41 protein-coding genes and 1 pseudogene (1 of these 42 cut by a window edge) are annotated in these 57671 nt (G+C 74.1%); 28 read left to right on the top strand and 14 right to left on the bottom strand.

Going from position 1 to position 57671, the window contains the following annotated elements:
• Window positions 1-631, bottom strand: the 5' portion of a protein-coding gene (locus IEZ06_RS11480; protein ID WP_189236658.1) for an AAA family ATPase. 347 nt of this gene lie to the left of the window's left edge; only the first 631 of its 978 coding nucleotides appear in the window; the start codon lies at window positions 629-631; its stop codon lies beyond the left edge, outside the window.
• A gap of 516 nt (window positions 632-1147) precedes the next feature.
• Between IEZ06_RS11480 and mraZ the strand changes: the two genes are divergently transcribed.
• The 18 genes from mraZ (at window position 1148) to IEZ06_RS11390 (ending at window position 22798) form a co-directional block, all read left to right on the top strand.
• Entirely contained in the window at window positions 1148-1579 is a 432-nt protein-coding gene (mraZ, locus tag IEZ06_RS11475; protein ID WP_068894165.1) for a division/cell wall cluster transcriptional repressor MraZ, read from the top strand.
• A gap of 527 nt (window positions 1580-2106) precedes the next feature.
• Window positions 2107-3042 carry a 16S rRNA (cytosine(1402)-N(4))-methyltransferase RsmH gene (rsmH, locus tag IEZ06_RS11470; RefSeq protein WP_229797978.1) on the top strand — a complete coding sequence of 312 codons (936 nt, stop codon included), beginning with the start codon at window positions 2107-2109 and terminating at the stop codon, window positions 3040-3042.
• A 58-nt stretch (window positions 3043-3100) separates the two neighbouring features.
• A complete protein-coding gene (gene ftsL / locus IEZ06_RS11465; RefSeq protein ID WP_189236656.1) occupies window positions 3101-3544 on the top strand; it encodes a cell division protein FtsL in 444 nt (147 codons plus the stop codon).
• 923 nt (window positions 3545-4467) lie between these two features.
• Entirely contained in the window at window positions 4468-6195 is a 1728-nt protein-coding gene (locus IEZ06_RS11460) for a peptidoglycan D,D-transpeptidase FtsI family protein (RefSeq protein ID WP_505851850.1), read from the top strand.
• A 40-nt stretch (window positions 6196-6235) separates the two neighbouring features.
• Window positions 6236-7795, top strand: coding sequence for a UDP-N-acetylmuramoyl-L-alanyl-D-glutamate--2,6-diaminopimelate ligase (locus IEZ06_RS11455; RefSeq protein WP_189236654.1), 1560 nt, complete (start codon window positions 6236-6238; stop codon window positions 7793-7795).
• Window positions 7792-9219, top strand: a complete 1428-nt coding sequence (locus IEZ06_RS11450) for a UDP-N-acetylmuramoyl-tripeptide--D-alanyl-D-alanine ligase (RefSeq protein ID WP_189236653.1) — start codon at window positions 7792-7794, stop codon at window positions 9217-9219. The genes IEZ06_RS11455 and IEZ06_RS11450 overlap by 4 nt, the downstream gene beginning before the upstream one ends.
• Window positions 9216-10274: a phospho-N-acetylmuramoyl-pentapeptide-transferase gene (mraY, locus tag IEZ06_RS11445; protein WP_068894159.1), complete on the top strand. Its 1059-nt coding sequence runs from the start codon at window positions 9216-9218 to the stop codon at window positions 10272-10274. Before IEZ06_RS11450 ends, mraY begins: the two co-directional genes overlap by 4 nt.
• A 49-nt stretch (window positions 10275-10323) precedes the next feature.
• Window positions 10324-11700: a UDP-N-acetylmuramoyl-L-alanine--D-glutamate ligase gene (gene murD / locus IEZ06_RS11440; protein WP_189236719.1), complete on the top strand. Its 1377-nt coding sequence runs from the start codon at window positions 10324-10326 to the stop codon at window positions 11698-11700.
• 106 nt (window positions 11701-11806) lie between these two features.
• Entirely contained in the window at window positions 11807-13078 is a 1272-nt protein-coding gene (gene ftsW / locus IEZ06_RS11435; protein ID WP_189236652.1) for a putative lipid II flippase FtsW, read from the top strand.
• A 25-nt stretch (window positions 13079-13103) separates the two neighbouring features.
• Complete coding sequence (gene murG, locus IEZ06_RS11430) at window positions 13104-14192, top strand: undecaprenyldiphospho-muramoylpentapeptide beta-N-acetylglucosaminyltransferase (RefSeq protein WP_189236651.1); 1089 nt, start codon at window positions 13104-13106, stop codon at window positions 14190-14192.
• Between the two features lie 150 nt (window positions 14193-14342).
• A complete protein-coding gene (murC, locus tag IEZ06_RS11425) occupies window positions 14343-15749 on the top strand; it encodes a UDP-N-acetylmuramate--L-alanine ligase (protein ID WP_189236650.1) in 1407 nt (468 codons plus the stop codon).
• A 43-nt stretch (window positions 15750-15792) separates the two neighbouring features.
• Entirely contained in the window at window positions 15793-16494 is a 702-nt protein-coding gene (locus IEZ06_RS11420; RefSeq protein ID WP_229797957.1) for a cell division protein FtsQ/DivIB, read from the top strand.
• Between the two features lie 267 nt (window positions 16495-16761).
• Window positions 16762-18171 carry a cell division protein FtsZ gene (gene ftsZ / locus IEZ06_RS11415; protein WP_189236649.1) on the top strand — a complete coding sequence of 470 codons (1410 nt, stop codon included), beginning with the start codon at window positions 16762-16764 and terminating at the stop codon, window positions 18169-18171.
• A gap of 90 nt (window positions 18172-18261) precedes the next feature.
• The gene (locus IEZ06_RS11410) at window positions 18262-18966 is read left to right on the top strand and encodes a YggS family pyridoxal phosphate-dependent enzyme (protein ID WP_189236648.1); all 705 of its coding nucleotides are present in this window, start codon (window positions 18262-18264) and stop codon (window positions 18964-18966) included.
• Between the two features lie 118 nt (window positions 18967-19084).
• Window positions 19085-19588, top strand: a complete 504-nt coding sequence (locus IEZ06_RS11405) for a cell division protein SepF (protein WP_189236647.1) — start codon at window positions 19085-19087, stop codon at window positions 19586-19588.
• 79 nt (window positions 19589-19667) lie between these two features.
• Window positions 19668-19955, top strand: coding sequence for a YggT family protein (locus IEZ06_RS11400; RefSeq protein WP_189236646.1), 288 nt, complete (start codon window positions 19668-19670; stop codon window positions 19953-19955).
• Between the two features lie 49 nt (window positions 19956-20004).
• Complete coding sequence (locus tag IEZ06_RS11395) at window positions 20005-20874, top strand: DivIVA domain-containing protein (RefSeq protein WP_189236645.1); 870 nt, start codon at window positions 20005-20007, stop codon at window positions 20872-20874.
• Window positions 20875-20917: 43 nt separating this feature from the next.
• Window positions 20918-22798: a hypothetical protein gene (locus tag IEZ06_RS11390; RefSeq protein ID WP_189236644.1), complete on the top strand. Its 1881-nt coding sequence runs from the start codon at window positions 20918-20920 to the stop codon at window positions 22796-22798.
• A gap of 247 nt (window positions 22799-23045) precedes the next feature.
• Here IEZ06_RS11390 and ileS read toward each other — a convergent pair whose 3' ends face one another.
• Window positions 23046-26219, bottom strand: coding sequence for an isoleucine--tRNA ligase (gene ileS, locus IEZ06_RS11385; protein WP_189236643.1), 3174 nt, complete (start codon window positions 26217-26219; stop codon window positions 23046-23048).
• 499 nt (window positions 26220-26718) lie between these two features.
• On the opposite strand from ileS, the gene IEZ06_RS11380 reads away from it, so the two are divergent.
• The 3 genes from IEZ06_RS11380 (at window position 26719) to IEZ06_RS11370 (ending at window position 28749) form a co-directional block, all read left to right on the top strand.
• Window positions 26719-27126, top strand: a complete 408-nt coding sequence (locus IEZ06_RS11380; protein WP_373293845.1) for a TraR/DksA family transcriptional regulator — start codon at window positions 26719-26721, stop codon at window positions 27124-27126.
• Between the two features lie 185 nt (window positions 27127-27311).
• A complete protein-coding gene (locus IEZ06_RS11375; RefSeq protein WP_203871716.1) occupies window positions 27312-27827 on the top strand; it encodes a signal peptidase II in 516 nt (171 codons plus the stop codon).
• The gene (locus tag IEZ06_RS11370) at window positions 27820-28749 is read left to right on the top strand and encodes an RluA family pseudouridine synthase (RefSeq protein WP_068894146.1); all 930 of its coding nucleotides are present in this window, start codon (window positions 27820-27822) and stop codon (window positions 28747-28749) included. Before IEZ06_RS11375 ends, IEZ06_RS11370 begins: the two co-directional genes overlap by 8 nt.
• On the opposite strand, the gene IEZ06_RS11365 is transcribed toward IEZ06_RS11370, so the two are convergent.
• Window positions 28733-30460, bottom strand: a complete 1728-nt coding sequence (locus tag IEZ06_RS11365; protein WP_189236641.1) for a serine/threonine-protein kinase — start codon at window positions 30458-30460, stop codon at window positions 28733-28735. The genes IEZ06_RS11370 and IEZ06_RS11365 overlap by 17 nt on opposite strands.
• A gap of 43 nt (window positions 30461-30503) precedes the next feature.
• Window positions 30504-32783, bottom strand: a complete 2280-nt coding sequence (locus IEZ06_RS11360) for an MMPL family transporter (protein ID WP_189236640.1) — start codon at window positions 32781-32783, stop codon at window positions 30504-30506.
• A 121-nt stretch (window positions 32784-32904) separates the two neighbouring features.
• Between IEZ06_RS11360 and IEZ06_RS11355 the strand changes: the two genes are divergently transcribed.
• Complete coding sequence (locus tag IEZ06_RS11355; RefSeq protein ID WP_189236639.1) at window positions 32905-33591, top strand: response regulator transcription factor; 687 nt, start codon at window positions 32905-32907, stop codon at window positions 33589-33591.
• Window positions 33592-33758: 167 nt separating this feature from the next.
• Complete coding sequence (locus tag IEZ06_RS11350; protein ID WP_203871717.1) at window positions 33759-34871, top strand: sensor histidine kinase; 1113 nt, start codon at window positions 33759-33761, stop codon at window positions 34869-34871.
• A 112-nt stretch (window positions 34872-34983) separates the two neighbouring features.
• Here IEZ06_RS11350 and IEZ06_RS11345 read toward each other — a convergent pair whose 3' ends face one another.
• From IEZ06_RS11345 to IEZ06_RS11325, 5 genes are all read right to left on the bottom strand, one after another.
• The gene (locus tag IEZ06_RS11345; protein ID WP_189236637.1) at window positions 34984-35295 is read right to left on the bottom strand and encodes an AzlD domain-containing protein; all 312 of its coding nucleotides are present in this window, start codon (window positions 35293-35295) and stop codon (window positions 34984-34986) included.
• A 70-nt stretch (window positions 35296-35365) separates the two neighbouring features.
• Entirely contained in the window at window positions 35366-36046 is a 681-nt protein-coding gene (locus IEZ06_RS11340) for an AzlC family ABC transporter permease (protein ID WP_189236636.1), read from the bottom strand.
• A gap of 21 nt (window positions 36047-36067) precedes the next feature.
• Window positions 36068-36946 (bottom strand): AraC family transcriptional regulator, encoded by an 879-nt coding sequence (locus tag IEZ06_RS11335; RefSeq protein WP_229797955.1) that lies wholly within the window; start codon window positions 36944-36946, stop codon window positions 36068-36070.
• Between the two features lie 92 nt (window positions 36947-37038).
• Window positions 37039-39162: a serine/threonine-protein kinase gene (locus IEZ06_RS11330; RefSeq protein ID WP_189236635.1), complete on the bottom strand. Its 2124-nt coding sequence runs from the start codon at window positions 39160-39162 to the stop codon at window positions 37039-37041.
• A gap of 50 nt (window positions 39163-39212) precedes the next feature.
• A complete protein-coding gene (locus IEZ06_RS11325) occupies window positions 39213-41591 on the bottom strand; it encodes a serine/threonine-protein kinase (RefSeq protein WP_189236634.1) in 2379 nt (792 codons plus the stop codon).
• 358 nt (window positions 41592-41949) lie between these two features.
• Between IEZ06_RS11325 and IEZ06_RS36215 the strand changes: the two are divergent.
• The 3 genes and pseudogenes from IEZ06_RS36215 to dnaE form a co-directional block, all read left to right on the top strand.
• Window positions 41950-42414, top strand: a pseudogene (locus IEZ06_RS36215) (hypothetical protein); the annotation flags it as partial.
• Between the two features lie 183 nt (window positions 42415-42597).
• On the top strand, window positions 42598-42909 hold the full coding sequence (locus IEZ06_RS36210) for a chorismate mutase (RefSeq protein ID WP_229797976.1): 312 nt from the start codon (window positions 42598-42600) through the stop codon (window positions 42907-42909).
• 211 nt (window positions 42910-43120) lie between these two features.
• Window positions 43121-46642: a DNA polymerase III subunit alpha gene (gene dnaE, locus IEZ06_RS11315; protein ID WP_189236632.1), complete on the top strand. Its 3522-nt coding sequence runs from the start codon at window positions 43121-43123 to the stop codon at window positions 46640-46642.
• Window positions 46643-46651: 9 nt separating this feature from the next.
• Here the strand turns inward: dnaE and IEZ06_RS11310 are convergent, their stop codons facing one another.
• Entirely contained in the window at window positions 46652-47596 is a 945-nt protein-coding gene (locus IEZ06_RS11310; RefSeq protein WP_189236631.1) for a GlxA family transcriptional regulator, read from the bottom strand.
• Window positions 47597-47667: 71 nt separating this feature from the next.
• Here IEZ06_RS11310 and IEZ06_RS11305 point away from each other — a divergent pair, with 71 nt between their 5' ends.
• Window positions 47668-48558, top strand: a complete 891-nt coding sequence (locus tag IEZ06_RS11305; RefSeq protein ID WP_203871718.1) for a Rossmann-fold NAD(P)-binding domain-containing protein — start codon at window positions 47668-47670, stop codon at window positions 48556-48558.
• 134 nt (window positions 48559-48692) lie between these two features.
• Here IEZ06_RS11305 and IEZ06_RS11300 read toward each other — a convergent pair whose 3' ends face one another.
• The 4 genes from IEZ06_RS11300 to murA all read right to left on the bottom strand — a co-directional run bounded on the left by IEZ06_RS11300 (window position 48693) and on the right by murA (window position 57002).
• Window positions 48693-50624 (bottom strand): S9 family peptidase, encoded by a 1932-nt coding sequence (locus IEZ06_RS11300; protein WP_189236630.1) that lies wholly within the window; start codon window positions 50622-50624, stop codon window positions 48693-48695.
• A 61-nt stretch (window positions 50625-50685) separates the two neighbouring features.
• Window positions 50686-53202: a carboxylate--amine ligase/circularly permuted type 2 ATP-grasp protein gene (locus IEZ06_RS11295; protein ID WP_189236629.1), complete on the bottom strand. Its 2517-nt coding sequence runs from the start codon at window positions 53200-53202 to the stop codon at window positions 50686-50688.
• Between the two features lie 93 nt (window positions 53203-53295).
• Entirely contained in the window at window positions 53296-55632 is a 2337-nt protein-coding gene (locus IEZ06_RS11290; protein ID WP_189236628.1) for a transglycosylase domain-containing protein, read from the bottom strand.
• A 53-nt stretch (window positions 55633-55685) separates the two neighbouring features.
• Window positions 55686-57002, bottom strand: coding sequence for a UDP-N-acetylglucosamine 1-carboxyvinyltransferase (gene murA / locus IEZ06_RS11285; RefSeq protein WP_189236627.1), 1317 nt, complete (start codon window positions 57000-57002; stop codon window positions 55686-55688).
• Window positions 57003-57110: 108 nt separating this feature from the next.
• On the opposite strand from murA, the gene IEZ06_RS11280 reads away from it, so the two are divergent.
• The gene (locus IEZ06_RS11280) at window positions 57111-57668 is read left to right on the top strand and encodes a hypothetical protein (protein ID WP_189236626.1); all 558 of its coding nucleotides are present in this window, start codon (window positions 57111-57113) and stop codon (window positions 57666-57668) included.
• Window positions 57669-57671 lie beyond the last annotated feature (3 nt).

The following is a 57671-nucleotide window of genomic DNA, read 5'->3' as shown; positions in this document are numbered from 1 at the left end:
TGGCCACCGGCTCCAGCTTGTCGATCGGGGAGGTGGCGCCGTGCACGTCGAGCATCTCCAGCTCGGCGGCGGGCTCCGGGTAGCCCATCGCGATCCGCGCGGTGAAGCGGTCGCGCTGCGCCTCGGGGAGGGGGTAGGTGCCCTCCATCTCGATCGGGTTCTGGGTCGCGATCACCATGAAGGGCGCGTCGAGCGCGTAGGTCGTGCCGTCGACGGTGACCTGGTGCTCCTCCATGCACTCCAGCAGGGCCGACTGCGTCTTGGGCGAGGCGCGGTTGATCTCGTCGCCGACCACGATGTTGGCGAACACCGGCCCCGGCTTGAACTCGAACTCCCGGGTCTGCTGGTTGTAGGCGCTGACCCCGGTGATGTCGCTGGGCAGCAGGTCGGGGGTGAACTGGACGCGGCGCACCGGGCAGTCGATGGACCGCGCCAGAGCCTTGGCGAGCATGGTCTTGCCGACGCCGGGCACATCCTCGATGAGCAGATGGCCCTCTGCCAGCAGGACGGTCAAGGTCAGGCGGATGACGTCGCTCTTGCCCTCGATGACCGATTCGATCGCCTCCCGGATCCGGTGCGCGGTGGCCACCAGGTCGTCGAGCCGAGGTGAGACGTCATGGGTTACTGCCACCAGGCCTCCATGAGGGTGCGGCGGTTGCGCGCCGGGGGTACGTGTTGCGGGGGCCGACGTGGCCCCTCTCCCATTGTGAGTGCCGACCCTACGTCTCCGCGGGTTCCTCGGCGACTTTATGCGGTCATTGAGGTCTATTTCGGGTGAATGGCCCACAGTATGCGCGATGAATGTTCGATTCTCGGGGACCCCGGGTGCGGATCCCGTGCCGATCCGCGACCTCTCCGGCACGCGCTCCGCTCCTGCCGGCCCGTGCTCCGTCCGGTGCGGACCCCGCGCGAGGCTCTGGCGCCCCGCCGACACGCCCGTGGCGATCGGGGGCCCGCTCGCCCGCTCGCCCGCTCCACTCGGCCCCACCCTCGCTGACCTGGGGAAATATCGACCAATTCGGGCGCGGAGCGGGTCGGAATCAGTTGACGGTGGGGAGAAGTGGAGTATGGTGGTGCGCAGTGGAGGGCTGAGCCGTGGAGAGAGTGCAGCGCTGAGCGTTCCACTGGGCACGGGAGGTGAGGGCCGATGTTCCTCGGCACTCATCATCCGCGCCTCGACGACAAGGGACGGCTGTTCCTGCCGGCGAAGTACCGCGAAGAGCTGGCGGAGGGTCTGGTGATCACCAAAGGCCAGGAGCGCTGCCTCTACGTATTCCCCGTAGAGGAGTTCCAGCGCATCACCGAGGCTCTGCGAACCGCGCCGGTGACCGCGAAGGCGGTCCGTGACTACAGCCGCGTCCTCTTCGCCAGTGCGTCCGACGAGTTCGCTGACAAGCAAGGCCGTGTCACCATCCCGCAGGCTCTGCGTGAATACGCCCGCCTGCAGCGTGACTGCGTGGTCATCGGTGCCAACACCCGGTTGGAGATCTGGGACGCGCAGGCCTGGGACGCCTATCTGGCCGACCAAGAGCAGGCTTTCGCCGACCTGTCGGAGGAGGTGCTGCCAGGGATTCTGTGATTCCACGGTCGACTCATGGTGAACACGTCGTTCGGCGAGGTCTCCACCCGCAACCAGTCGCGCGCCAGCTGATGCACCTTCCCCGGTGTCAGGTGGCGCGAGGACACGCGGGTGCGGATGGGGACCTGGCCGGGCGGCCCCGGGGTGGGGGCCCGTCAGGGCCCGCTTCGTGAACCCCGTACTCTGCGGTGGCGGCGCCGGGACGGCGTCTCCCCGCGTTGCCACCTCGCTCCATCGGAAGCCTCGCCCGGTCCGCGCCCGTCGCGGGCCGGGCGAGGCTGGTCGGCGTCCGGACCGGGGCTCCTCGTCGCCGTGTGGCGGGCCCGTCCGGGAACGCCGCCCGTGGCGGGAGAGGCCCGCGAAGCAGGTTCCACGACACCGATGAGCGTCCGCCGCGTATCCGCGAGCGAGGCGGCGAAGGGGGGGTGTGCCCGATGCACGCCGAGAACGACAGGCACGCCGAGAACGACAGGCACGCCGAGAACGACAGGAACGATCCTCAGGGGCCGGGCGGGCACGTGCCCGTGATGCTCGACCGCGTGCTCGAACTGCTGGCTCCCGCGCTGGACCGGCCCGAGCCCGTCGTCGTCGACGCGAACCTCGGCCTCGGCGGGCACGCCGAGGCCCTGCTCGCCGCGCACCCCTCGCTCCACCTCGTCGGGATCGACCGCGACCCCACCGCGATCGAGCGCTCCACGGCCAGGCTCGCGCCGTACGCCGGCCGGACCACGCTGGTCCGCGCGGTCTCGGACGAGCTCGCCGACGTGCTGGCCGGGATCGGCCGCCGGAGGATCGACGGCGCCCTGTTCGACCTGGGCGTCTCCTCGCCCCAGCTGGACGAGGCCGAGCGGGGCTTCGCCTACTCCTACGACGCGCCGCTGGACATGCGGATGGACCGGGAGGAGGAGCTGACGGCCGAGAGCGTCGTCAACACCTATCCCGTCGCCGATCTGATCCGGATCCTCCGGGATTACGGTGAGGAGAGATTCGCCCCGCGTGTCGCGCACCTAATTGCCAAGGAAAGGGCCAGGGAAGCCATAACGTCTACCAAGCGGCTTGCGGAGATCGTCCGTACGGCGATCCCCGCGGCCACGCGGAGAACCGGGGGAAACCCCGCAAAAAGAACGTTCCAGGCGTTGCGGATCGAGGTGAACGCGGAGTTGACGGCACTGGAGAGGGCGCTGCCCGCGGCACTCGACGCGCTGACGCTGGGCGGGCGCGTCGTCGTGCTCGCCTACCACTCTCTCGAGGATCGGCTGACCAAGCAGATCCTCACCGCGCGAACCCGGGACACCAGCCCCCCGGGGCTGCCCGTCCCGCTCCCGGCTCACCAGCCGAGGTTCGCCCTGCTGACGAAGGGGGCCGAGCTCCCGAGCGAAGAGGAGGTGGCCCGCAACCCGCGGGCGGCCTCTGCCCGGTGCCGGGCGGCAGAAAGGATCCGTGAGGCAGTTGACGAGAGCTGAGGCAGACGTCCGCCGCGCCGCGCCCGGCCGTGACAGGCGGGCCCCGCGGGTCCCTCGCGTGGCACCGTCCGGCCGCAGGCCCAAGCCCGCCAAGGCGGCGCCCGCCGCGCCTGCGGCCCAGGGGGCTCAGGCCGCCGCGGCCCAGGCGGGCTCCCCGCCGGGGCGCGCGCCGAGGGCTCCCTTCGTGCTGCTCGTGGTCGGGCTGCTCTGCGGCGGCCTGGTCACCCTGCTGCTGCTGAACACCGTCCTGGCCCAGAACGCCATCCGGGAGAGCGACCTGCGCAGGGAGCTCCATCAGCTCAGCCTCCAGAAGCAGAAGCAGAAGAGCGAGAACATGCAGCTGGAGATGCCCCGCCAGGTGGCCGACGCGGCCGACCGGCAGGGGATGGTCCCCGACGATTCCGCCCGCGTGATCGACTCCGACGGCCTCCCCGGCGGCCGGGTCGCCAGCGAGGGCCAGACGCCCGTCGGGCAGGAGCGAGTGCCGGGCACGGGTCGATGAACGACAGCGGTGGTCGCGGTCCCGGTGCCGGCCGCGGTGGCTCCGGCCGCCGCGGCCCTCGCCGTCCCGACCGCCCCGAGGGTCCGGGCCGCCCCGAGGGTCCGGGCCGTCCCGAAAGTCCCGGCCGTCCCGACGGACAGGGCGGGCAGAGCGGCGCGGAGGGCACCGGCAGGCCCGGGGCCCGGGGAGGGGCGGGTCGGCCCGTGCCCCCCGGCGGGCGCGGTGGGACGGACGGGCGGGGCGGGCCGGCCCGCCCCGACGGCCCGGGGCGCTCCGACGGTCCCGGCAGGACTGGCAGGAGCGGCGGCTCCACGCGCTCCGGAGGGGCCGGGGAGCCGGACGCGACCGGCCGCCCGGCACGGAACCGGCGACCGGCCGCAGGCGACGGGCGGAACGGTTCGGAAGGGCAGAGCAGAGCCGGAGGAAGCAGGTCCGGGGGGCAGGGCGGAGCCCGCGGGTCCGGGGGGCCGGCCGGAGGCGGCAGGCAGAGCCGGGCGGGGAAGCCGGACGGTCCCGGCAGGCCGCCGCGCCCCGCGACGCCCGCGCGGGCGCCCCGTCCCGACGCATCCGGCCGGCCGGGCCGCGCCGAGGCCCGCCCGGGGGCGCAGGGAAGGCCGGGCCGCGCCGAGCCGGCCGGCCCCCGGCGGTCCGGGGGGCCGGGCCGTACCGATCCGGTGCGCCCGGACGCGCCCGGCCGGCCGGGCCGTGCCGAGCCGGTCCGTCCCGCGGGGCCCGGCAGGCCCGCCCGCCCGGAGGGGGCCCGCCCCGCGCCCGGACGGCCGGGTCCGCGTCCCGTGCGTGAGCGCGACGACGGACCGGCCGACCCCGGGCGCACCTCCCGCATGCGGCCCGCCGGGCCCCGCGGGCCCGTGCGGCGGACGGGAGAGGGCGCACCGCCCCGCCCGCCGGCACGTGCGCCGATGGTGCTGCACCTGGGCAACCCCGGCAGGCGGATCAGCATCGGCCTGATCGCGATGACCTTCGTGCTCTCCGTCTTCGCCGGCCGCCTGGTCCAGCTGCAGGGCCTGGACTCCAAGGTGTACATGGCCGAGGCGGCCAGGCAGCGCGTCCAGGAGGAGCGGATCCCCGCCCGGCGAGGTTCGATCACCGACGTCAACGGGCACGAGCTCGCGCTGACGGTCGAGGTGCGCGAGATCTTCGTGGACCCGCTGGAGGTGACGCCCGCCAAGCGCGCCCAGGTGGCGGCGATGCTGGCCGCGGAGCTCGGCAGGCCCAAGGAGTGGATCGCGGCGGAGATCGCCGACACCGGCAAGCGCTACGTCCCCATCGGGACCGTCGACCCGATCCACGCCCAGAAGGTGCTCGCGCACGGCTTCAAGGGGGTCGGGAGCAGGCACGAGTACCGCAGGGACTACCCCGGTGGAGACCTCGCGGGCACCCTGATCGGCTTCGTCGGGGACGACGGCGGCGGGCTGAGCGGTCTGGAGCTCGTGCACGACAAGCTGCTGGCCGGGCGCGACGGCCAGCAGAGCATCGAGACCGGCCGTGACGGGCAGCGGATCCCGATGACCCGCAGCACCCGGCGGCAGCCGGTGGAGGGCCGGGACGTGCGGCTCACCATCGACCGGGACATCCAGTGGGCCGCGCAGCAGGCGATCGCCGAGCAGGTCGCGGACACCGGGGCCCGCACCGGCAGCGTCATCGTGATGGACGTGCAGACCGGCCAGGTGGTGGCGATCGCGAACGCGCCCGAGTTGAACCTGAAGGACTGGGAGAAGACCTCCGCGGAGAGCTGGGTCAACCGCGCCGTGGCCGACGTGTTCGAACCGGGCAGCACGAACAAGGTGATCACCGCGGCGGCGGCGCTGGAGTCGGGGGCCGTGCGCCCCGAGACCGTGTTCACCGTCGCGGACGACATCAGGTGCGCCGACAAGGTGCTGCGCGACTCCCACCCGCACCCCACCGAGCGCCTGACCTTCTCCGGTGTGGTCGCCACCTCCAGCAACGTGGGCACGATCCTCGCCGCGCAGAAGGTGGGCGACGAGAAGCTCCACGAGATGCTGCGGCGCTTCGGGTTCGGTGCCAAGCCCGGTGCGGGCCTCTACCGGGAGGAGGCCGGCCTGCTGCCCCCGTGGAAGGAGTGGTCGGGCAGCCAGCGCTGCACGATCGCCTACGGCCAGGGCATCTCGGTCACCGCGCTGCAGACCGCCAGCGTCTACCAGACCATCGCCAACGGCGGCGTGCGGATCGCCCCGTCGGTCGTGGCCGGCACCACCGGCGCCGACGGCTCGCTCGTGCCGACCGCTCCGGCGAAGCGCACCCGGGTGGTCGGCGAGCGCACGGCCCGCGAGGTCTCGCTGATGCTGGAGGCCGCCGTGAGCGCGGAGGGCACCGGCAACCTGGCCTCGATCGAGGGCTACCGGGTGGCGGGCAAGACCGGCACCGCGATGCGCTACGACGCCGCCTGCCAGGGCTACTGCGGCTACACCGCGACCTTCGCGGGCTTCGCCCCCGCCGACAAGCCGCGGCTGGTCGTCCTGGCGGTCATCCAGGACCCCAGGAAAGGCCACTACGGAGGCGAGATCGCGGCCCCGGTCTTCAAGAAGGTGATGACGTTCGCGCTGAAGAGCAGGAAGATCCCGCCCACCGGCACCGAGCCGCCGGCGGTGCGGATCCGCGCCGGGGAATGAGCGGGGACGGTACGCTCTCGCCGTGCGTCCCCCGTCGTCCATGCGACCTTCAACCAGTTCACCCCGGCCGCTCTCCGGGCTGGCGAGCCTGCTCGGCGCCCCCTCGGGCACGTCGCGCGCGCCGCTGGCCGCGGTCTCCGGGGTCACGATCGACTCCCGCCAGGTCCGGCGCGGCGACCTCTACGTCGCGCTGCCCGGAGCCGTCTCCCACGGCGCGGACTTCGCCGCGCAGGCGCTGGCCGCGGGAGCGGCCGCGATCCTTACCGACCCGGCGGGCCGGGAGGCCGCCGTCGCGACCGGGCTGCCGGTCCTCGTCGTCCCGGACCCGCGGGCCGTGCTGGGTCAGGCCGCCGCCTGGGTGTACGGCCGGCCCGCGCACGGCATGACGGTCGTCGGCGTCACCGGCACCAGCGGCAAGACCACCAGCACCTTCATGCTGGAGGCCGGGCTGCGCGCCGCGGGCCACACGACCGGCCTGGTCGGCGGGGTGGAGATCCGCGCCGGAGAGCTGCGCTTCACGCCCAGGCTGACGACCCCCGAGGCCAGCGAGCTGCAGGGGCTGTTCGCCCTCATGCGCGAGCAGGGCGTCACCGCCGCCGCCATGGAGGTCTCCAGCCACGCCCTGGCCCTGGGCCGGGTCGACGAGGTCTTCTACGACGTCGCGCTGTTCACCAACCTCTCCCAGGACCACCTGGACTTCCACCGCGACCTCGACGACTACTTCTCGGCCAAGGCCCGGCTGTTCACCCCCGCGATGAGCCGGGTGGGCGTCGTCAACGCCGACGACGCCCACGGCCGCCGGCTCCTGGACCGGGCCGGGATCCCGACGGTCTCCTTCTCCGCCCTGGGCTCCCCGGAGGCCGAGTGGAGGGCTCTGGACGTGCGGCTGGGCTCCGACGGGAGCGCCTTCCGCGTCGTCGGCCCGGGCGGTGTCGAGGAGGACGCCGTGGTGGCGCTGCCCGGCCCCTTCAACGTGGCCAACGCGCTGGGAGCGATCGTGGCCCTGGTCGAGGCGGGGGTGTCGCTGCGCGCCGCGGTGACGGGCGTGGGCACGCTCGCCGGGGTGCCCGGCCGGATGGAGCGCGTCCCCGGCGGGGAGGGCTTCGAGGCGATCGTCGACTACTCGCACAAGCCGGGTGCGGTGGAGTCGGTGCTGCGCTCGCTGCGCGAGGTGACCTCCGGCACGCTGACCGTGGTGCTCGGCTGCGGGGGCGACCGGGACCGGGGCAAACGCCCGATGATGGGGGAAGCCGCCGCACGCCTGGCGGATGTGGCTATTCTCACCAGCGACAACCCTCGCTCGGAGGACCCCCTGCGGATCCTGGCCGAGATGATGGACGGAGTCCTCGGCGTGCCCGAGGAGGAGCGCGCGCATGTGATCATTGAGCCGGACCGGGCCGCGGCCATCGAGCTGGCGATCGGCCGGGCGGGCTCCGGCGACGTCGTCGTCGTGGCGGGCAAAGGCCACGAGCAGGGTCAGTACGTCGGAGACCGGGTCCTCCCGTTCGACGACAGGCAGGTGGTGGCCGACGCGATCGCCGGACGGCGGAGCCGTACCGGGCGCCGAAGCACGGACGAGAGTAGGGAAGACGCATCATGATCCCGTTGCCGCTGGCGAGGATCGCCGAGATCACCTCGGGCGCCCTCGCGGGCATGGCCGATCCCCGCGCGGTGGTGCGCGGTCCGGTCGTCATCGACTCCCGGGCGGCCGAACCGGGGTCGCTGTTCGTCGCCATCAAGGGCGACCGGGCCGACGGCCACGACTTCGCGGCGCAGGCCGTGGCGGCCGGGGCGGTCGCGGTGCTCGCGGAGCGGCCCGTCGAGGCACCCGCGGTGATCGTCGACGACGTCCTGGCCGCGCTGGCCGCCCTCGCCACCGCCGCCTGCGCGGAGCTGCCCGACTGCACGGTCATCGGCGTCACCGGCTCGTCGGGCAAGACCAGCACCAAGGACCTGCTGGCCCGCCTCACCGCCAGGGTCGGCCCGACGATCGCCCCGGCCGGATCGTTCAACAACGAGATCGGCCACCCGCTGACCGTGCTGAGGGCGGACGAGACGACCCGCTGCCTGGTGCTGGAGCTCAGCGCCAAGAACGTCGGGCACATCGCCTACCTGGCGCGCATCGCCCCGCCGAAGATCGGCGTGGTCCTCAACGTCGGCACCGCGCACCTGGGCTTCTTCGGCAGCCGCGAGACCATCGCCCAGGCCAAGGGCGAGCTGGTGGAGGCACTGCCGGCCGACGGCGTGGCCGTGCTGAACGCCGACGACCCGCTGGTCGCCGCGATGGCCGGCCGCACCCGCGCCCGCGTCACCTGGTACGGCCGCGCCGAGAGCGCCGACGTGCGGGCCGAGGACGTGACCGTGGACGAGCGGGGCCGCGCCTCCTTCACGCTGCGCACCCCGTCGGGCTCCGCGCCGGTCGGGCTCCGCCTGTACGGCGAGCACGCGGTGGAGAACGCCCTGGCCGCGGCGGCGGCCGCCTACGAGCTCGGCCTGCCGGTCGCCGTCATCGCCCAGGAGCTGTCGGAGGCCGAGCCCCGCAGCCGCTGGCGGATGGAGGTCACCGACCGGGCGGACGGCGTCACCGTGATCAACGACGCCTACAACGCCAACCCCGACTCCATGCGCGCCGCCTTCCGGGCCCTCGACGCGCTCGCGGGCCCGCGCCGCCGCTTCGCCGTCGTCGCCTCCCTGGCCGAGCTGGGCGAGCACAGCGACGCGCTGAACGAGGGCGTCGGCCGGATGGCCGGCGAGGCGGGGCTGGCCGGCCTGGTCGTCGTCGGCCAGGACGCCGAGCCGATCCTGGCCGGCGCCCGCACGGCGGTGGAGGAGGCCGCGTCCGGCGCGCCGCCGGGGCCGCGGCCGCGCCCGGCCACCCGCGTGGTGCACGCGGCCGACACGGCGGAGGCCGCGGCCCTCCTGGAGGGCATGCTCGCCCCCGGCGACGTGGTCCTGGTCAAGGGCTCGCGCGCCGCCGGGCTGGAGCGCGTGGCCCACGCCCTGGTCGGGGGTGACGGCCAGTGAGGGACATCCTCATCGCGGCGGCCGTCTCCCTGCTGCTGTCGATGTTCGGCACGCCCCTGGCGATCAGGCTGTTCTCCCGGCGCGGTTACGGCCAGAGCATCCGCGAGGAGGGGCCCTCCGGCCACCACGACAAACGCGGCACCCCCACCATGGGCGGCACGGTGATCGTGATCGCCGCGCTGATCGGGTACGCCTGCGCCCACCTGATGTCGTGGACCACGCCCACGGTCTCGGCGGTGCTGGTGCTGTTCCTGATGACGGGCCTGGGCGCGGTCGGCTTCCTCGACGACTTCATCAAGATCTACAAGCAGCGCAGCCTCGGCCTGCGCAGCGGCGCCAAGGCGCTGGGCCAGCTCATCGTCGGCGCGGTCTTCGCCGTGCTGGTGGTGCGCTTCCCCAACGCCTACGACATCACCCCGGCCGAGACCCGGCTGTCGTTCCTGCGGGACTTCGGCCCGTCGATCACCATCGTCGGGTTCACGGTCTGGGTGCTCATCATGATCGTGGGCTTCTCCAACGCGGTGAACCTCACCGACGGCCTCGACGGCCTGGCCAGCGGCGCCACCGGCGCGGTGCTGGCCTCCTACATCCTGATCGGCAACTGGCAGCTCCGCAACAGCTGCACCACCCAGCTCGGCCCCAACTGCTACTGGGTGCGCGACCCGCTGGACCTGGCCGTGGTCGCGGCCGCCGTGCTCGGCGCGCTGATCGGCTTCCTGTGGTGGAACGCCCCGCCCGCGAAGATCTTCATGGGCGACACCGGCTCGCTCGCCCTGGGCGGCGTCATCGCCGGACTGGCCATCACCACCCGCACCCAGCTGCTGCTGATCATCCTGGCGGGACTGTGCGTGATCATCACGCTCTCGGTCATCATCCAGGTCGGGTCCTTCAAGCTGACGGGCAAACGGGTGTTCCGGATGGCGCCGCTCCAGCACCACTTCGAGCTGGCGGGCTGGGCCGAGACCACCATCGTGGTCCGGTTCTGGATCATCGCGGGCCTGTGCGCCGCGGCCGGTCTCGGACTGTTCTACATCGAGTGGATGCCCAAGTCCTGAGCAGGACTCCGCGCCGCTCCGCCGATCCTGGAAGGACTGGGTGGTTTCAATGATCTGCGTGCTGGGCGCCGGGCTCTCCGGCGCCGCCGCCGCCCGCCTGCTGGCCGCCCGCGGCGAGAAGGCGGTCGTCCTGGAGGGGCGCGACGGCGAGCGCCAGCGCGCCGTCGCCGCCGAGCTGGCCGAGGCGGGCGTGGAGGTGCGCTTCGGCGAGCCCGCCGGGCTCCCCGAGGGCACGACCCAGGTCGTCGCCACCGGCTGGCCGCCGCACCACCCGCTGCTCGCCGCGGCGGCGCGGGCCGGGATCGAGGTGATCGGCGAGGTCGAGCTGGCCTGGCGGCTGCGCCCCGAGGGCGCGGCGCCGTGGCTGGCGCTGACCGGGACGAACGGCAAGACCACCGTGGTGCGGATGCTCACCTCGATGCTGCTCGCCGCCGGGCACCGGGCGCTGGCGGTCGGCAACGTGGGCGTCCCGGTGGCGGAGGCGGTCGCGGAGCCGTACGACGTGCTGGCGGTGGAGCTGTCCAGCTTCCAGCTGCACCGCGCGCCGAGCATCGCCCCGCTCGCGGCGGCCGTGCTCAACGTCGCGCCGGACCACCTCGACTGGCACGGCTCCATGGAGGAGTACGCGCGGGCCAAGGGGGAGATCTTCGCCCGGGCCGGGACGGTCGTCTACAACGCCGACGACGAGTGGTCCGCCCGGCTGGCCGCGCCGTACGGCGGCGCGGTCGGCTTCACGCTGCAGGTGCCCCGGCCGGGGCAGGTCGGCGTGGTCGAGGACCTGCTGGTGGACCGGGCGTTCACCGCCGACCCCGTCCGCGAGGCCGCCGAGCTGGCCTCGCTCGGCGACGTCCGGCCCTTCGCGCCGCACAACGTGGCCAACGCGCTCGCCGCCGCCGCGCTCGCCCGGGCCTACGGGGTGCCGGAGGAGGCCGTACGGCGGGGGCTGCGGAACTTCGTCCCCGACCCGCACCGGATCGCGCACGTCGCCCGGGTGGGCGGGGTCGACTACGTCGACGACTCCAAGGCCACCAACCCGCACGCCGCCGCCGCCTCGCTCGCCGCCTACCCCTCGATCGTCTGGGTGGCCGGCGGGCAGCTGAAGGGCGCCGACGTCGACGACCTGGTACGGCAGGCGGCCCCCAGGCTGCGCGGCGCGGTGCTCCTGGGCGCCGACCGCGAGCGGATCCGGCAGGCTCTGGCGCGACACGCCGCGAATGTCCCGGTGGTCGAGGTCGCGGAGCAGGACACTGGGGCCATGGACCGTGTCGTCGCCGAAGCCGCCAGGCTCGCCGCCCCCGGAGACACCGTGCTGCTGGCTCCGGCGGGGGCGTCGCTGGACATGTTCACCGGATACCCGGCCCGGGGGGAGGCGTTCGCACGGGCCGTGCACCGCCTGGGAGCCCCCGGGGACGGGAGCGGGACGTGAGCCCGCGGCCCGGCGCCGAGGCTCGGACCGGAGCCCGCGCGGAGGTCCGGCCGGGCGGGCGGGGAAGTGCCCGGGGCGGCGCGCGGACCGGCTCGCGGGGCGGCCGGTGACCGCCGCGGAACCGCCGGCGCGGTCCGTCCCGCTGGGCGGAGGGCTCTCCCGCCTGCGCGAGCTGCTGGAGCGGCCCCTCCTCTCCTACCACCTGCTGCTGGGCGTCAGCGGGCTGCTGATGGCGCTGGGGCTGATGATGGTGCTGTCGGCCTCCAGCATCTCGGCGCTGGAGACGAGGGACTCGGCGTTCGCGCTCTTCGGGCGGCAGTTCCTGTCGATGGCGCTGGGCCTGGTCATCATGTGGGTCTGCTCCCGGCTGCCGCTGCGCTTCTTCCGGCTGGCCGGATACCCGCTGATGGTCCTGGCGGCCCTGGGACTGGTCCTGGTCATCTTCATCGGCCAGTCGGAGCTGGGCGCGCAGCGCTGGATCTACATCGGGGAGCTGACCATCCAGCCGTCGGAGCCGGCCAAGCTCGCGCTGGTGGTGTGGGGGGCCGACCTGCTGGCGCGCCGGGCGCGGGGCGGGATGATCGAGTGGCGCCACCTGCTCGTCCCGCTCATGCCGGGCACCGCGATCCTGGCGCTGCTGGTCATGGCCGGCAGCGACCTGGGCACCACCATCGTGCTCATGGTGATCTTCCTGGCGCTGCTGTGGGTGGTGGGGGCCCCGCTCCGGCTGTTCGGCGGGATCCTCGCGGTGGCGGTCCTCGCCACCATCGTGATGATCAGCACCGAGGGCTACCGCGCGGACCGGATCGAGGGCTGGCTCAACCCGTGGGGCAACGCCCAGACCTCGGGCTTCCAGGCGGTGCAGGGGCAGATCGCGATGGGCAGCGGCGGCTGGTTCGGGCTCGGCCTGGGCTCCAGCCGGGCGAAGTGGAACTGGCTGCCGCACGCCGAGAGCGACTTCATCTTCTCCATCATCGGCGAGGAGCTCGGCCTGATGGGCACGCTGGTGGTGATCACCCTGTTCGGTCTGCTCGGCTACGCGGGGCTGCGGGTGGCCACCCGGGTCAGGGACCCGTTCGTCCGGCTGGCCTCGGCCGCCGCCGTCGCCTGGATCGCCGGGCAGGCGATCGTCAACATCGGCGCGGTCATCGGCGTGCTGCCGATCACGGGCATCCCGCTCCCGCTGGTCTCCTACGGCGGCTCGGCGCTGCTGCCGACCCTGGCCGCGCTCGGCATGCTGCTCTCCTTCGCCAAACTGGAGCCCGGTGCGCGCGAGGCTCTCATCGACCGTGGCCCCGGACCGGCGGCGCGGGCTCTAAGCTGGCTTGGCCTGGGCGGCCCGGAACGGGGAAGACGACCGGGCCGCGGAAGACGTTGAGCGGACGAGAGCGAAAGGACCCGGCATGAGAGTGGTCCTCGCCGGCGGCGGGACAGCCGGTCACATCGAACCGGCGCTTGCCCTGGCCGACGCGCTGCGCAGGCTGGACCCGGGCATCGGGATCACCTGCCTCGGCACGGAGCGCGGCCTCGAGACGCGGCTGGTGCCCGCCAGGGGCTACGAGCTGCAGCTCGTGCCCGCGGTGCCGCTGCCCCGGGCCATCACGCCCCAGCTGCTGACCGTGCCCGGCCGGCTGGCGGGCGCGATCAACGCGGCGGCCGGCATCATGGACCGGGTCCAGGCCGACGTCCTGGTGGGCTTCGGCGGATACGTGGCCACCCCCGCCTACCTCGCGGCCCGGCGGCGCGGCGTGCCCATCGTGGTGCACGAGGCCAACCCGCGACCCGGCCTGGCCAACCGGCTGGGCGCGCGGCTGACCGACCACGTGTTCACCGGCCACCCGGACACGCCCCTGCCCAGGGGCGAGTACGCCGGGATCCCGCTCCGGCGCGAGATCACCCAGCTGGACCGGCTGTCCACCGGTGACAAGGCGCGCTCCTGGTTCGGGCTGGAGGCCGACCTGCCCACCCTGCTGGTCACCGGCGGCTCCCAGGGCGCGCGCTCGCTCAACGGGGCGGCCCTCGGCGCCGCCGCGGCGCTGCGCCGGGCCGGGGTGCAGGTGCTGCACGTCATCGGGCCGAAGAACACGCTGGAGGAGGAGCCCCCTCCGGGCGACCCGCAGTACGTCGTGCTGCAGTACGTCGACCGGATGGACCTGGCCTATGCGGCCGCCGACTTCGCGCTCTGCCGGGCCGGGGCCATCACCTGCGCCGAGCTCACCGCGGTGGGCCTGCCGGCGGCCTACGTCCCCCTCCCGCACGGCAACGGCGAGCAGCGGCTCAACGCCGCGCCGATCGTGCAGGCGGGCGGCGGGCTCATGGCGGAGGACGCCGACCTGACGCCCGAGTGGATCCTGCGCAACGTGCTGCCGATCCTGTCCGACCCCGAGCGGGTGGTCGCCATGTCGGAGGCCGCTGCCAGGATGGGCCGCAAGGACGCGGACGCGGCGCTCGCGCGCCGGGTGGTGCAGATCGCGGCGCAGGGACGGGCGTGACGGCGGGCGGCGGATACGACGAGCGTCCGGACGGCGGGCGGACAGCGGTGGAACGACCGATGACCGGGGAACGGACCCGGCGCGGTGAGCGGAGCGGCCGGTCGGTGACCGGGACCGCCCGTAAGGTCAACGAGGAGTGGTGAGCGACCGGTGAGTCTGGTCAAGTTGGTGGAGCCGGTCGCGGCGGAAGAACTGGGGCGGGTCCACTTCATCGGGATCGGCGGTGCCGGCATGTCCGGCATCGCCCGCATCCTGCTCAAGAGGGGCGTCGCGGTCTCCGGCAGCGACGCGCGCGGGTCCGACATGGTGACCGCCCTGCGGGAGCTGGGCGGTGTGATCCACATCGGCCACGCCGCCTCGCACATAAAGAACGTGGACACCGTGGTGGTGTCCACCGCGATCCGCGACTCCAACCCCGAGCTGGGCGAGGCGCTCCGGCAGGGGCTGAGGGTGATCCCCAGGGCTGCGGCGCTCGCCTCGGTCATGGCGGGCCGGAACGCGGTGGCCGTCGCGGGCACGCACGGCAAGACCACCACCACCTCGATGCTCACGGTGGCGCTGCAGAAGTGCGGGGTCGACCCGTCCTACTGCGTCGGCGGGCAGCTGGTCACCACCGGCCTGGGCGCCGACGAGGGCGCGGGGGAGGTGTTCGTCGCCGAGGCGGACGAGAGCGACGGCTCCTTCCTCATGCTGGCCCCGGACATCGCCGTGGTGACCAACGTCGAGCCGGACCACCTCGACAACTACGGCGACCCCCGGGCCGTCTACGACAGCTTCGCCAGGTTCGTCGAGCGGGTCGGCCGGACCCTGGTGGTCTGCGCCGACGACCCGGGCTCGGCGGCGCTGGTGCCGATCGCCCGCGCGCGCGGTCTGCGGGTGGTCACGTACGGCGAGGCCGAGGAGGCCGACTTCGGAGTCGGCGAGATCACCCCCGACGGCATGGGCGTCTCCTTCGCGATCCACGGCCACGGCGGGGTACGGCTGCCCGTCCCCGGTCGGCACAACGCGCTCAACGCGGCGGCCGTCATCGCGGTCGCCGCGGAGCTGGGTGTCCCGTTCGCGGCGATCCGCGACGGCCTGGCCGCCTTCACCGGGGCCAAGCGGCGCTTCGAGGCCAAGGGCGAGGCCGGAGGGGTGGCGGTCTTCGACAGCTACGCCCACCACCCGACCGAGCTGGCCGCGGACCTGCGCGCCGCCCGGGACGTGGTGACCTCCTTCTCCGGATCCGGCCGGGTCATCGCGGTCTTCCAGCCGCACCTGTACTCGCGCACCCGGTTCTTCGCCGACGAGTTCGGCGCGGCCCTGGGCCTGGCCGACGAGGCCGTCGTCCTGGACGTCTACGGAGCCCGCGAGGACCCCGAGCCCGGGGTGTCGGGGGCGCTGGTGGCGGAGAAGGTGCCGCTCCCGTCCGGGCAGGTGGAGTACGCGCCCCTGCGTGAGGCCGTGCCCGCCCTGGTGGCGGACCGCGCCAGGCCCGGTGACATCGTCCTCACCATGGGCGCGGGCGATGTGACGGAGCTGGGCCCCCGGATCGTCGCGGAGCTGGCCGCCCGGTGAGCGCGGCGCGCAGCGTCGTCGTGGGCCCTGTGAGGGGGCTCCGGTGCCTGGGCTGAGGAGCGCGCGCAGCGTCGCCGCGAACAGAGCCTGGAGGACCGCCTTCCTGGTGCTGCTCACCGCCGGAGTGGTGGGCAGCGCGGTCTGGCTGGTGTTCCTCTCCCCGGTACTGGGGGTGCGCGACATCCGGGTGACGGGCAACTTCGACGTCTCGGCCGCGCAGATCCGGCAGACGGCGGGGGTCGTCGACGGCACTCCGCTGGCCACCGTGGACGCCGCGGCGGTGGAGGGCCGGATCCGGGGGATCCGGCGGATCGAGTCGGCCGAGGTCAGCCGCAACTGGCCCGGGACTCTGGTGATCGAGGTCGTGGAGCGCGAGCCGGTGGCGGCGGTGCAGGTGGGGGACAAGTCGGCGCTGATGGACCGCCACGGTGTGGTCGTCGAGGTGCGGGAGACGGCGCCGCCGGCCCTGCCCGTGCTGCGCCTGGACCGCCCGGGTCCGGGCGATCCGGCGACCGCGGCCGCCCTGGCGGTGATCGACGCGCTGCCGGAGGAACTGGCTCCGCGGGTGGCGGAGGTGCACGCCCCGTCGGCCGAGACCGTGACGCTGCGGCTCAAGGACGGCCGGACGGTGATGTGGGGCGGCCGTGACCGTCCCGCCGACAAGGCGAGGATCCTGGTCACCCTGCTGCAGAGGCCGGCGGACACCTATGATGTGAGCTCGCCGGACGTCGTGACGCTGGATTGACGGGCCCGACGGGGTCGGGCGCGATCGTCCGTCCGCGTGCTCCGGAGCGCCTCCTGAGGCGTCTCACGAAAAGGACAGGCCGCGACACGCCGGGCACGCTTGCGGCGCGGTTAGTTGACCCACCTGGAGCGTAGCTCCTACTGTCCGTATCAATCCTCAGGTTGACATAAACCTAAATCTCAACTTGAGGGTGAGAGTTAAAGAAACGACGGCACGGGCCCCGTGCCGCATGAAATTGCAAGTCAACGAGCGGAAAGGCCCCTCGTCGTGGCAGCACCGCAGAACTACCTCGCGGTCATCAAGGTTGTAGGAATCGGCGGAGGCGGAGTCAACGCCGTCAACCGGATGATCGAGGAGGGACTCAAGGGCGTCGAGTTCATCGCCATCAACACCGACGCCCAGGCGCTGCTCATGAGTGACGCCGACGTCAAGCTGGATGTCGGGCGGGAGCTCACCCGGGGCCTCGGCGCGGGGGCCAACCCCGAAGTCGGGCGCAAGGCGGCCGAGGACCACCGCGAGGAGATCGAGGAGGTCATCAAGGGCGCCGACATGGTGTTCGTCACCGCGGGAGAGGGCGGCGGCACGGGCACCGGAGGCGCCCCGGTGGTCGCGAACATCGCGCGATCCCTGGGAGCGCTCACCATCGGCGTGGTGACCCGTCCCTTCAGCTTCGAGGGCCGTCGCAGGGCGATGCAGGCCGAGGCGGGCATCGAGACGCTGCGCGAGGAGGTCGACACCCTCATCGTGATCCCGAACGACCGGCTGCTGTCGATCTCCGACCGCCAGGTGAGCGTGCTGGACGCCTTCAAGGCGGCCGACCAGGTGCTGCTCTCGGGTGTCCAGGGCATCACCGACCTCATCACCACGCCGGGTCTGATCAACCTGGACTTCGCCGATGTGAAGTCGGTCATGTCGGGTGCGGGCTCGGCCCTGATGGGGATCGGCCACGCGCGCGGCGACGACCGGTCGGTCGCGGCGGCGGAGATGGCAGTCTCCAGCCCTCTGCTGGAGGCCAGCATCGACGGCGCGCACGGCGTGCTGCTCTCGATCGCGGGCGGTTCCGACCTGGGCCTCTTCGAGATCAACGAGGCGGCGCAGCTCGTCTCGAACGCCGCGGCCCCGGACGCCAACATCATCTTCGGCACGGTCATCGACGATGCGCTCGGTGACGAGGTGCGGGTCACGGTGATCGCCGCGGGGTTCGACGAGCCCATCGCGGGGGACAAGGCCGCGGTCCCGCAGCCGGCCGCCCGTCCGCAGCCGGCCCGCCAGGCCGCCGCTCCTCCGGCGAGCACGCCGCTCCGGCCGGCGGCGCCCCCGCCCGTCAGGAGTGAGCAGCGGCCGGAACCCAGGCCGGAGCCCCGTCCGGAGCCCCGGGCGGTGCAGACGCCTCCTCCTCCGGTACGCCCGGTCTCGACGCCGCCGCCGCTGCCCGCTCCGACCGTGGCGGAGACCCCGGCGCCCGCGCCGCAGCCGGTCCAGTCCGCGCCGCAGCCGGTCGAGCAGCCCGAGCCGGTGCGGGCGGAGGAGCCGCCGCCGCTGTCGATCCCGAGGCCCACGCCCGAGCCGGCGCAGCCGACTCCGATCTCCGCGAAGGTCCCCGATCCCGCCCGTCGGCGTCCGGTGGTCTTCGAGGAGCAGGAGGAGGAGCTGGACGTGCCCGACTTCCTGAAGTGACATTCATCACCTGAGGGCGGGTGACGGCCCGCCCTGCGGGGACCGTCAGAATGGATTCCACTGGTTTGTCGGAATTCGAGCGGCGGGAACGTGACAAACAGAACACGGCGGGAAGAGATCGCGGTCGGGCTGGCCGAGGTCGAGGAGCGGATCGCGGAGGCCTGCCGGGCGGCCGGGCGCGCCCGTGAGGAACTGACCCTCGTCGCGGTGACCAAGACCTACCCGGCCTCGGACGTGCGGCTCCTGGCCGAGCTGGGCGTGCGGGACGTCGGGGAGAACCGCGACCAGGAGGCCTCGGTCAAGGCGGGCGAATGCGCGGACCTCGGACTCACCTGGCACTTCATCGGTCAGCTGCAGACCAACAAGGTCCGCTCCGTGGTCCGTTACGCCGACGTCGTGCACTCCGTGGACCGCCTCCGCCTGGTCGCCGCGCTCGGCGGCGAGGCGGTCAGGGCGGGCCGGGAGGTCACCTGCCTGGTCCAGGTCGCGCTGGACGACGATCCGGTCCGGGGCGGCGCCCGGCCGGGGGACGTGCCCGCCCTGGCCGACGCCGTGGCCGCCACGGAGGGGCTGCGGCTGGGCGGGGTGATGGCGGTGGCCCCGCTGGGGGAGGAGCCCGCCCGGGCGTTCGCCGGACTCCAGGAGATCGCGCGGGCCGTGCGGGACGTCCATCCGGGTGCGGACGTCGTCTCCGCGGGCATGAGCGGCGACCTGTCCGAGGCCGTGGCGAACGGTGCGACACACCTGCGTGTCGGTACGGCGTTGCTCGGTCGCCGGAAGCCCTTCGTCAGGTAATGTCCCTCCAAGTGGGCCTTGGCGCCCACGTATCCAGTGAGTGGTCGATCGGCGGTGAGCGTCAAGGGGGGATGGCTCCACCCCGAGTCAATCGAAGTAAGACGGAGGAAGCGGAACGATGGCCGGCGCGATGCGCAAGATGGCGGTCTACCTCGGTCTTGTGGAGGACGACCGCTACGAGAGGTACGACGCCTACCCCGACGACGAGTACGACGAGTTCGACGAGTCGCGGCGGACCGGTGAAGAGCGCCCCGGCGCCGCCGGAGAGGCCCAGGACGAGACCGACCCCGGCGTGCCGGCCCCGAGGCCGACGACGGCCGTCCTGGAGCGCCGTACGACCGATCTGGCGCGCATCACGACGCTCCACCCCCGGACCTACAACGAGGCCAGGACCATCGGCGAGCACTTCCGCGAGGGCACGCCGGTCATCATGAACCTGACGGAAATGGTTGACAGCGACGCGAAGCGACTCGTCGATTTCGCGGCAGGTCTCGTCTTTGGCCTACACGGCAGCATCGAACGTGTTACCAACAAGGTGTTCCTGTTGTCCCCAGTCAATGTCGAGGTGACCGCCGAGGACAAGGCCCGAATCGCGGAGCGCGGGTTCTTCAACCAGAGCTAGAGTTCCACTATGCACACCGAGTCGAAGCCCACCCCGTCCTTCCGGGGGTCGTGGACCAGGACGGAGGCAGGACAACGCCGTGGGGATCGTTAGCGACATCGTGGTCGTCGTCCTGTGGATCTACCTCCTCCTGCTGATCGGCAGAATGATCTTTGAGACGGTCCAGGCGTTCGCCCGCCAGTGGCGCCCCACGGGGGTGGTCCTGGTCGTGGCGGAGGCCATATACACGGTCACCGACCCACCTCTCAAGTTCCTCCGCCGTTTCATTCCGCCACTCCGGTTGGGTACGGTGGCCTTTGACCTAAGCTTCACAGTCCTGTTCATTGTGGTCTGGGTCTTGATCCAACTCGTGTCCGCGCTTCGTTGATCGGGTACCGTCCCTCCGGACAGACTCCAAGCGCGCCAAGGAGACCGAAATGCCGCTGACACCCGCAGATGTGCGGAACAAGCAGTTCAGTACGACCAGGCTCAGGCCGGGTTACGACGAGGAAGAGGTAGACGCCTTCCTCGACGAGGTGGAGTCCGAGCTGGACCGCCTCATCCAGGAGAACGAGGAGCTCCGCGCCAAGCTGTCGGAGTGCATGCGGGGCAAGGTGCCCGGCGGGATGGGCATGGCCATGGCGCCGGCCCCCGTCGCCGAGCCCAAGCCCGAGATGATGATGCCGCCGCAGCCGGAGCCGATGCGGGCTCCCGAGCCGGTGCAGCAGCAGCCGGTCCCCGTCGCCATGGGCATGCCCCCGGCCGAGGACAACATGGACACCGCCGCGCGCGTGCTCGCCCTGGCCCAGCAGACCGCCGACCAGGCGATCGCCGACGCCCGCCGGGAGGCGGACGAGACGGTGACCCGGGCGCGGCGCGAGGCCGACGACATCCTCGGCAAGGCCCGCCGCCAGGCGGAGCAGGTCATCGGCGACGCCCGGGCGCGCGCCGAGACGCTGGAGCGCGACGCGCAGGAGCGCCACCGGCAGGCCATGGGCTCGCTGGTGCAGACCCGTGACGAGCTCGAGCGCAAGGTCGAGGAGCTGCGCAGCTTCGAGCGCGAGTACCGCAGCCGCCTCAAGCTCTACCTGGAGAACCAGCTCGCGGAGCTCAACGTCGCCGCAGAGGGCAGCGGGGGCTTCCCGATCGTGGGCGGTCCCGTGGGCGGTCCCCCGGTCATGTCCCACGCCGCGGCTCAGGGCGGGCAGCAGCCCCTCCAGAGCGGTCCCGGGGCCTTCGGTGGCGAGCCGTCGCAGCACTCCGGAGCCTTCCAGGGCGCCGACGGCCCGCACAACGACCGCCGCTAAGGTGTCGGGTCATTCCCTCTGACCCGTAACCGGGAGTCCCTTCGTGATCCTTATCAGCGCTGGCCTGGTGTTGACGGCCGTCGTCCTGCTCATCGCGGGGGTCGTGATCGCCAAGCCCTTTCTGGTCATGTGGTCGATCGCGGTCAGTGTGCTGTCCGCGGTCTTCCTGGTGATCGGGGCGTTGCTGCGACGCCATGAGCTCTTCCCCGGCGGTGGACGCGCCGGGGCGGCTCCGCCGTCCCCCTTCAAGGGACCGGCTCCGGCCGGTCCGATGCCCGTGCCCCCGATGACACCTCATCGGCAGCCCGCCCCCGGCATCCCCGGGGTGCACGCCGGCCCGCCCGAGGCGGCGCCGCAGGGCGCGCGGCAGACGGTCGCCGCCGCGACCCGGCCCCGGCCCGCTCCGGCGGCCGGACCGGCCTCCGCGCGGCAGGGAGCGCTGGACGCCGAGGCGATCGTGCTGGTGATCCCCGGACGCAGGCGCTACCACGTCGCCGGGTGCCGTCAGCTGGCCGGCAGGGAACACGAGGAACTCACTCATGAGGAGGCTCGGGAGGAGGGCTTCACGCCCTGCACCACCTGCCTCCCCGAGCTCAGCGGCGGGATCGCGCCGCAGGACGCCCCCGAGGGGCGGGAGGCCGCCCAGGCCCCGCTCCCGGCCCCGCCGGCCCAAGCCCTCCGGGAGTCCGGCACGACCGGACCGGACAGCGGTGAGACCGTACGGTTCACCCCTCCGTACCGCCCCGCCGGAACCTCCGGGAACCAGGCCGGCCGGCCCCGCACGCCGTCCGGGGAGCCGGAGGCCCCGCTCCGGGAGTCCCGTGAGCAGCCGGCTTCCGCGCCCCGTGCCGAGAAGGCCGCGGCCCCCTTCGCCGCCCCCTCGTTCCCGCTCCAGATGCCGTCGCCCGCGTCGGCGGAGGACTCCTCGGCCACCAGCTGGTTCAGCCGGGAGCCCGCCTCCCCTCCGGCCTCCAGGCCGGGTCCCGCGGCGCCGGACACCCGGTCGTCCGAGCCCGGGGAGCAGGACGCCCCCGTGCGGGAAGCGGCCGAGCAGGACGCGCCGGAGCAGGAGGCCTCGGAGCCGGCGCCCCGAGAGGAGACGCCCGGGAGCCGGACGGCGGCCGGGCAGGACGCACCGGAGTCCGGCGAGCAGGTGGAGGAGGAGCCCTCTCCGGCGGGATCCGCACCCCTCGCGGAGTCCGCCGAGCCGGTCGGTGCGGCGCGCGCCGCGGAGCCCGCCGAGCCGGCGGAGCCGACCGGACCTGAGCCCACCACGGGGTCCGCCGTGCGATCGGAACCCGCGGAATCCACCGAGCGGACGGAGCCCGCCTCCACCGGATCCGCTGAACCCGGGCGGCCCGTCGGGGCCGGATCCGCGGACGAGACCAGCGGACCCGGGAACGGCGGACCCGGGAACGGCGGACCCGAGACGACCGGACCGGAGGCCGACCGACCGGAGACGGAGACCGACGGGCGGCCCGAGACGGAGTCCGCTCCGGCGGGGTCCGCACCCCTCGCGGAGGCCGCCGAGCCGGTCGGCGCGGCGCGCGCCGCGGAGCCCGCCGAGCCGGTGGAGCCGGCCGGGACCGAGCAGCCCGGGCGCGCCGGGCGGCCGGTGCCGGTCGGCTCCACCTCGGCCGGGCCCGGAGAGCCGGTGCCGTCCGCCCAGGAAGAGGGCATCGTTCCGGACGACGCCCGGGACGACGACACCTCACCCCACGGAATCCCCGCAGTGAAGGCCGGCGCCGCCGGTTCCGGCACGGTCAAGGTCATTTCGGGCACCCGCCGCTTCCACGGCGTGGCCTGCCCGCTCGTCAGGGGAGTCGACGACGACGGCATAGAGACCATGTCCAGGGCCGAGGCCGAGGAGGCGGGCCTGAGCGGCTGCGCCGTCTGCCAGGGAGACGTGCCGGACCGCGGCTGACCCGCATCTGCGGACGGCGGGAACGAAGCACCTGCGAGAAGGGCTCCGGGGACATCCCCGGAGCCCTTCGTCTTCCACCGCCCGGTCGTCTTCCACCGCCCGGTCGTCTTCCACCGCCCGGTCGTCTTCCACCGCCCGGTCGTCTTCCACCGCCCGGTCGTCTTCCACCGCCCGGCGGACCGGCCGGATCCGGCCGGTCCGCCGGGACGGGCCTGATCGCGGCCCGACCCGGCTGCGGTCAGGCCCGTCAGGCCGCGGTGGTGCGGCGGAGCTGGAAGGAGAGCCCGAGATCGGTGTCCTCGTGGACCGGGAGCCCTTCCCCGGTGAGACCCTCGGTGAGGGAGAGGGCGAGGACCTCGTCGGCCACCGTACGGCCCTGGGCCCGCAGCGCCTCGGCCAGCTCGGCGTCGGCGGCGGACCACCACAGGTCGATCCGGTCGGTGATGGACAGTCCCGAGGACTTGCGGGTGTCCTGGACCAGCCGGACGACGTCGCGGATCAGGCCGGCCCGGCGCAGTTCGTCGGTGATGGCCAGGTCGAGGGCGACGGTCTCGCCCGTGCCGGTGTCGACGGCCCCCGTCTCCACCGCCCAGCCGGACTTCGGCTGCTCGGTGACGATCACGTCCTCGGCCGTGACCTCCACCGTGCCCAGCTCACCGGCGTCCAGCGAGACGGGCGATCCGGCGCGCAGGGTACGGGCCAGCTCACCGGCGTCCGCGGCGGACACGGCCGCGGCGACCAGCTTGGTCTGCGAGCCGAACCGCTTGCCCAGGGCCCGGAAGTTGGGCTTGACGGTGAAGGAGACCAGGTCGGCGGAGAATCCTGACATGTCCTCCAGGGCCTGCACGTTGAGCTCGTCGGCGATCAGCTCGCGCAGCTCGGGCGAGAGCGCGGCCCAGCCGGGGGCGCCGACCAGGGCGCGGCCCAGCGGCTGACGGGTCTTCACGCCGCTGGAGGCGCGGGCCGAGCGGCCCAGTTCCACCAGGCGGCGGACCAGCGCCATCTGCTCCGACAGGGCCGGGTCGAGCAGCGCGGAGTCCACGGCGGGCCAGGAGGCCAGGTGGACCGAGGCGGGGGCGCCCTCCTCCCGCAGCACGTCCCAGACGTAGTCGGTGATGAACGGCACCACCGGCGCCATCAGGCGGGTCACGGTCTCCAGGCACTCGTACAGGGTGGCGAAGGCGGAGGCGTCGCCCGACCAGAACCGGCGGCGGGAGCGCCGCACGTACCAGTTGGACAGGTCGTCGAGGAACTCGGCCAGCCGCCGCCCGACCCGGGCGGTGTCGAACTCGTCCATCGACGCGGTGACCTCGGCCACCGTCCGGTGCAGCTCGGCGAGCGCCCACCGGTCGATCAGCGGGCGCTCGCCGGGAGCGGGCGCCTCGGACATCGCCGCCGGGCTCCAGGACTCGGCGCCCGCGTAGAGGGTGAAGAAGGAGACGGTGTTCCAGTAGGTGAGCAGGACCTTGCGGACGATCTCCTCCAGGGCGGCGTGCCCGACCCGCCGGGCCGCCCACGGGGAGCCGGAGCAGGCCATGTACCAGCGCAGGGCGTCGGCCCCGTGCCGGTCCATCAGGGAGATCGGCTCCAGCACGTTGCCCAGGTGCTTGCTCATCTTGCGGCCGTCCTCGGCGAGGATCAGCCCCAGGCAGAGCACGTTCTCGTAGGAGGTGCGGCCGAAGACCAGGGTGCCGACCGCCATCAGCGAGTAGAACCAGCCGCGGGTCTGGTCGGTGGCCTCGCAGATGAACTGCGCGGGATAGGCCGCCTCGAAGATCTCGCGGTTCTGGTAGGGGGCGCCCCACTGGGCGAACGGCATCGAGCCCGAGTCGTACCAGGCGTCGATCACGTCCGGGACCCGCCGGGCCTCGGCCCCGCAGGATGGGCAGGGCAGCGTGACGTCGTCGACGTAGGGGCGGTGCGGGTCGAGGGCGGAGACGTCCTGGCCGGACAGCTCGCCGAGTTCGGCCAGCGAGCCGACGCAGGTGATGTGGGACTCGTCGGCCGAGCAGACCCAGAGCGGCAGGGGGGTGCCCCAGTAGCGGGAGCGCGACAGCGACCAGTCGACGTTGTTGCGCAGCCACTCGCCGAAGCGGCCCCACTTGATCGTCTCGGGGAACCAGCCGACCTTCTCGTTCTCGGCGAGCAGCTGGTCCTTGATCGCGGTCGTGCGGATGTACCAGGCGGGCAGCGCGTAGTAGAGCAGTGCGGTGTGGCAGCGCCAGCAGTGCGGGTAGCTGTGCTCGAAGTGGCCGCCCCGGAACAGCAGCCCCCGGTCGCGCAGGTCCGCGGTCAGGGACTCGTCGGCGTGCTTGAAGAACTGCCCGCCGACCAGCGGCACGTCCTCGGCGAACCGGCCGTCGGGGCCGATCGGGTTGACCACGGGCAGGCCGTACCGCTTGCAGGTCGCCATGTCGTCGGCACCGAAGGCGGGCGCCTGGTGGACCAGGCCGGTGCCGTCCTCGGTGGTGACGTAGTCGCCCAGCACCACGTAGTGCGCGCCGGGGATGTCCACCAGGTCGAACGGCCTGCGGTAGGAGGTGCGCTCCAGCTCCGTGCCGGCGAAGGAGGCCAGCACCTCGGCGTCCTCGCCCAGGACCGCGGTCAGCAGCGGCTCGGCGACGACCAGCACCTCTTCGGAGCCGGCGGGGCGGGCCGCGACGTAGGTCACCTCGGGGTGCACGGCGACCGCGGTGTTGGACACCAGCGTCCACGGCGTGGTGGTCCAGATCAGCAGCGAGGCCCCGAGCTCGGCCAGCGGGCCGGAGACGGCGGGCATGCGGACGTAGACCGACGGGCTGGAGACGGTCTCGTAGCCGCCGGGCTGGCCCAGCTCGTGGTCGGACAGGCCGGTGCCGCACCGCGGGCAGTACGGCGTGATCCGGAAGTCGCGGAAGAGCAGGCCCTTGTCGAAGACGACCTTCAGCGACCACCAGACGGACTCGACGTAGGCCGGGTCCATCGTGCGGTAGGCCGCCGACAGGTCGATCCAGTAGCCCATGCGCTCGGTCATCTCTTCGAACGCGTCCACGTGCCGCAGCACCGACTCGCGGCACTTGGCGTTGAACTCCGCGATGCCGTACGCCTCGATGTCCTTCTTGCCGGTCAGCCCGAGTTCCTTCTCGATGCCGACCTCGACGGGCAGGCCGTGGCAGTCCCAGCCGGCCTTGCGGGGCACGCTGTAGCCGCGCATGGACTTGTAGCGGGGGAAGACGTCCTTGAAGACGCGCGCCTCGACGTGGTGGACGCCGGGCATGCCGTTCGCGGTGGGCGGGCCCTCGTAGAAGACCCAGGCGGGACCGCCGGAGTTCTGCTCGACCGAGCGCTCGAAGACCTTGCCGTCCCTCCAGCGGTCGAGCACCTCGTGTTCGAGCGCGGGCAGGTCGACCTGCGCGGGAAGGGGACGGAAATGGGCGGACATGACGGGCGGAACCTCCACGCTGGTGCTGGTTGGCAGTGGCGCGGAGGGACGAGACCTGGCGGCCCCGCGGTACCACCCTCCTTGGCCTCCCGGGTGGGGAGGCCCTCTTCTTTTCGGTTCGCGGCCGGGTCTACTGGGTATCCGCTGCACGCGGAGGACCGTTCTTCCGGCGGCTCAGGGGTGATCTTCTCTCCGGGCCTCGCCCCGGGCTCGCACCGTCCCCGGGTCGCTCCTGCGAGGGGGCCGGAGATACTCGTCCCCGTCAACGCCTTGCGGACTCAAACGATAACGCACGGGGTGCGCCGGAGGCTTCCCGATATCCCCGGCTCCCGATATCGGTGAGCCCGGAGATTGAGAGGTGAAGGGCGGGATGGTACGGGATTGGCAAAGACCCCGGTGGGTCGTTTGCCGTTCTGTTATGAGCGACCTAAGCTGCCCGCACCGTCTTACCGCATCGGTAGGGGTCCGACCGAGTGAGGAGGCCGACATGGCCACGACCATTCGCGCAGACGAGAGCGCGGTAGCGCCGTCCCGGAACGGCCTTGCCGCGCCGTGGACCGAGGAGGAGCTCGCGGAGGTCCGCGAGCGGCTGGCCACCGAGATCGAGGAGTTGACCCTGGAGATCGCCCGGGCGGAGTCGGAGATCGCGTCGAGCGACGTCACGGACGGCGCGGGCGACGACCAGGCCGACGCCGGAGCCAGGACGTATGCACGGGAACGCGAGATCGCCCTTACCCTGAATTCGCGCGACCTGGTCGCGCAGAACGAGCGAGCGATCGCCCGGATCGACGCGGGGACCTACGGAGTGTGCGAATCGTGCCACCAGCCGATCGGAAAGGAGCGCCTGCAGGCGTTTCCGAGGGCGACGCTGTGCGTGGCCTGCAAGCAGCGGGAGGAGCGCCGCTGACCGAGGGCGGCGCCGCGGGCGGCCCCGGCGGCGGCACCGGTGGCCCCGGTGCCGCGGGCGGCGGGGCGGAAGGGGCCGCCGGCGACACGGCGGACGGCGCCGCGGGCGGTGCCGCGAACGGTGAGACGGAAGGGGCCGCCGGCGCGGACGGGCCGGTCCCCCCTCCCGGAAGGCGGCGCATCGCCGTGCTCGCGACGATCGCGCCGATCGTCTACCTCCTCGACCTGGTCACGAAGACGGTCGTGCTGAAGACCCTGGAGGGCCGGGATCCGCTCGTGCTGGTCCCGGACCTCCTCCAGTTCCGGGTGATCTTCAACTCCGGCGCCGCCTTCAGCATCGGGACCGGCATGACGATCGTCTTCACGTTCGTCGCGGCCGGGGTGGTGATCGCGATCCTGCGCACCGCACGGCACCTGCGCAGCCTGCCCTGGGCGGTCACGCTCGGCCTGCTGCTCGGCGGGGCGCTGGGCAACCTGACCGACCGCGTCTTCCGCTGGCCATCGGGCTTCGGCAGGGAGGCCCCGTTCCAGGGATACGTCGTCGACTTCATCGAGACCTTCCCCGGGCACTTCCCCGTCTGGAACATCGCCGACGCGGGGATCGTCTGCGGCGGCATCCTCGCGGTCTTCCTCGCCTGGCGGGGCTACCAGATCGACGGAACGCGCGACACCGGTCAGAAGGAGCAGAACGACAATGGCTGACCAGCGGAGTCTTCCGATCCCCAACGGCCTGGAGGGCGAGCGCCTCGACGCGGCCCTGTCCCGGCTGTTCGGCCTCTCCCGCACCCGCGCGGCGGAGCTGATCGCCTCCGGCGACGTGCTGGTGGACGGCTCCACCGCCGCCAAGTCCGACCGGGTCCAGGGCGGGGAGTGGCTGGACGTGACGCTGCCGCCGCCGCCCGCCGCGCCGATGCCGGTCGCCGAGCCCATCCCCGGCATGGCGATCCTCCACGAGGACGACGACATCATCGTCGTCAACAAGCCCGTCGGCGTGGCCGCCCATCCGACCACGGGCTGGACCGGGCCGACCGTCATCGGCGGCCTGCTGGGCAGCGGGCACCAGGTGGCGACCAGCGGCGCCGCCGAGCGCCAGGGCATCGTGCACCGCCTGGACGCCAACACCACCGGTGCGATGGTCGTGGCCAAGAGCGAGCACGCCTACTCCCACCTGAAGCGGGCCTTCAAGGAGCGCACGGTCGACAAGCTCTACCACGCGCTGGTCCAGGGGCACCTCGACCCGCTGCGGGGCACCGTCGACGCGCCGATCGACCGCCACCCCTTCGGGGACGGCCGGTTCGCGGTCGTGGCGGGCGGCAAGGAGTCGGTCACCCACTACGACACGGTCGAGGCCTTCCGCGCCGCGTCGCTGCTGAGCATCAAGCTGGAGACCGGCCGGACGCACCAGATCCGGGTGCACATGTCGGCGCTGCGCCACCCGTGCGTCGGCGACATGCTGTACGGCGCGGACCCCACGCTGGCCGCGAGACTGGGCGTGACCCGGCAGTGGCTGCACGCGGTCTCGCTGAGCTTCGAGCACCCGTCGACGGGCGAGTGGGTCGGTTTCACCGCGGAGTACCCCGCCGACCTGGCGCACTCCCTCAAGGTCGTCAGCGGCGACTCTTAGGCTTCTTGGTCTTCCTGGCCTTGCCCGGTGCGTCGGCGCTCATGGCGTTCGCCCCGTTCCCGGGGGCGACCTGGCCGGGCGGGTCCGCGCCGCCGTCCTGCCCGTCGCCGCCGTCCTGCCCGTTGCCCTGCCCGCCGTCCTGGCCGTTGCCGTTGCCGTTGCCGTTGCCCTGCCCGCCGTCCTGCCCGTTGCCGTTGCCCTGCCCGTTGCCCTGGCCGTCGCCGTCGTCCCGGCCCTTGTCGGGCTGCTCCTCCGTCGCGCCCTGCCCGTTCCCGGAGTTCCCCGAGGGCTTCCGGGAAGGCTTCTGCGAAGGCTTCTGGGTCGGCTTCCCGGACGACTCCTCCCGCGGTGCTCCGCGCTCCTGGGCGGGGGCATCCGTCGGTCGGGCGGCGGGCCGCGAACCGCCGGACCCGGCCGGGTGGGAGTCGGCCCCCACCGTGTCGGTGGCGGGCGGCGCGGTACGCCCCTTCGCCGGGACGCTGGCCTGCACGGTCGGGTTCGCCGGACCCGCCGGGTGCGTCCCTCCCTCCGAGCCCTGAGCGGTGACCCACGCCATCCCCCCGGCGGACAGGGCGATCGCGAGCGCGGACGCGGCGACCCCGGCCATGACCGGACGGCGCCGGGAGACGGGGGCCGCCGCGGGGGGCGGTGCCTGCCCGGCGGGCGGTCCGGCCTGCGGCGGGGCCGGCGGCGTCCCCGCCGGTCCGGCCCCCGCCGCTCCGTTCCTCCCCGGCAGGGGTTCCGCCGCGGGCCCGGCGTACGCCGCCGAGCCCGCGAGCAGCGCAGCCGGAACCGCGGCGGGGGCCGCCGGGCCGGGACCGGTCTCCGGCTCTCCGGCCGCGGGACCGCGGCCGCGGGCCGTCAGGTCGATCGGCATGGTGGGGTCGGGCGCGGTCCCGTCCACGATCCCCCGGAGGGAGGCGCAGGCCTCCTGGGCGGACATGCGCAGCCGCGGGTCCTTACGGAGCAGACCGGAGATCACCGGCCCCAGCGCGCCGGCGTACCGGAGTGGAGGCGGCGGCTCGTGCATGACCGCCGCGAGCGTGGCCAGGGGATGGGCGCGCTGGAAGGGGGAGCGCCCCTCGACCGCCATGTACAGCGTCACGCCGAGCGACCACAGGTCGGAGGCGAACTCCGCGGGGCCGCCGCCCGCCCGCTCCGGCGCGATGAAGGCCGGGGTGCCGATGAGCGCCCCGGTCCTGGTCACCGAGGAGTCGCCCTCCAGCATCGCGATGCCGAAGTCGGTCAGCACCGCCCGGCCGTCGGCGGCGAGCAGCACGTTGTCCGGTTTGACGTCGCGGTGCAGCACGCCCACCCGGTGCGCGGCGACCAGCGCGCCGAGCACCTCCAGCCCGATCCTCGCCACCCGGGCGGGCGGCAGCGGCCCGTCCTCCCTGATCACGGCGCCGAGCGTGCGGGAGTCCACCAGCTGCATCACGATCCAGGGACGGCCCCGCTCCTCGACCACGTCGTAGACCGTCGCGACGCACGGGTGGCCGATCCGGCCGGCCGCACGCGCCTCCCGGAGCGTGCGGACGGTGAAGACCTCGCGTTCGGGACCCGTCAGGTCGGGTGAGGGGATGACCTCCTTGACGGCCACGTTCCGGCCGAGCACCTCGTCCCGGGCGCGCCAGACCGTGCCCATGCCCCCCCGGCCGATGTGTTCCAGCAGCCGATACCGGTCAGCGATGAGCTCCTGAGAATCGGACATGAGGCTCGGACTACCCTGGATCGAAGAGGGTAATCGGGACGTTTCACGCGGTCCGGTGCAGATGATCGTCTCCGGGGGAGGTCACGGCCCCGTCCGCGGGCCGCACGGTGCGCCCGGTGCGCAGCGGCGAGGGCTCCACCCGCAGCAGCCGGGCGGCCCAGCCGGGCAGCCACCAGTTCCAGGGGCCCATCATCGCGACCACGGCCGGGACGAGGACACCCCGGATGAGGGTCGCGTCCAGCAGGATGCCCAGGGCCAGGCCGCTGGCGAACACCTTCACGTCCAGTTCGGGGGTCATGGCCAGGGCGGCGAAGGAGACGAACAGGATCAGCGCGGCCGAGGTGACCAGGCGGCCGGTCCTGCCGACGCCTTCGACCACCGCGCGGACGGTGTCGCCCGACCTGTCGTACTCCTCCCGCATCCTGGCCAGGATGAACACCTCGTAGTCCATGCTGAGGCCGTACAGGAAGGCGAAGATCGTCAGGGGGACGAACTCGCCGATGGAACCGGTCGGCTGGATGCCGAGCAGCTCGCGCGTGCCCCAGCCGGACTGCCAGAGCAGGACCATCGCGCCGATCACCGCGCCCAGCGAGAGCAGGTTGAGCACGATCGCCTTGAGCGGCAGCAGCAGGGAGCGGAACGCCCGGGCCAGCATCACGAACGTGGCCAGCGCGATCAGGGCGAGCATCCACGGGAAGGCCCCGTAGGCGTGCTCCCGGAAGTCCATGCTCTGCGCCGCGCCGCCGCCCACCCGGACGGTCCCCGGTACGGCCCGGCGGACCCGGGCGACGGTCTCCTGACCCGCGTCGCTCCCGTTCTCCGCGACCGGGAGCACGGTGACGACCGCCGTGCCGCCCCGCCGCCAGGACGGGTTCTGGGGGGCGAGCACGGCGGAGACGCCCTCGACGGCCCTGATCCGCTCGACCGCCGGCACGGGGTCGCCGGCGACCAGCACGTCGAACGGGGTGAGGGAACCGGCGGGGACTCCGGCCCGCCGGAGTGCGGCCAGCCCCTCGTGGCCGGGTCCCGAGGTGCGCAGGTCGCCGCTCTCGGGCAGGCCCAGGTCGACGCCGAACGCGGTCACGGTCAGCGCGACCAGCAGGCCGCCGGAGACCAGGGCGGCCGGCACGCGCAGCCGCACCACCCCGCGAGCCCAGGCCGACCAGGCGCGCCCGGCCCTCGCCTCCCGGTGGTACGGCGTGCCCGCCGTACCGGGTGTGCCCGCCGTACCGGGTGTGCCCGCCGTACCCGGCCGGGCCGCCGGGAGGGCTTCGCCGGACCGGGCCCGCCTGCGCTCCGATCGCCGCCCGGCCAGGGCGAGCAGGACCGGGAGCACGGTCAGCGTGACGGCCACGCTGACCGCCGCGATGACCATCCCGGCCAGCCCGAGGCTGCGCAGGAACGGCACCGGCAGGACGACCATGGTCACCAGGCCGATCGCGACCGCCGCGCCGCTGAACAGCACCGCGCGCCCGGCGCCGCGCATCGCCCGGTGCACGGCCTCGTCACCGCGGTGGCCGCGCGCCCGCTCCTCCCGCCACCGGGCCACCAGCAGCAGCGAGTAGTCGATCGCGATGCCCAGGCCCAGCAGCGGCATGGTGGTGAGCGCCACGTCGTGCACCGTCGTCACCAGCGTCAGCAGCAGGATCACGGCGAACGAGGTGAAGACCGCCAGCACCGAGATCAGCAGCGGTACGAGCGCCAGGGCGGAGCGGAAGACGCCGAACAGCACGATCACGGCGGCGGCCGCACCGATGCCGATCTTGGCGGGGACGTCCACGCCGCCGGCGTCCACGCTCGGCGCGAGGGCGTCCAGCCCGGTGACGTGGACGGTGGCGCCCTCCGGCAGGACCGGGGCCATGGCCGCGACGATCACCGGGCTCTCGTCGGGCGTCTCGCCCAGGCCGCCGCCCGGCGGGCTGCCGTCGGAGTAGGTGCCGGGGAAGACCAGCCCGAAGGTGGTGCGGCCGTCCGCGCCGACGAGCCGGGGGTCGCCGGTGTCGGTGTAGGAGACCACGCGGGCCTCGGGCAGTGCCGCCGCGACGGCCGCGAACGCCCTGCCGATCACCTCCCGGTGCTCCTCCGCCCGCATGCCGCCGGGCAGGACCACGACCGGGACGAACGGCCGCTGGTAACCGCCGTTGCCGTAGAGGCGGACGATCTCCTGGTTGGCGTCGAAGGCGGGCATGCCGGGGTGGGCGTACTCCTCGGACAGGCGCTGGATCGCGAAGGGGGTGGCGGCCAGGCCCGCCAGGAACGCGCACACGGCCAGCAGCGTCACCAGCCGCCTGCGCCGCAGGACGAATGCCGAGAGTCTCTCCATGGACCCCAGTGCAGCAGGATGATCTTCAACGGCCGTGCGGCCGTCCTGGGAGAACTCTGCGGATCCGGTTTCACAGAGTTCTCCCAGGGCTTCCGAAGATCGGCTGGGGGAGACTGGCGGGGTGAGCCGGATACTGGTCGTGGACGATGAGCCCTATCTCGCCGATCTCGTGGCGACCGCCCTGCGCTACGAGGGGTTCGAGACGGAGACGGCGGGGACGGGCGCGGCGGCGGTGTCGCTGGCGGAGTCCTTCCGCCCCGACCTGGTCGTGCTGGACGTGATGCTGCCCGACGTGCCCGGCACCGAGGTGTGCCGGCGGATCCGGGCGGCCGGGTCGGAGGTCCCCGTGGTGTTCCTCACCGCGCGGGACGCCACCGAGGACAAGATCGGCGGGCTGGCCGCGGGCGGGGACGACTACGTGACCAAGCCGTTCAGCCTGGAGGAGCTGATCGCCCGGATCTGGGCGGTGCTGCGGCGGACGCGGCGCACCGGGCCGGAGACCGGCCGCCTGGCCTTCGCCGGCCTGGTCATCGACGAGGACGCCTACGAGGTCCGCCGGGACGACCGGCGCATCGACCTCACCCCCACCGAGTTCAAGCTGCTGCGCTTCCTGACCGCGAACGCGGGCCGGCTGGTGTCCAAGCGGCAGATCCTCGACCACGTGTGGCAGTACGACTTCGGCGGCAACGACGGCGTCGTGCAGACGTACATCAGCTACCTGCGCCGCAAGGTCGACTCCTGCGGGCCGCCCCTCATCCACACCGTGCCCCGCGTGGGCTACGTCCTGCGGCTGCCCCGGGAGGACTGATGCCCTCCCGCCCCGACCGCCCCGACCGCCCAGGCCGTGCCGACCGCCCAGGCCGTGCCACCCGCATCGGTCGCATCGGTCGCGCCGACCGCGCCGACCGCGCCGGCCCGCGCTCCCGTCCGGCCGCGTCCCGGGCGGTACCTGTGCCCGCGTCCCGGGCGGTGCCCGTGCCCGCATCCTTGCGCGCCCGGCTGGTCGTGACGGTCGCCGGCCTGGTCGCCCTGGCCCTCGGCCTGGTCGCCGGGGCCGTCTTCGGGGCGCTGCAGGACTGGCGCGGGCACCACGGCGCCAGGCTGCTCGCCCTGGACTCCCCGGAGGCGCTGCTCGCGGCCTCCGACGAGCTGACCGGCCGCGTCGCCCGCGTCCTGGTCGTCTCGTCGGCGGTGGCCCTGGCGGCCCTGACCCTGCTCGCCGCGCACCTGGTCCGCCGGGGCCTGCGCCCGCTGGACCGGATCGTGGAGGCGGCGGCGGACATCGGCGCGGGCGACCTCGACCGCCGGATCGAGACGGGCCCGGCCGGGAGCGAGGTGGGCCGCCTCGGCCACGCGCTCAACGCGATGCTGGGGCAGCTCGAACGGGCGTTCCGGCAGCGCGAGGAGTCGCAGGAACGGCTGAGCCGGTTCGTCGCCGACGCCTCCCACGAACTGCGCACGCCCGTCGCCACCATCCGGGGGTACGCCGAGCTGTTCCGGCGCGGTGCGGCCACCCGGCCCGAGGATCTGGCCAAGGCGATGAGCAGGATCGAGGCGGAGGCGACCCGGATGGGCGCACTGGTGGACGAGATGCTGCTGCTCGCGCGCCTGGACCAGGCGCGGCCGCTGGAGCGCGCCCCGGTCGAGCTGACCTCCCTGGTGGCCGACGCGGTGGCCGACACCCTCGCCATCGAGCCGGACCGGCCGCTGCGGACCGAGCACCCGGGACCGGTCGAGGTGCCCGGTGACGCCGCCAGGATCCGCCAGGCGGTGGGCAACCTGCTGGCCAACGTGCTCGCCCACACCCCGCCGGGCACCGCGGCCGTCGTCCGGGTGCGCCGGGACGACGGCGAGGCGGTCGTCGAGGTCGCCGACGAGGGGCCGGGTCTGGCCGAGGAGCAGCGGGCGCTCGTGTTCGAGCGCTTCTACCGCGCCGACCACGCCCGCGGCGGGGACCGCCGCCGGGGCGGGGCCGGGCTCGGGCTGGCGATCGTGGCCGCGGTCGCCGCCGCCCACGGCGGCCGCGCCGAGGTGGACTCCCGGCCGGGAGAGGGTGCGGTCTTCCGGATGGTGCTGCCCGCCGGCTGATCCGCCGCCTCCGAACCGCCGGCTGATCCGTCCGCCGCCTCCGAACCGCCGTAGGGTCCCGGCCGCCGGCCTGCCGGGAGGCGGACCGGAGCGGTGGACCGGGACCGGCCGGTCACAGCCCCGCGTGGCGGAGCAGGGCCGTGACGGCCGCCGCCGCGACCAGCACCACCAGGAACGGCGCACGCAGCAGCAGCGCGACCACGGCCGCGCCCAGCCCGGCCGTGCGCGGCCAGTCGAGGTCCAGCGCCTGACCGGCGGTGAAGGTCTGCACCGCGATGAGCGCGGACAGCAGCGCCACCGGGACCAGCGCGGCGAAGCGCTGCACGCCGGGGTGGTCGAGCACCCGGCGCGGCGCCGAGAGCCCGGCCAGCTTCAGCGCGTAGCAGCCCAGGCAGACGGCCACCACCGCCTGCCACACGCTCATCGGCACCCCCCGCCGGGACGGAGGAGACCCTCTCCGCGGTCAAGGGGACGGCGGGACGGGGGGACACGGATCATCTCGGCCTCCTCAGCAGCACGGCGAGCACGGCCGCGGCGGCCAGCAGCACGGGCACGCCCGCAGGGGTGAACGGGGTCGCGGCCAGCGCGACGGCCGCGCCGCCCGCCGCGATCATCCGGAGCTCGCGGGCCTCGGGTCCGGAGCCGGTCAGCCGGGGCCAGAGGATCGCCAGGAACGTCGCCGGGCCCACCACGTCCAGCCCGAACACCGCCGGATCGGCCACCCGCGAGGTGCCCAGCGCGCCGAGCAGGGTGGTGGCGTTCCAGGTCAGGTAGAGGCTGCCGAACGTGACGAGGAACCCGGTCCGGGCCGACTCCGCGTCCGGCTGGGCCAGGGCCACCGCCGTCGTCTCGTCGATCACCCCGTGGGCCAGCGGGAGACGGCGCCAGCCGCGGGCGCCGAGCAGGCCGGACAGGCGCAGGCCGTACAGGCCGTTGCGGACGCCGAGCAGCAGCGCGCCCACCGCGCCCGCGGCCAGGCTTCCGCCGCCCGCGACGACTCCGGCCAGGGCGAACTGCGAGGCGCCGGTGAAGGCGAACAGGCTCAGCACGCACGCCTGGGCCACGCTCAGCCCGGCGGTGACGGCGGCGGCGCCGAACGCCAGCCCGGAGAGCCCGACCGCGATCCCCACGCCCAGCCCGTCCCGGATCGCCGGGGAACGAGTGGTTGTCTCCATGCACGTGAGGCTATGTGCGGCTCAGCGATGGTTCTTGTACGTTCCTGCACGCTGGTAGGCGCCCGGCGGCACGCCCACGATCCGTTTGAAGTGCCGGTTCAGGTGGGCCTGGTCGGTGAACCCGACCTCGGCGGCGACCCGCGCGGCGGGTGTGCCGGAGTCCAGCAGGGCGCGCGCCCGCCGTACCCGGAGCGTGTTCAGGTACGTGTGCGGGGGCAGGCCGGTGGCGGCCTTGAAGGCCCGGAGCAGGGCGAACGGCCGCACCTCCACGGCCCGGGCCAGGTCCTCCAGGGTCGGCGGGTCGACGAGGCGCTCGTGCAGGATCTCCCGGGCCAGCCGTACCGCGCGGTCGCCTGCGGGCAGGGGAGACCGCGGCGGGCGGCGGGCGGCGTGGTCGCGGACCAGCGCGCCGAAGGCGGTGCGGGCCAGGGTGGAGGAGGCCAGGTCGTCGCCGAGCTCGGCGGCCCGGTGGGCGGCGCGCAGCAGGGCGGCGGCGTGCGCGCCGGGGGCCCCCGGCGCCCCGGGGACGACGGCCTCGGGGAAGTACGGCGTGCCCCGCCCGGCCAGCAGCTCCGCCGCGACGGCGGCGATCACCTCCACGGACGGGTAGAGCATCCGGTAGGTCCAGCCGCCCGGCACGCCCGCGTGGCCGTCGTGCACCTGCTCCGGATCGACCAGGACCAGGGAACCGGCCCCGGCGCGGTGCCGGGCGCCCCGGTAGTCGAACTCCTCGACCCCGGACAGGACCACGCCGATCGCGTACTGCTCGTGCACGTGCCGGGTGAAGCGGTGCGTGACGTAGCGGGCCTTGAGCAGGTCCACCCCGGGCAGCGCCGGGCTCCGCCAGAAGCGCGCCGCCTCGGCGGGGACCGGCGGGGCCGCCCCGGGGACCGGGTGCACCGGATCCGCGGGGGCGGGCGGGGCTGCCGGATCCGCGGGGGCCGGCGGGCCTCCCGGGTGCGCCGGAGCGGAGGGCGCCGGGTCCGCCGGGGTCACGGCTGGAACGTCTCGGTGAACCGGTCGAAGTACGTCCGGTCCCACCGTGCCTCCGGGCTCTCCCAGTAGATCGCGTACGGCGTGCCGTCCACGGTGCGGAACCCCCGGTCCACGACCCGGGTCGGCACGCCCTTGCTGGTGTAGGTGAACTCCCAGTCGGCGGCGGCCATGCCCCGGTAGTTCAGCGGGCTGATGGCGATCCGCCGGTAACCCGTCCGGACCTTCCGGATGACCTTCTCGACCTTCTCCCAGTGCCTGACCGGATCGAGTTCGGGATCGTCGGTCGACTCGATCCACAGGAAGCTCGCCGCCCCCGGCGCCCGGAATTCCACCCGGTCGCGGTCGGCGGCGCGGACGGCGGTCCAGTGCTTCGGGATCGCGACGCTGAAGCCCATCTCCGGGTCCTCGTACAGCCGCCAGCCCTTCGGGAGCCGAGGCGCGGAGGGGGTGGGAGCCGGTGTGGGCCGGCCGGTCGGCCGGTCGGGCGGTGCGGTGGGCCCGCCGGACTCCGCGGAGCCGTCCGCGGGCCGGGTCGCCGCCGCCGGGGCCCGGCCGTCCTGGAACACCAGCCAGCCGCCCACGCCGAGGACCACCGCGAGCACCGGCGCGCCCACCATGAGGGCGATCCGCCCGGCCGCGGGCCGCGCCGGAGGCACGGGGTCCCCGTCGCGCCCCCGGCGCCCCCGGCGGCCGGGTCCGCCGGAGCGCGTGGGCTGGGCCTGGTAGGCGGGCCCACCGGGGTGGCCGGGATGCGGGCGCTCCACCGGGCCGCCCGGAAGCCCGGGGTGCCCGGCCTCCGCGGGGCCGCCGGAATGGGCGGCGTATCCGGCATATCCGGTCTCCGCGGGACCGCCGGGACGGGTCGGCGGGTATCCGGGGTGCGCAGGTCCGTGCCCGTACGGTGCGGGCCCGTGGTGGACCGCCGGTTCGCCGGCGTGCGGCTGCTCCGGCGGGGCCGGGCGAGGGGGTGCGGGCGTGCCGTACACGGTCTCCGGCGGGGCCGGGCGAGGGGGTGCGGGCGTGCCGTACACGGTCTCCGGCGGCGAGCCGTACGCCGCACCGCCGTGGGCGGCCTCCGGTGACGTGCCGCCGTACACGGGCGTCGGCGGTGCGCCGTGCGGTGCCGCCGTCCCGGCGCGGGCGGGCCGGCCCGCGGGGGAGGGACGCCCGGCGGCCGCGCCGGATCGCGACGGGCGCCTGCGGAGTGCCGGGCGCGCCTCCGGTGCGGGAGCGGATGGAGCCGCCAGGGAGGCGGGGTAGGGCGGCTCCACGGAGGGCGGCGGAGGCGGGGGCGCGCCGTCGGGCACGGTACGGCCGGCGGCGGCGAGGGCGAGCAGGGCCTCGGCCTCGTCGGCGCCCATGCGGGCGACCGGCTCCTTGGCCAGCAGTCCCAGGACGGCCGAGGCCAGCGGGCCGGTGTGGCTCAGCGGCGGCGGCTCGCCGGCCAGGACGGCCATCATGGTCGCGGCGGGCGTGGCCTTGTGGAAGGGCGGACGGCCCTCCAGCGCCGCGTACAGCGTGGCGCCGAGCGACCACAGGTCCGACTCCGGCGTGGCGGGCAGGCCGTGGAGCCGCTCGGGCGGCAGGAAGGCGGGAGTGCCGACCATCCCGCCCGTCCGGGTGATCCCCGGCTCGTGGGAGGTCGAGGCGATGCCGAAATCGGTCAGCACCACCCGGCCGTCGTGGGCCAGCAGGACGTTCTCCGGCTTGACGTCGCGGTGCAGCACGCCGGCGGCGTGCGCGGCCCGCAGCGCGCCCAGCACGCTCAGCCCGACGGCGGCCACCCGGTCCGGGGGGAGCGGCCCCCGCTCGCGGACGGTCTCGCCCAGCGAGCGCGAGCGCACCAGCTGCATGACGATCCAGGGCCGCCCGCCCTCCTCGACCACGTCGTGCACGATGATCACGGACGGGTGGTCGAGCCGGCCGGCGGTCTTGGCCTCCCGGACGGTCCGCTGGTTCAGGTCGGCCCGCGCGCTCTCGTCGATCCCGCGGTAGCGGACCTCCTTGACCGCGACGACCCGGTCGAGAAGCTCGTCGTGGGCGCGCCAGACGACGCCCATCCCGCCTTCACCGATGGGTTCGAGCAGGTGGTACCGGCCCGCGACCCTCCGTTCGGTCATGTCCTCGACTCCCTCCCCGGCTCACGAATCGTAGCCGGTCGGGCGGGACTTCACTTTTTCGACGAGAAGGTCGCGGCGAAGCCCTCGAACAGCTTCAGGTTCTTCTTCCACTTGGAGGCGGGGGTGTGCCAGTAGATCGCATACCCCCGGCCGCCCTTGGTGATGAACCCCCGGTTGAGCACACGGACCTTGCCGTAGCCCGGCTCCCAGGTGAACTCCCAGTCGGCGGCGTCCTCCATGTAGTCGACCTTCTCGATCCGGATGCGCTTGTAGCCGGGGAAACCGCCGCGGGCCTGGGGCTCGTAGACGTCCCAGTCCTTCTTGGAGTCGGGGCCCGGGCTGTCGGTGTAATCGATCATGAGGTAGCTCCTCCGGTCGTCGGGGCCGCGGAACCGCACCTGGGTCCCCTGCCGCCGCTCGACCTTCCAGCCCTTGGGCAGGCCGACCGAGAACCCGAAGGGGTCCTTGTGCATGCGCCAGCCGGAGGGGAGCTTTGACTTATCCTTTTTTTCCTTCTTGTCGTCGGTCTTCTTCTCGCTCTCCGACGGGGAGGGCGTGGGAGAGGACGGGTCCGGCGAGGAGTCCCCGCCGCCGGGTTCCCCGGACTCGCCGGATCCGCCGGGCTCCGTGGGGCTCCCGGCGGGCGCGGACGCGCTCGGCCGGCTCTGCCCGGCCGTACCGGCCTCGCCGTCGTCACCGCTGTTCATGCCGATCCAGACGCCCACGCCGCCCACGAGGACCAGGGCGCCCACCACGATGGGCAGGGCGCGCCGGACCCCGGGCGGGGCGGTGAGACCGGCGCCTCCGGCGAACACGGTGGTTCCCAGCCGGGTCCGCTCCTGGTCGGCAGGGCCGGGCGCGGGCCCGCCCCGCCGTACCGGCGCGGGCTGGGTCCTCGGCGCCGGCGCGGGTGCGGGTACGGCCGGCGGCTCGGCGGGCTCTTCGGGGACCAGGCTCCTGACGTACTTCCTGATGTCCGGGGACGGGGAGGGGGAGGGGGCGGACGGGGCGCCGGAGGCCGCCGGATCATCCCCGGCGGCACCGCCGGGCGGGGGTGCCGCCGAGGAGGCCGCGATGGCCGGAGGGGCCGCGGGGGACCCGTCCGCGGACACAGAGCCGTCCCCGGCCGGCGGCGCGGCGTCCCCGCCGGAGGACGCGGCCTCGCGGGCGGACGGCGGCTTGACCTGCCCGGTCTGCGGGATCACCGCCGCGCCGCTCTCCGAAGCGGGGGCCGCCTCCCGGCGCGCGGCCGGCGCGCCGTGCTCGGCGGAGGCGGTCTCGCCGTCGTTCCGGGACGCCTTCCGCAAGGAGGGGGCGTCCGGCCGGTCGGCGCCGGACGGCGGGACGGGTCCGCCGCCCGGGGGCGGGGCGAGGGGCCTCTCCCGCTGGGGCGGGGTGACGGGCTTCTCGCGGGCGGGCGGCACGGCCGGGCCCCCGGCGGGCCGGGCGGGCGAGGGCGGTGTCGCGGGCTTGCGGGGCGCCGGAGCCCCGTAGGGCTTGCGGCGCTCGGCAGCCGCGGGCGAGCCGTCTCCGGCGGGCGCGGCGCCGGCCGGGGAGGACGGGGAGGAGGCCGGGCGGATCATCCACGAGGGCTGCGTGGGGGAACGGCCCTCGGTGACCTTCCGCAGCATGGCGGAGGCCTCGGCGTAGGTGAGCCGCTGGACGGGCTCCTTGCGGAGCAGCCCCTCCAGCACCGGCAGCAGCGGACCGGCGTTGCGCGCCGGGTCGGGCGGGTCGGTCATGACCGAGTGCATGGTGGCCAGCGGCATCTTGCGGTCGTGCGGGGACCTGCCCTCCACCGCCGCGTACAGCGTCGCGCCGAGCGACCACAGGTCGGACTCCCGGCGGGCCGGCAGGCCGCGCAGCCGCTCCGGCGCGATGAACGCGGGGGTGCCCGCCACGCCGGTCATGGTCAGCGTGCTCTCCGAGTCCAGCTTGGCGATGCCGAAGTCGGTGAGCACGACCCTGCCGTTCTGGGCGAGCAGGACGTTCTCCGGCTTGACGTCGCGGTGCAGCACCCCGGCGTCGTGCGCGCTCTGCAGCGCCCCCAGCAGGGCCAGCCCGATCTCGGCGACCTGCCGGGGAGGCAGCGGCCCGTCCTCGCGGAGCACCTGGCCCAGCGAGCGGGACTGCACGAGCTGCATGACGATCCAGGGCTGCTCGTTCTCCTCGATCACGTCGTAGACCACCACGACGTTCGGATGGGTCAGCCGGGCCGCCGCACGAGCCTCCCGCAGGAGGCGCTGGTTGAGCGTCTGGACGTCCTCACCGAGGGCGGCGGAGTAGCGGACCTCCTTGATGGCGACGGTCCGGTCGAGGAGCTCGTCGTGAGCCTTCCAGACCGTGCCCATCCCGCCCCGCCCGATGGGCTCCAGGAGATGGTAGCGGCCGGCGACGCGTCGCCCTTCCTGATTCCCCTCCGACTGCATCACCCGCGTTGACCTCCCTCACAGTGGAGAAGATCCTCCCATAAACAGGGATCCGCCCCGACCCTCCGAGCGGCTGTAGTGCCCTACCTGCCGGGAGCGTCCGGCCCCCTGCGGCTTGTCCGCCATCTGAGACCGTCGTCCCGTCCCGTGGCGAATCGGGCGCAGGTGGCCTAGACTCGGCGGTATGAACCGCTGTTCCGCGTTTATCAGGCCGGCTCCGGAGAGCCGGTCGCCCGACGCGTGACCCAGCGACCCTCCTGAGCCGGCGCAGGCAGAGACGACCCGTCTCTGCCTTTTTTGTTTCTTGCACCTCGCCGGTTCGCGGGACGCGCGCCGGCTTGAGCATCTGGGAGCCGAGATGTCGTTGACCGTACAGCCGACCGAGCGGGCGGAGCGGGGAGCCGTGCGCCTGGGGACCCTCACGCTGGGCGCCGGTCCGGCCGTGGTGATCGGCGGGCCCGGCGCGGACGCGCGCTGGATCGACCTGCGCGAACGCCGGGGCGGACCCGCCGGCGGCACCGCCGCCGACGCCCTGGCAGAGGTCCGCGCCCACTGGGCCGGGCCGGTCCTGGTGGAGCCGTCCTGCGCCGACGACCTGCCGCGGATCGCCGCCGGGGCCGACGGAGTGGTGGTCGGGGCGGCCTGGACGCGCGACCTGCGGCTGGTCAGGGCGGTCTCCCGGCTCGGCCTGCCGGTGGTCGTCCAGCGCGGCCCGGCCACGTCCCCGGAGGAGTGGCTGGCCGTCGCCGACTACTGCGCCGCCGACGCCGGCGACCGGGTCGTGCTCTGCGAGGGCGGCGGGCGCGGGCGGGCGGGCTCGCCGGCGGCCCCTCCCGACCTGGCCCTGATGCGGAGGGCCCGGGAGCGGTCCGGCCGCCCGGTCCTGGCGGGACTGGGCGACGACCCGGCACTGGCCGCCGCCGCGGTCGCGGCCGGGGCCGACGGGCTGCTGCTGTCCCCCGACCCGTCGCGGCGGACCACGGCCGCCGCCCAGGAGGCGGTGCGGATCGTCGGCGCGCTGACCCGCAGGGAGGAGCCGGGCTCCGTGCCGGCCGCCCGCGGCGCCATCGACCGCGTCGACGCGGCCCTGGCGGTGCTGCTGGAGCGCCGCGCCGAGCTCGCCGGGACGGTCCAGCGGCTCAAGCCGGTCGGCGGGTTCGCCGGGCGCGACATGGAGCGTGAGCGCCGCCTGGTCGCGGAGATGGCCCGGCGGGCCCCGTCCCTGGGCGAGGCGCGCCTGGCGCCCATCATGAACGCCGTCATCGAGGCGGGGCTGCACCTGGCCGAGGAGCGCCGGGCCGCAGAGCGCCGGGGCTGAGAGCACTGGACCGGGGAGCGCCGGGCCGCAGAGCGCCGGGGCCGGGGACCGCGCGGCGGGGCGGACTCCCCGGCCGGAGGGCGGGCCGCGGACGGCCTCCGGGAGCGGGCCGCGGGCTCCGGGGAGAGGAGGCCGGGGAGCGCCCCGGGGGCGGGCGAACGCGCGTAAGCTTCCCTTCGCCGACGCGGGACAAGGGGAGAGGCGGGGCCGCATGTCAGACTCGTTCGTGCACCTGCATGTTCACACGGAGTACTCCATGCTCGATGGAGCCGCCCGTCTGAAGCAGATGTTCAAGCAGGTCGGCGACCTGGGCATGCCCGCCATCGCGATCACCGACCACGGCAACATGCACGGCGCGTACGACTTCTACAAGCAGGCCACCGGGGCCGGGATCAAGCCGATCATCGGCATCGAGGCCTACGTCGCCCCCGCGTCCCGGCACCAGAAGAAGCCGGTGCTGTGGGGCGAGCCGCACCAGAAGAAGGACGACGTGTCGGCGGGTGGCTACTACACCCACATGACGATCTGGGCGCGCAACGAGCGCGGCCTGAAGAACCTCATGAAGCTCAGCTCCCGCGCCTACACCGAGGGCTTCGTCCGCAAGTGGGCCCGGATGGACGCGGAGATCCTCGCCGAGCACGCCGAGGGCCTGATGGCCACGACCGGCTGCCCGTCGGGCGAGGTGCAGACCCGCCTGCGCCTGGGCCAGTACGACGAGGCCGTGGCGGCCGCCGCGAAGTACCAGGAGCTCTTCGGCAGGGAGAACTACTTCCTGGAGATCATGGACCACGGCCTCGAGATCGAGCGCCGGGTCCGCGACGGGCTCACCCGCATCTCCAAGGAGCTGGGCATCCCGCCGCTGGTCACCAACGACTCGCACTACACCTACGAGTCGGACGCGGCCTCCCACGACGCGCTGCTGTGCATCCAGACCGGCAAGCAGCTGTCCGACCCCGACCGGTTCCGCTTCGACGGCAGCGGCTACTACATCAAGACCGCCGACGAGATGCGCGCCGTCGACTCCTCCGACCTGTGGGCCGAGGGCTGCCGCAACACGCTGCTGGTGGCCGAGAAGGTCGAACCGGAGGGCATGTTCGGGTTCAAGAACCTGATGCCGACCTTCCCGATCCCGGACGGCATGACGGAGGAGGAGTTCTTCCGCCAGGAGGTCTGGGAGGGCATGAAGCGCCGCTTCCCCGGCGGCGTGGACGAGGAGCACCGGGCCTGGGTCGAGAAGGAACTCGCCGTCATCGTCCAGATGGGGTTCCCGTCCTACTTCCTCGTGGTCGCCGACTTCATCATGTGGGCCAAGCGCAACGGCATCCGGGTGGGGCCGGGCCGAGGCTCGGCGGCGGGCTCCCTGGTCGCCTACGCCCTGGGCATCACCGACCTCGACCCCATCCCGCACGGCCTGATCTTCGAGCGCTTCCTCAACCCCGAGCGCGTCTCCATGCCCGACGTCGACATCGACTTCGACGAGCGCCGGCGCGGCGACGTGATCCGCTACGTGACGGAGAAGTGGGGCGCCGACAAGGTCGCCATGATCGCCACCTTCGGCACCATCAAGGCGAAGGCGGCCATCAAGGACGCGGCCCGCGTCCTGGGATATCCGTACGCGCTGGGCGACAAGGTCTCCAAGGCGTTCCCGCCGGCGGTGATGGGCAAGGACATCCCGCTCGCGGGCATCTTCGACAAGGATCACCCTCGTTTCAATGAGGCCGGCGAGCTGCGCAAGCTGTACGACGAGGACGTCGACGTCAAGGCGGCCATCGACCTCGGCAAGGGCCTGGAGGGCCTGATCCGGCAGACCGGCGTGCACGCCGCCGGCGTCATCATGTCGTCGGAGGTGCTGACCGACTACATCCCGATCATGCGCCGCGACTCCGACGGCGCGATCATCACGCAGTTCGACTACCCGACCTGCGAGACGCTCGGCCTGCTGAAGATGGACTTCCTGGGCCTGCGCAACCTGACGATCATCGACGACTGCCTGAAGGCCATCGAGGCCAACACCGGCACCATGATCGAGCTGCTGGACCTGCCGCTGGACGACGCCAAGACCTACGAACTGCTGTCGCGGGGCGACACGCTCGGCATCTTCCAGCTGGACGGCGGCGGCATGCGCTCGCTGCTGCGCCTGATGCGCCCCGACAACTTCGAGGACATCTCCGCGGCGCTCGCGCTCTACCGGCCGGGTCCGATGGGCGCCAACTCCCACACCAACTACGCGATGCGCAAGAACGGCCAGCAGGAGATCACCCCGATCCACCCTGAGCTGGAGGAGCCGCTCAGGGAGATCCTCGACACGACCCACGGCCTGATCGTCTATCAGGAGCAGGTCATGGCGATCGCGCAGAAGGTCGCCAACTACTCCCTCGGCGGCGCCGACCTGCTCCGCCGCGCGATGGGCAAGAAGAAGAAGTCCGAACTGGACAAGCAGTTCGAGTTCTTCGAGAAGGGCATGAAGGACAACGGCTTCTCCGCCGCGGCCATCAAGGCCCTGTGGGACATCCTGCTGCCGTTCTCCGACTACGCCTTCAACAAGGCCCACACCGCCGGCTACGGCCTGGTCTCCTACTGGACCGCCTATCTCAAGGCCAACTACCCGGCCGAGTACATGGCCGCGCTGCTGACCTCGGTCAAGGACGACAAGGACAAGTCGGCGCTCTACCTCAACGAGTGCCGCCGGATGGGCATCAAGGTGCTCCCGCCGGACGTCAACGACTCCGACTTCGACTTCACCCCGCGCGGCACCGACGTCCGCTTCGGCCTGTCGGCGATCCGCAACGTCGGCGGCAACGTCGTCGACGGGATCATCTCCGCGCGCAAGGAGAAGGGCCGCTTCACCGACTTCAAGGACTTCCTGCGCAAGGTCCCGGCGATCGTCTGCAACAAGCGGGTGATCGAGTCGCTGATCAAGGCCGGTGCGTTCGACTCCTTCGGCCACGTCCGCAAGGGCCTGCTGATGGTCCACGAGCAGGCCGTGGACGCGATCATCGACATCAAGAAGAACGAGGCGATCGGTCAGGACTCGCTGTTCGGCGCCGTCGACGGGGCCGAGGACCAGACCTTCGACGTGCAGATCCCGCCGGGGGAGTGGGACAAGACCACCCTGCTGGCGTTCGAGCGGGAGATGCTCGGCCTGTACGTCTCCGACCACCCGCTCTTCGGCGTCGAGCACATCCTCGCCGCCGGCGCCGACTGCTCGGTCGCCGCGCTCCAGGACGACGGCCGCCCCGACGGCCAGATCGTGACGGTCGGCGGCATCCTCTCCGGCGTCCAGCGCAAGGTCACCAAGAAGGGCGACACCTGGGTCCTGACCATGCTGGAGGACCTGGAGGGCGCCATCGAGGTGATGATCTTCCCGTCGGCCTACCAGCTCTGTTCGACGATCCTGGCCGAGGACGCCATCGTCTTCGTCAAGGGCCGCCTGGACAAGCGCGAGGACGTCGGGAAGATCATCGCGATGGAGGTGACCGCGCCCGACCTGACCACCGAGGCGGGCGGGCCGCTGCTGGTCAGCATGCCGCTGAACCGCTGCACGCCCCCGGTGGTCGGCCGCCTCAAGGAGGTCCTGACCACCCACCCCGGCACCACCGAGGTCCGCCTGCAGATCCACAACGGCCCGCGGACCACCGTGATGCGCCTGGACGACCGCCTGCGCGTCTCACCCTCCCCGGCCCTGATGGGCGACCTCAAGCAGCTCCTCGGCCCGGCCTGCCTGGGGGCGTGAGCCTCCCGCTCAGGAGCCCGTGCGGCGGAAGCCCGCGCGGTAGGCGGTCGGGGTGAGCCCCACCCGGCCGACCAGGTGCCTGCGCAGGGAGTCGGCGCTGCCCAGCCCGCTCTCCCAGGCGACCCGGTCCATCGGCAGGCGGGTGGTCTCCAGCAGTTCGCGGGCCCGGTCGATCCGCTGGTGCAGCAGCCACTGCAGCGGGCTGAGCCCGGTCTCGGCGTGGAAGCGGCGGGTCAGGGTCCGCACGCTGGTGCCGGCGTGCCCGGCCAGGTCCTTGAGGGTCAGCGGGCGGTCCAGCCGGGCCAGCGCCCACGCCCTCGTCGAGGCCAGCGAGACCCCGCGCTCCGGCGGCAGCGGGGTCTCGATGAACTGGGCCTGGCCGCCGGGCCGTACCGGAGAGACGACCGCGGCCCTGGCCGCGGCGTTGGCGGCGGCCGCGCCGTAGTCGAGCCGGACGAGGTGCAGGCACAGGTCGATGGCGGCGGCCGCGCCGGCCGAGGTCAGCACCTGGCCGTCGTCGACGTAGAGCACGTCGGGCCGGACGTCGACCGCCGGGTGGCGGGCGGCCAGCTCGGCGGCCAGACCCCAGTGGGTGGTGGCGCGGCGGCCGTCGAGCAGGCCCGCCTGCGCCAGCACGAAGGCGCCGGTGCACAGCGAGGCGATCCGCGTCCCGGCGGCGGCCGCCTCCCGGAGCGCCTCCAGCACCCGGGGGCGGGCCGGTTCGCCGCCGCTGCCGACCGCCATCACGGTGTCGGCCTCGCGCACCGCCTCCAGGCCGTCGGGGACGAACAGGTCGGGGCCGCCGACCGTGGCCGTCCTGCCCGGTTCGGCCGCGCACGCCCGGACCGCGTAGCCGGGGGAGCCGCCGGACTCGACGCCGTCGAAGACCATGTACGGGATGGAGACGTCGAAGCTCATGACGGGCGGGACGACGACGAGCACGACACGATGCATTGGCCGGATCCTCCGGATCATTGGCATTCGGGCCACTGCCCGGATCGTAGTCCCGGGGGCACGCTGTGGCCATGACCTTTCACGTGATCATCGGAGCCGGCGCCACCGCCGCCCGCACCGCGCTCCTGCTCGCCGCCGAGGGCGAGCGCGTCCGGATCGTCAGCCGGAGCGGCGGCGGCCCCGACCATCCGCTGGTCGAGAAGGCGGCCGCCGACGCCGCCGACGCCGACCGGCTCACCGGCCTGCTGGAGGGGGCGGCCACCCTGTTCAACTGCGCCGCTCCGCCGTACCACCGCTGGACGCAGGAGTTCCCGGCGCTGGCGGCCGGGCTGCTGACCGCCGCGGTGCGCACCGGCGTGCCCTACGTCATGCTGGGCAACCTGTACGGCTACGGCCTGGTGGAGGGCCCCGTCCGCCCGGGGCTTCCGCTGCGGGCGACCGGCCCCAAGGGACGCCTGCGGGCGCGGATCTGGGAGGAGGCCGCGGCTTCGGGGGCCCGGGTGACGGAGGTGCGGGCCGCGCAGTTCTACGGCGCCGGCGCGGTCTCGCCCTTCAGCCTCATGGTGCAGCCGCGGGTGCTGGCGGGCGCGCTCGCCCTCGTGGCGCAGGAACCGGACCTGCCGCACAGCTACTCCTCCATCGGGGACACCGCTCGCACCCTGGTCGCCGCGAGCCGCGACGAGCGGGCCTGGGGGCGGGCCTGGCACGTGCCGGTCGTCACACCGTCGCTCCGCGAGCTGGCCGCCCGGCTGGCCCGGCTGGCGGGCGCGCCCGCCCCCCGGATCGAGGAGCTGACCGAGCGGGACCTGGCGCTGCTCGCGCTGACCGACCCGCTCTGGGCGGAGTTCACCGAGGTGCTGGAGACGCCGGGCCTGCCGTTCGTCTCGGACTTCACCGAGACCGAGGAGATCCTCGGGGTCACGGCCGCGCCGGTCGACGAGGTCCTCGCCGAGCTGCTCTGAGGCCTCCGGCCGCCGTGCCCTTCCCGGAGGCCCCCGGCCCCCGTCGTCCTCGCGCCGCGCGCCCGCCCCGGACCCGCCGCCCCGGACCCGCCGGCTCGGGGCGGGCGTGCGGCGCGGGAACGCCCCCGGCGCCGTCACGCCGGGGCGGGGACGCCCAGGCGGCGGGCGAGCCAGTCGACGACGGTCCTGACGAAGACGACCCGGTTGGCGGGCCGCCGGATCTCGTGCCCCTCGTCGGGGAAGAGCAGCAGGTCGCAGGGGACCCCCCGGGCCCGGGCCGCCTCGACGACCTGCTCGGCCTCGTGCAGCGGGACGTTGGTGTCCCGGGTGCCGTGCACCACCAGCAGCGGCGCGGCCAGCCGGTCGAAGGAGTGCAGGGGCGACAGGGCGCGCAGCAGGTCGCGGTCGGCGACCGGGTGGCCGTACTCGCTGACGGCCGCCGCGGCGATCCACGGCTCGGTGCGCGCGTAGAAGGTCGCGAAGTCGGCCATCCCGCAGACGTCGACCCCGGCCCGGAAGACTCCGGGATGGGTGACCAGGGCGGCCAGCGTCAGATAGCCGCCGTAGGAGCGGCCCATGCAGGCGATGCGGGACGGGTCGGCGGCGCCGAGCCGTACCAGTTCGGCGGCGCAGTCGGCGACGTCGTCGATCGCGCGGAAGCGGAGCGCGTGGTTGTCGGCGTCGCGGAAGGCCCGCCCGAAACCGGCCGAGCCGCGGACGTTCGGGGCGAAGACCCCGATCCCGGCGGCCACCAGGTTCTGGAACAGCGGCTTGAAGGCGGGCCGCTCCTGGCTCTCGGGGCCGCCGTGCAGGTAGACGACGAAGGGCGAGGGGCCGGCGGCGCCGGGGACGCGGTAGAGCCAGCCGGTCAGCTCCAGGCCGTCGCGGGCGGTCAGGCGCACCGGCTCGGCCCCGGCCGCCCCGGCGAGCGGGCCGGAGCCCGCGACCTGCCGGTAGGCCCCGGTGGCCAGGTCGCACAGGAGCACGTGGGAGGGGTGGCCGGGCCCCTCGGCCGCCAGTACGGCGGACCCGCCGTCCAGGGACACCCGGATCGAGGTGACCACCTCCGCCGGGGGAGGGGGGAGCGGCAGGACCGCACCGGTGTCCGGTTCGATCACCTCCAGCTCCGACCGGCCGGCGACGTTCCACAGCAGGACGGCGCGGCGGCCGTCGGCGCTCAGCGCGAACCGGTCGAGCTCGGCGTCGGGGCGCTCGGCCAGCACGACCGGCCCGCCCTCCCCGGTCGCCGCCGTCGCGACCAGCGCGGCCCGGTCGCGGCCGGCGTCGGTGAGCAGGTAGGCGGTCCGCCCGTCGGGGGAGAGCATGCCGTAGTCGGTGGAGCCGGGCAGTCCCGCCAGCAGCGGCCGCTCCCCTGGGGCCGGGCGGAGGTCCGCGGATCCGGAGGGCAGGCCGGAGCCGGAGGACGGGGGAGGGCCCGCGGCGGGGCCCGCGGACAGGTCCACCACGTGCATCCGGCGGACGCCGCGCGGACCGCGCCGCAGCAGCAGCCGCGCGTGGTCGTGGCTGATCGCGGCCGGGTGCGTCAGCGGTCCCGACGCGACGACCTCCCGCTCACCGGTGGCGGCGTCCACCAGCACCGCGTCGGCGCGGCCCGCCGCGGAGATCTCGGTGACGAGGAGGATCTCGCCCCGGCCGGTCCAGCGCACGAACGACGCGGAGCCGCCCTCGGGCGCGGCCAGCGGGCGCAGGTCGCCGCCGTCGGGCCGGACCGTCCAGACCTGCGTGTGCTCCCCGCCGCCCGGGACGACGAGGACGGCCAGCCGCCCGCCGGTCGGGGACCAGCTCACGTCGGCGACGGGCTCGGGCCCGGTGTCGACCGGCCGTGCGTCCGGGTCGGGCCGGTCCGCCGGGGTCTCCGGCGGCGACGGTGACGGTGACGCCGCCTCCGGCCGGAGGGGCCGGATCCAGACGCGCGGCGATCCGCCGGCGTCGCCGACGAAGGCGACGGCGCTCCCGTCCGGGGCCAGGGCGGGCGTCCGGCAGTGCCGGACGGTCAGGCTCGTGTCCGCGGGCGGGTGCGCCCGGACGCCGAGGATCTCCGTCATCGGACTCCTTGGGTCTGCAACCACATCTCGTCGAAGCGGATCTCACCGCTCAGTCCGCATATCATTCCCCCCTCGGAAGCCACGTGTCCTTGGAACCCCCGCCCTGCGAGGAATTGACGATCATGCTGTCGGCCGGGGCGACGCGGGTCAGCGCCGCCGGGGGCACCTGCGCCGTCTCACCGAGGCAGACGAAGGCCCGCAGGTCGACCACGCGCGGGCTCAGCCGCTCCCCGTCGAAGACCGGGTGGGTCGAGAGCCGGACCGTCTCCTGGGCGACCCACCGGTCGGGGTCGGCGAGGATCCGCTCGCGGACCCCGCGCAGCTCCTGGGGCGAGGCGTCGGGGCCGATCACCACGCCCTGCCCGCCGAACCCGTCGACCGGCTTGACGACCAGCTCGGCCAGCCGGTCCAGCACCTCCTGCCGGTCGGCGGGGTCCCGGCACAGGTAGGTGGTGACGTTGCCGATGAGCGGCTGCTCGCCCAGGTAGTACTCGATGAGCCGGGGCACGTACCGGTACAGGGACTTGTCGTCGGCGACCCCGTTGCCCGGCGCGTTGGCCAGGACCAGCGCCGAGCGCTCCACCGCGTCCAGGATCGCCTCCCCGGCCGGACCGGCCAGCAGCTCGTCGGAGTCGATGCGGCGGTAGAGCACGTCGACCGGGCGTCCGGCCGCCTCGACGCGGCCGTGCCGGACCTCCAGGTCGGCCGGGCCGACCAGGACCGCCCCCAGCTCCTCGGCGAGCATCCGGTGCTCGTAGAAGGCGGAGTCGCCCGGTCCGGCGGAGACCACGGCGAGGGACGGCGAACCGCCCCCGCCCGCCGCCGCCAGCGTCTCCCGCAGCAGGCGCAGCGCGCCGGCCGGGTCGGCGAACCCCCCGCCGGGGACGAGCTCGGGCAGGACCTCGTCCATCAGCCGCCGGTTGGTGACGGCGTAGCCGAGGCCGGAGGGCACCCGCAGGTTGTCCTCCAGCACCATCCACCGGCCGACGTCGTCGCGGACCAGGTCCAGCCCGGCCACGGAGCAGCGCACGGCGTCGCGCGGCACCCGCCGCCCGGCCTCCCGGTGGCCGGGGGACTCGTCGACCACCCAGGCGGGGAGCACGCCGTCGGCGATGACGCGGCGCTCGCCGTACACGTCGTGCAGGAAGGCCTCCAGCGCGCGCACCCGCTGCGGCAGGGCCCGCTGCAGCTCGGCCCACTCGCCGGGCGGGACCAGCCGCGGGACCAGGTCGAAGGGGAAGATCCGGCGCTCGCCCTCCCCCTCCACCTGGAAGGTCATGCCGTGCTCCCGCTGGTGGCGGTCGCGTCGCTCCTCCCGCTCGCGCAGGCCGCCGGGGCCCAGCCGGTCCAGGACCCGCAGGACCGGCTGGTACGGCTCGCGCACCGTGCCCTCGATGACCACCTCGTCGCCGGGGGCCTCGTAGCCGTCGAGCAGGCTGGTGCGCATCCGGGGCGACGGCCCGCCGAAGGCGGTCTCCCACTCCTGTGAGCGGGTCTCGGCGAGCACGAGGTCGACCACGTCGGCCAGCCGGCCGTTCCGGGCGAACGCCGCGCGCTGGCGGGCCGCGGAGCTGCCCCGGGCCAGCGCCTCCTCGGCCAGGGAGGTGACGAGCTCCCAGTCGCCGGTCCCCTCCAGCTGCGGCCGCAGGCCCTCGACCATGCTCCGGACCACCTCGGCGGCCGGCCGGGGCAGGCCGTCGACCGGGTCGACGAGCTCGCCCTCCAGGCCCGAGCGCGCCGCCCGCCACGTCGCGGCGCGCACCATCTCCAGGCGGACCCGGCCGCCCGTCCCGTCGGCGACCGCCTCCAGCTCCCGGGCCACCAGCGCCCGGAACAGCCCCGCGATCAGCACGATGTCGCTCACCAGGGGGCAGGCGTCGCAGAGCCGGAGCTCGACGGTGGGCACGTGCGCCGAGGGCCGGACGTCGAAGTAGAGCATGCCGGGGTCGGTGATCACCCCCGACCGCACGAGCTCCTCGACCACCCGGTCGTACTCCGCGGCGGAGGAGAAGGCGGCCACCGGGCCGGCGGTGGGCCAGCGCTGCCAGACCAGCGGGCGGTAGCCGGCGTAGCCGGTGTCGGACCCCAGCCAGTACGGCGAGCTGGTGCTCAGGGCGAGCAGCGGCGGCAGCCAGGGGGCCAGCCGGTGGGCCACGGCGACCGCCAGGTCCCGGTCGGCGACCTCGGCGTGCACCTGGGTCCCGCAGATCAGCTGCTCGCGGGTGAGCAGCTGGTAGTCGGCGAGCATCTGCTCGTAGCGCGGGTCGGGGGAGATCTTCAGCGCCTCCAGGTCCACCAGCGGCACGGTCCCGGCCGCCGCGATCCCCAGGCCCACCCCGTCGGCGGCGCGGATCACCGTACGGCGCAGCGCGGTCAGGTCGTGGCCGAGGTCCTCCAGCCGGACGAAGGGCCTGCTGTTGGCCTCCACCACCGAGCGTTGCAGCTCATGGGTGAAGCGGTCCTCGGGCAACTGCTCCAGCAGCAGGCCCGCCCGGGGGACCAGGTGCCGCGTCCCGGCATCGACGACGTGGAACTCCTCTTCGACGCCGACCGCGATCGGCTCCGCGAGACCCGCCATGGTGACCACTCCTGAAGTGCACAGATTTGCCAGAGATTTACCGGCCTTTGCCCAGAAAATGGGCTTCTGCACTTCAGGGGCGGACGCGGGGGATCAGCGGTCGGGATCGCGCCATCCCCGGCCGCGCTTCCACGGCCGGTCCGGCAGCCGCCACCTGCGGCCGGGCGGCTGCCAGCCGCGGTCGCGCTTGCGCGCCCGGTCCGGGCGGTGCCACTGGCGGTCGCGCTTCCGGGCGCGGCCCGGCGGCTGCCAGGTCCCGGCGCGGTCCCGCCCGCGCCCCGCGCCCCGCTTCCGGGGGCCCTCGGCCGACGGCGGGACGTAGCCGGGGACGCTCCCGCCGCCGAAGCGCTTCATGTCCGGGGCGCGGAAGGGGAGGGCCGGCCGGCCGCGCAGGGCGGCGGACACGGAGGCCGTCCAGATCGGGCCGGGCAGGGAGGCGCCCTGGACGCTGCCGTAGTACCGGCCGCCGATCTCCACGTTCCGCAGCGGGTGGCGGTAGGAGCCGCGGATGTCGCCCACGCTGACCGCCGCGGCCAGCTGGGGGGTGTAGCCCGCGAACCAGGCCGAGGTGTAGCCGTTGTTCGTCCCGGTCTTGCCCGCCGCCGGCCGGCCGATGCCCTGGCCCCGCATGGTGCCCCGGCTGAACACCCCGCTCAGCACGCGGTTCACCGCGTCGGCCACCCCGGGGTCGATCGCCTGGTGGCAGGCGGGCGGGACGGGCACGCGCCCGCCGTCCCGGTCGATGATCGCGGTGATCGCCGCCGGGCGGCAGTACCGGCCCCGCGCGGCGAACGCGGCGTACGCCGCGGCGACCGTCAGCGGGTCCATCTCGTTGATCCCGAGGGTGAACGTCGGGACCTCCCGGAGCGGGGCGCCGTCCGCCCGGACGACGCCCAGCGCCCGGGCGGTCCGCACCACCGGGCAGAGGCCGACCCGCCGCTCCAGCATCATGAAGAAGACGTTCACCGACTTCCACGTGCCGGTGGAGAGGCTGAACGCCCCGCCCCGCCCGCCGCCGTCGGCGTTGAGGATCCTGGCGCCGGGGTCGTTGACCGGCCGGCCCCGGCAGTCGGCGAACCCCTGGCGGGGTACGAACCGGCCCGGGGTCACGAAGCCCCGGCCGAACCGCCAGCCCTGGCGCAGCGCGGTGGCCAGGGTGAACACCTTGAACGTGGAGCCGGCCTGCAGGCCCATCCCGCCGCCGTGGACCACGTCGGCGGGCAGGTTGAAGGTGGTGCGGGGGCCGTTCCTGCGGTCGCCGGGGTTGCGGCCGTACTCCTTGCTCGCCGCCAGCGCCCGGATCCGCCCGGTGCCCGGCTCGACCATGGCCTCGGCCGCCACCTCGGTGTCGTGCGGGAAGACCCGCGCGCGGATGGCCCGCTCCGCCGCCCGCTGGGCGACCGGGTCCAGGGTGGTGCGGAGCACGAGGCCGCCCCTGGCCAGGCGGCGCTGGCGCTCGGCGCGGGTGTGCCCGAAGACCGGGTTGGTCAGCAGCTCCCGGTGGACGTAGACGCAGAAGTAGGGGTAGGCGCTCGCGGCGCACCCGCCCGGCTCCGGCCGCAGGCGGATGCCCAGCGGGGCCCTGCGGGCCGCGCGGGCCGCGGCCGGGGTGACGGCCCCGACCTCGGCCATCCGGTCGAGCACCAGGTCCCTGCGCTGCTTGAGCCGCCGCCGCTGCCGCTCGCCCAGTGACGGGTCCGTCCCGTACGGCGTGCGCACCGCCCCGGCCAGCGCCGCCGCCTGCGGCAGGGTCAGCCGGGAGGCCGGGACCGAGAAGAACCGCCGGGCGGCGGCCTCCACCCCGAACGCCCCCGCGCCGAAGTAGGCGATGTTGAGGTAGCGCTCCAGGATTTCCGGCTTGGTGTACTTCTTCTCCAGCGCCAGCGCGTACCGCAGTTCGGTGATCTTCCGCCGCAGGTTCGGCGCCTGGGCGCGGGCCCGCTCGGCGTCCGTCTCGGCGTTCGCGACCAGGATGTTCTTCACCAGCTGCTGGGTGAGGGAGGAGCCGCCCTGCCGCACCCCGCCCGCCTGGGTGTTGGTGATCAGCGCGCGCAGGGTGCCCTTGACGTCCAGGCCGCCGTGCTCGAAGAACCGGGCGTCCTCGACGGCCACGATCGCCTTGCGCATCACGGGCGCCACGGCGTCCAGGCCCACGACCGTCCGGTTCTCGGTGTAGAACTGGGCGAACGGGCGGCCGCGGGAGTCCAGGAGCACGGTGCGCTCCGGGAGCGGGTCCTCGCGCGGCCCGGACGGCAGGTCGGCGAAGACGCCCGCCGCCTGCTCCGCCGCGAGGTCCGCGGCGCCGACCAGGGGCAGCGCCGCCGCCGTCGTCAGCAGCCCCGCGAGCAGCCCGCAGACCGCCAGGACGCACAGGCACACGACGGGACCGCGCCTGGCGTCGCCGTCTCTCCGTTCACGTCGCGATGTCACAGAGAGTAAGGTGCGATCGGGCGATCTCCCCCAAACACCCCGATCGCGAATCCTTACCCGTCCTGCACCTTCTCTCGACTGATCTGCAGTCCCAGCGAGGCGAACTGCTCGAACGGCCGGTGGTAGCCGCGCTCGATGTGGTGGACGCCGCGCAGCGTGGAGGTGCCCTCCGCGGCCGCGGCGGCGAGGACGGCGGAGAAGCCGGCCCGGATGTCGGGCAGCGTCACGTCGGCGCCGCGCAGCTTGGACACGCCCCGCACGACCGCCGAGTGCTTGGCGTTGGTGTCGTGGTAGCGGCACGCCGGGCCGCCCAGGCACACGTCGAAGACCTCGATCTCGCAGCCCATCTTCTGCAGCGCCGGCACGTAGACCAGCCGGTTCTCGAAGACCGTCTCGTGCAGCACCGACATGCCCTTGGCCTGCGTGAAAAGCACCATCAGCGGGGTCTGCCAGTCGGTCATGAAGCCCGGGTGGGTGTCGGTCTGCACCGCCGCCGCGCGCAGCCCGCCGGGGGCCGAGGCGGACAGGTAGTCGTCGGTGATGTCCAGCTGCGCGCCCATCCTGGCCAGCGTGGTGATCGCGGTGACCAGGCGGTCCTGCGGGCAGCCGTGCACCCGGACCTGGCCGCCGGTGATCAGGCCGGCCGCGAGGTAGGAGAACGCCTCGATCCGGTCGCCGTTGAGCCAGGTGGAGGCGCCGTGCAGCTTCTCCACGCCCTCGATCACGATGCGCCGGTCCGGGCTGAGCTCGATGAGCGCGCCCATGCGCTGCAGGAACAGGGCGAGCTCGACGACCTCCGGCTCGGTGGCCGCGCCCTTGAGCACGGTCTTGCCCTCGGCCAGCACGGCCGACATCAGGATCGTCTCGGTGGCGCCGACGCTCGGGTACGGCAGCTCGATCCGGGTCCCGCGCAGCCGCTTGGCCTTGGCGTGGATGCCGGTGTCGCTCACCTCGACCTCGGCGCCCATCGCGCGCAGCGCCTCGACGTGGAAGTCGACCGGCCGCCGCCCGATGGGGTCGCCGCCGACCAGCGGCACGAACGCCTCGCCGGCCAGGTGCAGCAGCGGGCCGAGCATCAGGATGGGGATCCGGTTGAGGCCGGTGAACGCCGCGGGCACGTGCGGGTTGATCTCGGCCCCGGGGGCGACGACGATCTCGCGCGGGGTGATCTCCACCTCGATGCCGAGTGCTCGCAGCATCTGCGCGGTGATGCCGACCTCGCCCACGTCGGGGGCGTTCTGGATCATGCTCTCGCCGGCCCCCAGCATGGCGGCCACCATGTGCTTGGAGACGCCGTTCTTGGACCCGCGGACCTCGACGTCACCGCGGAGCGGGCCGGAGGGCTCGATCAGCCATACCTCTTCGTTCACCTGGACAGAGTAACGGGATTCGAACCGGTGCTTTGGTCTAGACAACTGGATGACTCTGGATGACTCGGTAACATCGGGCAGAGCATCACATAGTGGGGGAGGTGCGGATTGCGCCACGCGCGCGACTTCGCCGTCACCGTGCTGGCGCTGGCGACGCTGGGAGTCGTCGCCGGCGTCCTGTGGTCGATCCTCGCCCCGCGCCCGCCGTACGTCGTGACCGGGCGGGGCCCGGTCCTGGCCGACCCGTCCACCCAGGCGCTCATCGCGGCCGACGGCTGGTTCGCCGTCGTCACCGGCGCGTTCGGGCTGGCCTGCGGCGCCGCGGGCTACAGCCTCTCGCGCCGGGGCCGCCCGCTGGCCGTGGTGGCCGGCCTGGCGGCGGGCGGGCTCCTCGCCGGGTACCTCGCGACGGTGGTCGGCGGGGCGGTGAACCTCGGCTCGGTGAGCGTGGCCGCCTCCGGCCGGAACCTGCCGACGGTCGCCGGGCCGCTGGAGCTGACCGCGCAGGGCGTGCTGGTGGCCTGGCCGATGCTGGCCGCCGGGGCCTTCGCCGCGCTGGAGGGCCTGGCGGGCTACCGGGACTCGCCGCTGCGCCGCCCCTTCGGCGGCCGGGACCCCTACGGGCCGATCTCCTCCTACGACATCAGCGGCGGGTCGGCGCGGTAGCGG

Source organism: Planomonospora antibiotica, assembly GCF_014647955.1.
Lineage (GTDB): Bacteria > Actinomycetota > Actinomycetes > Streptosporangiales > Streptosporangiaceae > Planomonospora > Planomonospora parontospora.
Note: the sequence above shows the minus strand (reverse complement) of the source record. Positions and strands in the feature narration are given on the sequence as shown.

Coding starts and splice junctions, on each gene's coding strand:
- IEZ06_RS11300 (WP_189236630.1), bottom strand. CDS start 50,624: ATGACGGAGATCCTCGGCGTCCGGGCGCACCCGCCCGCGGACACGAGC.
- IEZ06_RS11365 (WP_189236641.1), bottom strand. CDS start 30,460: ATGTCCGATTCTCAGGAGCTCATCGCTGACCGGTATCGGCTGCTGGAA.
- IEZ06_RS11370 (WP_068894146.1), top strand. CDS start 27,820: ATGGCTGACCAGCGGAGTCTTCCGATCCCCAACGGCCTGGAGGGCGAG.
- IEZ06_RS11330 (WP_189236635.1), bottom strand. CDS start 39,162: ATGACCGAACGGAGGGTCGCGGGCCGGTACCACCTGCTCGAACCCATC.
- IEZ06_RS11340 (WP_189236636.1), bottom strand. CDS start 36,046: ATGGAGACAACCACTCGTTCCCCGGCGATCCGGGACGGGCTGGGCGTG.
- mraZ (WP_068894165.1), top strand. CDS start 1,148: ATGTTCCTCGGCACTCATCATCCGCGCCTCGACGACAAGGGACGGCTG.
- rsmH (WP_229797978.1), top strand. CDS start 2,107: ATGCTCGACCGCGTGCTCGAACTGCTGGCTCCCGCGCTGGACCGGCCC.
- IEZ06_RS11345 (WP_189236637.1), bottom strand. CDS start 35,295: ATGAGCGTGTGGCAGGCGGTGGTGGCCGTCTGCCTGGGCTGCTACGCG.
- ileS (WP_189236643.1), bottom strand. CDS start 26,219: ATGTCCGCCCATTTCCGTCCCCTTCCCGCGCAGGTCGACCTGCCCGCG.
- IEZ06_RS11305 (WP_203871718.1), top strand. CDS start 47,668: ATGACCTTTCACGTGATCATCGGAGCCGGCGCCACCGCCGCCCGCACC.
- murG (WP_189236651.1), top strand. CDS start 13,104: ATGAGAGTGGTCCTCGCCGGCGGCGGGACAGCCGGTCACATCGAACCG.
- IEZ06_RS11360 (WP_189236640.1), bottom strand. CDS start 32,783: ATGGAGAGACTCTCGGCATTCGTCCTGCGGCGCAGGCGGCTGGTGACG.
- IEZ06_RS11295 (WP_189236629.1), bottom strand. CDS start 53,202: ATGGCGGGTCTCGCGGAGCCGATCGCGGTCGGCGTCGAAGAGGAGTTC.
- IEZ06_RS11395 (WP_189236645.1), top strand. CDS start 20,005: ATGCCGCTGACACCCGCAGATGTGCGGAACAAGCAGTTCAGTACGACC.
- murD (WP_189236719.1), top strand. CDS start 10,324: ATGATCTGCGTGCTGGGCGCCGGGCTCTCCGGCGCCGCCGCCGCCCGC.
- IEZ06_RS11325 (WP_189236634.1), bottom strand. CDS start 41,591: ATGCAGTCGGAGGGGAATCAGGAAGGGCGACGCGTCGCCGGCCGCTAC.
- dnaE (WP_189236632.1), top strand. CDS start 43,121: ATGTCAGACTCGTTCGTGCACCTGCATGTTCACACGGAGTACTCCATG.
- IEZ06_RS11405 (WP_189236647.1), top strand. CDS start 19,085: ATGGCCGGCGCGATGCGCAAGATGGCGGTCTACCTCGGTCTTGTGGAG.
- IEZ06_RS11455 (WP_189236654.1), top strand. CDS start 6,236: ATGCGACCTTCAACCAGTTCACCCCGGCCGCTCTCCGGGCTGGCGAGC.
- IEZ06_RS11450 (WP_189236653.1), top strand. CDS start 7,792: ATGATCCCGTTGCCGCTGGCGAGGATCGCCGAGATCACCTCGGGCGCC.
- IEZ06_RS11310 (WP_189236631.1), bottom strand. CDS start 47,596: ATGCATCGTGTCGTGCTCGTCGTCGTCCCGCCCGTCATGAGCTTCGAC.